General features: G+C 72.7%; 54 protein-coding genes, 2 pseudogenes and 1 riboswitch (1 of these 57 only partly in view). Of the genes and pseudogenes, 31 read left to right on the top strand and 25 right to left on the bottom strand.

From position 1 onward, the window contains the following. A protein-coding gene (locus tag ACF1BE_RS05745; protein ID WP_392197690.1) for a hypothetical protein crosses the window boundary here: on the bottom strand, positions 1-919 show its 5' portion. It extends 401 nt beyond the left edge of the window; the window shows 919 of its 1,320 coding nt (coding positions 1-919); it begins with the start codon at positions 917-919; its stop codon lies off the left edge, out of view. Positions 920-948: 29 nt separating this feature from the next. Here ACF1BE_RS05745 and ACF1BE_RS05740 point away from each other — a divergent pair, with 29 nt between their 5' ends. The 4 genes from ACF1BE_RS05740 to ACF1BE_RS05725 all read left to right on the top strand — a co-directional run bounded on the left by ACF1BE_RS05740 (position 949) and on the right by ACF1BE_RS05725 (position 4,421). Then, entirely contained in the window at positions 949-1,317 is a 369-nt protein-coding gene (locus ACF1BE_RS05740) for a hypothetical protein (RefSeq protein ID WP_392197689.1), read from the top strand. A gap of 479 nt (positions 1,318-1,796) precedes the next feature. Then, positions 1,797-2,012, top strand: coding sequence for a type II toxin-antitoxin system VapB family antitoxin (locus tag ACF1BE_RS05735; RefSeq protein WP_392197688.1), 216 nt, complete (start codon positions 1,797-1,799; stop codon positions 2,010-2,012). After that, positions 2,009-2,431, top strand: a complete 423-nt coding sequence (locus ACF1BE_RS05730) for a PIN domain nuclease (RefSeq protein WP_392197687.1) — start codon at positions 2,009-2,011, stop codon at positions 2,429-2,431. Before ACF1BE_RS05735 ends, ACF1BE_RS05730 begins: the two co-directional genes overlap by 4 nt. Positions 2,432-2,933: 502 nt before the next feature. Continuing rightward, on the top strand, positions 2,934-4,421 hold the full coding sequence (locus ACF1BE_RS05725) for a hypothetical protein (RefSeq protein WP_392197686.1): 1,488 nt from the start codon (positions 2,934-2,936) through the stop codon (positions 4,419-4,421). Positions 4,422-4,624: 203 nt separating this feature from the next. Here the strand turns inward: ACF1BE_RS05725 and ACF1BE_RS05720 are convergent. Beyond that, positions 4,625-4,864 (bottom strand): annotated as a pseudogene (locus tag ACF1BE_RS05720) (transposase); the annotation flags it as partial. Positions 4,865-4,945: 81 nt separating this feature from the next. Here ACF1BE_RS05720 and ACF1BE_RS05715 point away from each other — a divergent pair. Beyond that, the gene (locus ACF1BE_RS05715) at positions 4,946-5,578 is read left to right on the top strand and encodes a hypothetical protein (protein ID WP_392197685.1); all 633 of its coding nucleotides are present in this window, start codon (positions 4,946-4,948) and stop codon (positions 5,576-5,578) included. A 504-nt stretch (positions 5,579-6,082) separates the two neighbouring features. On the opposite strand, the gene ACF1BE_RS05710 is transcribed toward ACF1BE_RS05715, so the two are convergent. From ACF1BE_RS05710 to ACF1BE_RS05690, 5 genes are all read right to left on the bottom strand, one after another. Next, positions 6,083-7,129: a CU044_5270 family protein gene (locus tag ACF1BE_RS05710; protein ID WP_392197684.1), complete on the bottom strand. Its 1,047-nt coding sequence runs from the start codon at positions 7,127-7,129 to the stop codon at positions 6,083-6,085. After that, positions 7,126-7,746, bottom strand: a complete 621-nt coding sequence (locus ACF1BE_RS05705; protein ID WP_392197845.1) for an RNA polymerase sigma factor — start codon at positions 7,744-7,746, stop codon at positions 7,126-7,128. Before ACF1BE_RS05705 ends, ACF1BE_RS05710 begins: the two co-directional genes overlap by 4 nt. A 186-nt stretch (positions 7,747-7,932) precedes the next feature. After that, positions 7,933-8,337 (bottom strand): hypothetical protein, encoded by a 405-nt coding sequence (locus ACF1BE_RS05700; protein ID WP_392197683.1) that lies wholly within the window; start codon positions 8,335-8,337, stop codon positions 7,933-7,935. Further along, positions 8,334-8,993, bottom strand: coding sequence for a hypothetical protein (locus ACF1BE_RS05695; protein WP_392197682.1), 660 nt, complete (start codon positions 8,991-8,993; stop codon positions 8,334-8,336). Before ACF1BE_RS05695 ends, ACF1BE_RS05700 begins: the two co-directional genes overlap by 4 nt. Beyond that, complete coding sequence (locus ACF1BE_RS05690) at positions 8,984-9,574, bottom strand: RNA polymerase sigma factor (RefSeq protein WP_392197681.1); 591 nt, start codon at positions 9,572-9,574, stop codon at positions 8,984-8,986. Before ACF1BE_RS05690 ends, ACF1BE_RS05695 begins: the two co-directional genes overlap by 10 nt. Before the next feature lie 157 nt (positions 9,575-9,731). Here ACF1BE_RS05690 and ACF1BE_RS05685 point away from each other — a divergent pair, with 157 nt between their 5' ends. The 5 genes from ACF1BE_RS05685 to ACF1BE_RS05665 all read left to right on the top strand — a co-directional run bounded on the left by ACF1BE_RS05685 (position 9,732) and on the right by ACF1BE_RS05665 (position 12,245). Further along, positions 9,732-10,220, top strand: coding sequence for an Asp23/Gls24 family envelope stress response protein (locus ACF1BE_RS05685; protein WP_392197680.1), 489 nt, complete (start codon positions 9,732-9,734; stop codon positions 10,218-10,220). Positions 10,221-10,293: 73 nt separating this feature from the next. Further along, on the top strand, positions 10,294-10,464 hold the full coding sequence (locus tag ACF1BE_RS05680) for a hypothetical protein (protein WP_392197851.1): 171 nt from the start codon (positions 10,294-10,296) through the stop codon (positions 10,462-10,464). Next, positions 10,461-10,868 carry an Asp23/Gls24 family envelope stress response protein gene (locus tag ACF1BE_RS05675; protein ID WP_392197679.1) on the top strand — a complete coding sequence of 136 codons (408 nt, stop codon included), beginning with the start codon at positions 10,461-10,463 and terminating at the stop codon, positions 10,866-10,868. Before ACF1BE_RS05680 ends, ACF1BE_RS05675 begins: the two co-directional genes overlap by 4 nt. 52 nt (positions 10,869-10,920) lie before the next feature. Then, a complete protein-coding gene (locus ACF1BE_RS05670) occupies positions 10,921-11,607 on the top strand; it encodes a DUF6286 domain-containing protein (RefSeq protein ID WP_392197678.1) in 687 nt (228 codons plus the stop codon). Positions 11,608-11,636: 29 nt separating this feature from the next. Continuing rightward, positions 11,637-12,245, top strand: coding sequence for an alkaline shock response membrane anchor protein AmaP (locus ACF1BE_RS05665; protein WP_392197677.1), 609 nt, complete (start codon positions 11,637-11,639; stop codon positions 12,243-12,245). A 38-nt stretch (positions 12,246-12,283) separates the two neighbouring features. On the opposite strand, the gene ACF1BE_RS05660 is transcribed toward ACF1BE_RS05665, so the two are convergent. Beyond that, positions 12,284-14,962 (bottom strand): ABC transporter substrate-binding protein, encoded by a 2,679-nt coding sequence (locus tag ACF1BE_RS05660; protein WP_392197676.1) that lies wholly within the window; start codon positions 14,960-14,962, stop codon positions 12,284-12,286. 467 nt (positions 14,963-15,429) lie between these two features. Between ACF1BE_RS05660 and ACF1BE_RS05655 the strand changes: the two genes are divergently transcribed. The 7 genes from ACF1BE_RS05655 to ACF1BE_RS05625 all read left to right on the top strand — a co-directional run bounded on the left by ACF1BE_RS05655 (position 15,430) and on the right by ACF1BE_RS05625 (position 21,038). Next, a complete protein-coding gene (locus ACF1BE_RS05655) occupies positions 15,430-16,623 on the top strand; it encodes a PP2C family protein-serine/threonine phosphatase (protein ID WP_392197844.1) in 1,194 nt (397 codons plus the stop codon). Between the two features lie 426 nt (positions 16,624-17,049). Beyond that, on the top strand, positions 17,050-17,394 hold the full coding sequence (locus ACF1BE_RS05650; RefSeq protein ID WP_392197675.1) for a MerR family transcriptional regulator: 345 nt from the start codon (positions 17,050-17,052) through the stop codon (positions 17,392-17,394). A 294-nt stretch (positions 17,395-17,688) separates the two neighbouring features. Then, complete coding sequence (locus ACF1BE_RS05645) at positions 17,689-17,892, top strand: cold-shock protein (RefSeq protein ID WP_007383480.1); 204 nt, start codon at positions 17,689-17,691, stop codon at positions 17,890-17,892. A gap of 184 nt (positions 17,893-18,076) precedes the next feature. Continuing rightward, positions 18,077-19,510, top strand: coding sequence for a DEAD/DEAH box helicase (locus tag ACF1BE_RS05640; RefSeq protein WP_392197674.1), 1,434 nt, complete (start codon positions 18,077-18,079; stop codon positions 19,508-19,510). Between the two features lie 147 nt (positions 19,511-19,657). After that, entirely contained in the window at positions 19,658-19,993 is a 336-nt protein-coding gene (locus ACF1BE_RS05635) for a hypothetical protein (RefSeq protein WP_392197843.1), read from the top strand. Between the two features lie 20 nt (positions 19,994-20,013). Continuing rightward, positions 20,014-20,313, top strand: a complete 300-nt coding sequence (locus ACF1BE_RS05630; protein ID WP_392197673.1) for an SCO5918 family protein — start codon at positions 20,014-20,016, stop codon at positions 20,311-20,313. Between the two features lie 251 nt (positions 20,314-20,564). After that, positions 20,565-21,038 (top strand): DUF5994 family protein, encoded by a 474-nt coding sequence (locus ACF1BE_RS05625; RefSeq protein WP_392197672.1) that lies wholly within the window; start codon positions 20,565-20,567, stop codon positions 21,036-21,038. A 62-nt stretch (positions 21,039-21,100) separates the two neighbouring features. Here ACF1BE_RS05625 and ACF1BE_RS05620 read toward each other — a convergent pair whose 3' ends face one another. After that, complete coding sequence (locus tag ACF1BE_RS05620; protein ID WP_392197671.1) at positions 21,101-21,505, bottom strand: hypothetical protein; 405 nt, start codon at positions 21,503-21,505, stop codon at positions 21,101-21,103. 236 nt (positions 21,506-21,741) lie between these two features. On the opposite strand from ACF1BE_RS05620, the gene ctaD reads away from it, so the two are divergent. Further along, positions 21,742-23,466: a cytochrome c oxidase subunit I gene (gene ctaD, locus ACF1BE_RS05615; protein ID WP_392197670.1), complete on the top strand. Its 1,725-nt coding sequence runs from the start codon at positions 21,742-21,744 to the stop codon at positions 23,464-23,466. Then, positions 23,463-23,813 carry a cytochrome C oxidase subunit I gene (locus ACF1BE_RS05610; protein ID WP_392197669.1) on the top strand — a complete coding sequence of 117 codons (351 nt, stop codon included), beginning with the start codon at positions 23,463-23,465 and terminating at the stop codon, positions 23,811-23,813. Before ctaD ends, ACF1BE_RS05610 begins: the two co-directional genes overlap by 4 nt. Positions 23,814-23,924: 111 nt before the next feature. Here the strand turns inward: ACF1BE_RS05610 and ACF1BE_RS05605 are convergent, their stop codons facing one another. The 3 genes from ACF1BE_RS05605 to ACF1BE_RS05595 all read right to left on the bottom strand — a co-directional run bounded on the left by ACF1BE_RS05605 (position 23,925) and on the right by ACF1BE_RS05595 (position 25,903). Continuing rightward, positions 23,925-24,671: a 4'-phosphopantetheinyl transferase family protein gene (locus ACF1BE_RS05605; protein ID WP_392197668.1), complete on the bottom strand. Its 747-nt coding sequence runs from the start codon at positions 24,669-24,671 to the stop codon at positions 23,925-23,927. Positions 24,672-25,163: 492 nt separating this feature from the next. Continuing rightward, positions 25,164-25,358 carry a DUF3073 domain-containing protein gene (locus tag ACF1BE_RS05600; protein ID WP_392197667.1) on the bottom strand — a complete coding sequence of 65 codons (195 nt, stop codon included), beginning with the start codon at positions 25,356-25,358 and terminating at the stop codon, positions 25,164-25,166. 164 nt (positions 25,359-25,522) lie between these two features. After that, a complete protein-coding gene (locus ACF1BE_RS05595) occupies positions 25,523-25,903 on the bottom strand; it encodes an S-adenosylmethionine decarboxylase family protein (protein WP_121791121.1) in 381 nt (126 codons plus the stop codon). 908 nt (positions 25,904-26,811) lie between these two features. Between ACF1BE_RS05595 and ACF1BE_RS05590 the strand changes: the two genes are divergently transcribed. From ACF1BE_RS05590 to ACF1BE_RS05575, 4 genes are all read left to right on the top strand, one after another. Continuing rightward, on the top strand, positions 26,812-28,737 hold the full coding sequence (locus ACF1BE_RS05590; RefSeq protein WP_392197666.1) for a GNAT family N-acetyltransferase: 1,926 nt from the start codon (positions 26,812-26,814) through the stop codon (positions 28,735-28,737). Beyond that, the gene (locus ACF1BE_RS05585; protein WP_392197665.1) at positions 28,724-29,782 is read left to right on the top strand and encodes an FkbH-like protein; all 1,059 of its coding nucleotides are present in this window, start codon (positions 28,724-28,726) and stop codon (positions 29,780-29,782) included. Before ACF1BE_RS05590 ends, ACF1BE_RS05585 begins: the two co-directional genes overlap by 14 nt. Beyond that, a complete protein-coding gene (locus ACF1BE_RS05580) occupies positions 29,779-30,081 on the top strand; it encodes an acyl carrier protein (RefSeq protein WP_392197664.1) in 303 nt (100 codons plus the stop codon). The genes ACF1BE_RS05585 and ACF1BE_RS05580 overlap by 4 nt, the downstream gene beginning before the upstream one ends. A gap of 175 nt (positions 30,082-30,256) precedes the next feature. Continuing rightward, positions 30,257-30,895 (top strand): hypothetical protein, encoded by a 639-nt coding sequence (locus ACF1BE_RS05575; protein ID WP_392197663.1) that lies wholly within the window; start codon positions 30,257-30,259, stop codon positions 30,893-30,895. Here ACF1BE_RS05575 and ACF1BE_RS05570 read toward each other — a convergent pair. Then, positions 30,825-31,862 (bottom strand): L,D-transpeptidase, encoded by a 1,038-nt coding sequence (locus tag ACF1BE_RS05570; RefSeq protein ID WP_392197662.1) that lies wholly within the window; start codon positions 31,860-31,862, stop codon positions 30,825-30,827. The two genes, ACF1BE_RS05575 and ACF1BE_RS05570, sit on opposite strands and share 71 nt — an antisense overlap. 159 nt (positions 31,863-32,021) lie before the next feature. On the opposite strand from ACF1BE_RS05570, the gene ACF1BE_RS05565 reads away from it, so the two are divergent. Both ACF1BE_RS05565 and ACF1BE_RS05560 read left to right on the top strand, forming a co-directional pair. Further along, a complete protein-coding gene (locus ACF1BE_RS05565; RefSeq protein ID WP_392197661.1) occupies positions 32,022-32,540 on the top strand; it encodes a SigE family RNA polymerase sigma factor in 519 nt (172 codons plus the stop codon). Further along, on the top strand, positions 32,530-33,207 hold the full coding sequence (locus ACF1BE_RS05560) for a hypothetical protein (protein ID WP_392197660.1): 678 nt from the start codon (positions 32,530-32,532) through the stop codon (positions 33,205-33,207). The genes ACF1BE_RS05565 and ACF1BE_RS05560 overlap by 11 nt, the downstream gene beginning before the upstream one ends. A 21-nt stretch (positions 33,208-33,228) precedes the next feature. Here ACF1BE_RS05560 and ACF1BE_RS05555 read toward each other — a convergent pair whose 3' ends face one another. From ACF1BE_RS05555 to ACF1BE_RS05530, 6 genes and pseudogenes are all read right to left on the bottom strand, one after another. Next, complete coding sequence (locus ACF1BE_RS05555; RefSeq protein ID WP_392197659.1) at positions 33,229-33,876, bottom strand: hypothetical protein; 648 nt, start codon at positions 33,874-33,876, stop codon at positions 33,229-33,231. Beyond that, complete coding sequence (locus ACF1BE_RS05550; RefSeq protein ID WP_392197658.1) at positions 33,873-34,190, bottom strand: hypothetical protein; 318 nt, start codon at positions 34,188-34,190, stop codon at positions 33,873-33,875. The genes ACF1BE_RS05555 and ACF1BE_RS05550 overlap by 4 nt, the downstream gene beginning before the upstream one ends. 1 nt (position 34,191) lies before the next feature. Next, positions 34,192-39,381, bottom strand: coding sequence for a caspase family protein (locus tag ACF1BE_RS05545; RefSeq protein WP_392197657.1), 5,190 nt, complete (start codon positions 39,379-39,381; stop codon positions 34,192-34,194). A 179-nt stretch (positions 39,382-39,560) separates the two neighbouring features. Continuing rightward, complete coding sequence (locus tag ACF1BE_RS05540; protein WP_392197656.1) at positions 39,561-40,508, bottom strand: MIP/aquaporin family protein; 948 nt, start codon at positions 40,506-40,508, stop codon at positions 39,561-39,563. Positions 40,509-40,643: 135 nt separating this feature from the next. Next, complete coding sequence (locus ACF1BE_RS05535; RefSeq protein WP_392197655.1) at positions 40,644-41,354, bottom strand: DUF4328 domain-containing protein; 711 nt, start codon at positions 41,352-41,354, stop codon at positions 40,644-40,646. An 18-nt stretch (positions 41,355-41,372) separates the two neighbouring features. Beyond that, positions 41,373-41,724, bottom strand: a pseudogene (locus ACF1BE_RS05530) (hypothetical protein); the annotation flags it as partial. A gap of 172 nt (positions 41,725-41,896) precedes the next feature. Here ACF1BE_RS05530 and ACF1BE_RS05525 point away from each other — a divergent pair. Further along, positions 41,897-42,646, top strand: a complete 750-nt coding sequence (locus ACF1BE_RS05525; RefSeq protein WP_392197842.1) for a DUF4142 domain-containing protein — start codon at positions 41,897-41,899, stop codon at positions 42,644-42,646. On the opposite strand, the gene ACF1BE_RS05520 is transcribed toward ACF1BE_RS05525, so the two are convergent. Together ACF1BE_RS05520 and ACF1BE_RS05515 are read right to left on the bottom strand one after the other, a co-directional pair. Then, complete coding sequence (locus ACF1BE_RS05520; protein WP_392197654.1) at positions 42,643-44,289, bottom strand: glycoside hydrolase family 13 protein; 1,647 nt, start codon at positions 44,287-44,289, stop codon at positions 42,643-42,645. The two genes, ACF1BE_RS05525 and ACF1BE_RS05520, sit on opposite strands and share 4 nt — an antisense overlap. Positions 44,290-44,369: 80 nt before the next feature. Next, positions 44,370-44,720 carry an ArsR/SmtB family transcription factor gene (locus ACF1BE_RS05515; RefSeq protein WP_392197653.1) on the bottom strand — a complete coding sequence of 117 codons (351 nt, stop codon included), beginning with the start codon at positions 44,718-44,720 and terminating at the stop codon, positions 44,370-44,372. A 78-nt stretch (positions 44,721-44,798) separates the two neighbouring features. Next, positions 44,799-44,984, top strand: a riboswitch (cobalamin riboswitch). A 28-nt stretch (positions 44,985-45,012) separates the two neighbouring features. Here ACF1BE_RS05515 and ACF1BE_RS05510 point away from each other — a divergent pair. Next, positions 45,013-46,098: a HoxN/HupN/NixA family nickel/cobalt transporter gene (locus ACF1BE_RS05510; protein ID WP_392197841.1), complete on the top strand. Its 1,086-nt coding sequence runs from the start codon at positions 45,013-45,015 to the stop codon at positions 46,096-46,098. 64 nt (positions 46,099-46,162) lie between these two features. Here ACF1BE_RS05510 and ACF1BE_RS05505 read toward each other — a convergent pair whose 3' ends face one another. Further along, positions 46,163-47,128, bottom strand: a complete 966-nt coding sequence (locus ACF1BE_RS05505; RefSeq protein WP_392197652.1) for a nucleoside hydrolase — start codon at positions 47,126-47,128, stop codon at positions 46,163-46,165. A 516-nt stretch (positions 47,129-47,644) separates the two neighbouring features. Here ACF1BE_RS05505 and ACF1BE_RS05500 point away from each other — a divergent pair. Next, positions 47,645-48,445: a hypothetical protein gene (locus tag ACF1BE_RS05500; RefSeq protein ID WP_392197651.1), complete on the top strand. Its 801-nt coding sequence runs from the start codon at positions 47,645-47,647 to the stop codon at positions 48,443-48,445. A 3-nt stretch (positions 48,446-48,448) separates the two neighbouring features. Here ACF1BE_RS05500 and ACF1BE_RS05495 read toward each other — a convergent pair whose 3' ends face one another. Continuing rightward, entirely contained in the window at positions 48,449-49,792 is a 1,344-nt protein-coding gene (locus ACF1BE_RS05495) for a tetratricopeptide repeat protein (protein ID WP_392197840.1), read from the bottom strand. Between the two features lie 113 nt (positions 49,793-49,905). Here ACF1BE_RS05495 and ACF1BE_RS05490 point away from each other — a divergent pair, with 113 nt between their 5' ends. After that, entirely contained in the window at positions 49,906-50,136 is a 231-nt protein-coding gene (locus ACF1BE_RS05490) for a hypothetical protein (RefSeq protein WP_392197650.1), read from the top strand. Positions 50,137-50,324: 188 nt separating this feature from the next. Further along, positions 50,325-52,301: an Ig-like domain repeat protein gene (locus ACF1BE_RS05485; protein WP_392197649.1), complete on the top strand. Its 1,977-nt coding sequence runs from the start codon at positions 50,325-50,327 to the stop codon at positions 52,299-52,301. Positions 52,302-52,303: 2 nt separating this feature from the next. Here ACF1BE_RS05485 and ACF1BE_RS05480 read toward each other — a convergent pair whose 3' ends face one another. Further along, positions 52,304-53,530 carry a hypothetical protein gene (locus ACF1BE_RS05480; RefSeq protein ID WP_392197648.1) on the bottom strand — a complete coding sequence of 409 codons (1,227 nt, stop codon included), beginning with the start codon at positions 53,528-53,530 and terminating at the stop codon, positions 52,304-52,306. Between the two features lie 73 nt (positions 53,531-53,603). Then, entirely contained in the window at positions 53,604-54,758 is a 1,155-nt protein-coding gene (locus ACF1BE_RS05475; protein ID WP_392197839.1) for a PP2C family protein-serine/threonine phosphatase, read from the bottom strand. A 163-nt stretch (positions 54,759-54,921) separates the two neighbouring features. Here ACF1BE_RS05475 and ACF1BE_RS05470 point away from each other — a divergent pair, with 163 nt between their 5' ends. Continuing rightward, positions 54,922-55,404 carry a hypothetical protein gene (locus ACF1BE_RS05470; protein ID WP_392197647.1) on the top strand — a complete coding sequence of 161 codons (483 nt, stop codon included), beginning with the start codon at positions 54,922-54,924 and terminating at the stop codon, positions 55,402-55,404. Positions 55,405-55,503: the final 99 nt, after the last annotated feature.

Here is a 55,503-nt window from a genome sequence, read left to right as displayed (position 1 = left end):
ACTTACCGGCCGCGGGTCCTTCAACGCCACTCACCGCAGGCCATGGCCCCTTCCCCGCCCCGGTACCCCCGGCTTCGGAGCCGCTGATCCGCATCGCGTAGCCGTTACCCGCCGCGAGGTCACCAGTGGCTCCGCCCAGCTCGCCCGGAACTCCGGCGACGGCCATGCGAGGCCCGGTGAGATTGATGTCGATGCTGTCGAAGAAGCTCGTCAAGCCTCCGGCACGGGCAGCCCGGTAGGTTGCACCCGCACCACCGAAGCCACCGCCCAGGAGCGCGCCGTACACGCCAGCCTGGCGGGCCTCGTCCAGGCTGAGCCCCCCCTTCTGCTCCCCCAGGGCGATGGACACGGGCTGGGTCACGGCGAGATCCACCGTGATGGATTCAACGCCGGCGAAGGCCGCCGTGGCCAGGGTGGTGCCCGCGATGGTGGCGATCTCCTCGGTCACCGCGATGCCCAGACCGGCGGCCATGTCCGCGACAGTGACCGCGGCCGCCGCTGCCGCACCTTCCGAAATGCCCGCAGTGAAGATGGCCAGGGCGGTGCCGGCGACGAGTGTGGCACCGACGATCTCCAGCTCGTGTTCCAGCTTCTTCTTCGCGCTGTGCACGGCGTCCGCGTATGCGTCCAGCGCCTTGGCCATGTCGCGGGCGGCGTCGGCCAGATCCTTCAGCCACCCGTGTCCGTCGTGGTAGTAGCGACGCCAGTAGGGGTCGGCGAAGGCGGAGATGGCCTCGCCCTTGTTGTGCTCGATGATGGAGCGCGCCGCCTTGTCGGCACCGGAGGTGATGTCGTCGACATCATCGGCGAAGTCCCTCCACGTCTTCGCAGCATCCCGCAACCCGTCTTCATCGGCGTCGGGCCACCACATGCCCGTCAGGTCCTGGACGACCTTGCGGGCCTTGTCCGCGACACTCACTTGCCATCGCCCTTGGTGTCGCGATCAACGTGGATCCGGCTGAACATGCCTCGGATCAACTCTTCGTTGTCGACGTGCCCGTCAGCCATGTCGACCATGGCTTCGCGAATGCCAGCCAGACCATCGGCCAGGATCTGAGCGGACTGCTCGACCCGCTTGACGTGCGGACCATACGCCTTATAAAACTTCTCGCCCTGCTCGTCGTCGCCCCATGGAGAGCCGGCCGCAGCCAGCCCGTGCTTCAGCTTCGTGAGCGCTTACGCGAGGGCAACGCTCTGATAGTGAAAGTGAGGTGCTGTCGCCTTGAGGTCGGCGATCTTGATGTCGAGTATTTCGCCGCTGTCGCCCATGAGTTGCCGTCTCCCCGTCCGTTGATCCACCCGGGCATCCGACCTTAGTTGGCCGTCGCCCCGCACGTCCGCGAGCTGCGCAAAGGCCGAACAAAGGGCTGTCGGGGGGCCGTGAGCTCTGTCACTGGTCAGTGGCACGAAAGGCGCTGGGCAATTGCGAAGTCCCCGTGGAGGGCGACCTCTTGGGCCACCTCCTCCAGGGCTTCCACCGCGGGTCAGAAGAGTCAGTCGCGCGAGAGCGGTGTACGGCCATGGGCGAGATGTTCGCCCGGGCGCTGGGCATCGCAGGGGCCTGCCCTTGCCGTACGTCCCAGATCGAAATGTCGTCACGTGGGCACACCGATCGGGCACTGCCAACCATGCCGGGCGAGACCGGCGATCGTCCGGACCGGTGTCCCGCTCGTGCGGTTCCGGGACCCCCCTCCTCGGACGCGAACCGGCAAAGGCCTCGGGGACGCCGGTATCACCGCACGCCATGCACCTTCGGAGATATAATGGGCACCATCATTTATATCCGGAGGCGCTGTATGAGTCGGACAGTGATCGACCTTGACGATCAGCTGGTGGCGGACGTGGCCAAGGCCCTCGGCACCAGCACCAAAAAGGAAACCGTGAACACCGCCCTGCGCGAGGTGCTGGAGAACCGGCGCCGGGCCCTCGCGCTCACCCGCCTGCGGGCCGCAGCAGGGGAAGGGGCCTTCGACCTCGAACTTCTCGAGGAGAAGGGGAACTACCGTCGGTGAACGCCGCGCAGTTTCTGATCGACACCAGCGCGCTGGCCCGGTTGTTGCGCGGCGACGCCGACCAGTACGGATGGGACCAGGCGGCAGCGGCCGGGCTGATCGCCACCTGCCCTATCACCGAGCTGGAGTTCTTCTACAGCGCACGCTCCGCCGCCGACCGCGCGCAAGGCATCGAGGACATGCGCCTGCTCTTCGGCTGGGTGCCGGTCGACGACCGCGCCTACGACCGCGCCTGGCAGGTCCAAGAGATCCTCACCCAGCGCGGACAGCACCGCAGTGCCGGTGCTGTCGACCTCGTCGTGGCCGCCACGGCCGAGTTGCAGGGACTGACCCTCCTGCACCGAGATCGGGACTTCGACTGCATCGCCGCAGTCACCGGCCAGGCGCTCCAGTGGTACGGGCCCGACGCCGGCAAATGAACCGAGGGCAGGCGCCGGCCGTTCCGAGGAAGCCACCTCCGTCAGCCTTGCAGCGCGAAATGCGCTTCACCCGAGCTCTGTGCAGCTGTGAAAGGGCTCCCCGACCGGATGTCCGACCAGCAGCAGCTCAACACCGCGCCGTCCCCTAACACCCTCCGCCCCCGGGTGTTCGCACCACCTGCGCAACCTGCCTGGCAAAGGCAATCTGCGCACAACAGAGCCATACGGCCGACGCAAGCACCGCCCATGCCCCTGGCCAGACAGCTCAGCGGCGCCGCCTTCAGAAGGGCCCTGCCCGACCTCCTCGGGGCATCCCGGACCCGGACGTCCGAATCGCCTGCGACACGGTGACGACCCGGGCCCTGCCCTCGTGTGTCCGCGAGGACCTGGGCGTGCCGAAGCGGCGGGCGAGCGCGCTGGGGTACTGGCGTGTCCGAACGTACAACCCTTCGTACGGCTCGCATGTCATTGAGACGTACGTGGGTCGAGACAGGGAGTTCCGTTGCGTAGAGCAGTCACGGCGGCCGCCGTGCTCACCGCCTCCGTCGCCGTCACCCTCACCCCGGTGACATCGTCCGCCGCCGCCCCTTTCAAGGGCGCCAACACGGCTGCCGTGCAGGACGACTTCAACGGTGACGGTTACCGGGACCTGGCCGTCGGTGCCCCGGGTGCCGCCAACGGCACGGTGGAGGAGGCCGGTTCGGTCGTCGTGCTCTACGGCTCCGCGTCCTCGGTGAGCACCACCCGCGGCACGGTCATCACCCAGGCGACCACCGGCATCCCCGGCACCGCCGAGGAGTCCGACCGCTTCGGCAGGACGGTGGCCAGCGCCGACCTGGACCGGGACGGCTATGCCGACCTGCTCGTCGGCGCCCCGGGCGAGGACGTCGACGGTGTCGAGTCGCGGGGCTCCGTGACCGTGGTGTGGGGCGGGCCGAACGGGCTGAAGGGCGGCGCGAACATCGCCCCTCCGGCCGGGTACGGAGAGGGCAGGACCTACTGCCGCTTCGGCATGTCCATCGCCACCGGCGACATGAACGGCGACGGCGCCCCGGAGGTCGGCATCGGCTCGGGCTGCACCATCGCCTCCTACAGCGGCCCCTTCACCCGCACCGGCCAGGCCGCCGCCCGCTACCTCGAGTGGCGGGAGAACGCCCGGGGCGTGGTGATGGGCGATGTGAACGGTGACGGCAGGGCTGAGCGCTTCTATCTGGCCGGTCCCACCGACGGCGACATCCTCGGACCGGTGACCCTCGACGCGGGCGCCCCCGATCCCGAGGACCCGCTCGTCAACCGGGGCATCGAGCTGCCGTACGCGGACGGCCACGCGGGGCAGATCGGCGACCTCAACGGCGACGGTTACGGCGACCTCGTCACCGGCATCGCGGGCGACGACTCCCACTTCAACGCACCCACCCCCGCGGCCCACCGCGGCGGCGAGATCCAGGTCCTCTACGGCAGCGCTCAGGGCATCACCGCCGGGCAGAAGCCGAAGGTCTTCCACCAGGACACGCCGGGTGTCCCCGGCACCGCGGAGTGGGGCGACTGGTTCGGCCAGTCCCTGAGCGTCGGCGACGTCGACGCCGACGGGTATGCCGACGTCCTGGTCGGCTCCCCCGAGGAGGCCGTCGGGTCACGCGCCTCGGCGGGCACTGCTGTCCTGCTGCGCGGCTCCGCCTCCGGCCTCACGACGGCCAAGGCGGCCGGCTACACGCAGAACACCGCGGGCGTCCCCGGCACCGCGGAGACCGGCGACGGGTTCGGCGCCGCCGTCCACCTCGCCGACCTCAACAAGGACGGCAAGGCCGAGACGGTCGTCGGCGCCCCCACCGAGAACTCCGACGGCTGCCTCTGGGTCGCCCGCGGCTCGGCGGCCGGCCCCCTCCTGAACGGCTCGGTCAACCTGTGCGGCAAGACCGCCGGCATCGCTGTACGTGGAACGAAGGGCTACTTCGGCGCCGCCCTCACCAGCCCTCACGTGGAGAACTGACGCGGGCAGGGCCTGGTCGGGGCCCTGGACGCCACCCTTCGCTTCGCCCAGGACGCCAAGGCCGGCGAGCATGCCGCTGCACCAGCAGGCTCCAGTGGAGGGGGGCGTTCAGGGGGCGCCCGGCGCGGTGCCGCCGTAGACCGATCGGGACGAGCGGCTCGCGGGTCGGCCGTGGCCCCGCAGGCTTCAGCGCAGGTCAGGATGGCCTTTGACCACTCAGCGAACCGGCGATGGGCCGTGGCCCCGGGCGGTCCGAACGACGCGGTAGGTAGTTGCTGCCATGTGGACCCGGAGGTCGCCACGGACACGATCGCGGCCAGCACCTCACGGTCACCATGCCGATGCCGCCCACCTCCCTGAGGCCGCGAGGGAGCCTCCGGCACCACCCGCTGGGACAGCTCCCACAACTCATCCGGTACCAACCGCTCGACGATCCCCGCCACGCGCCTCGCAGCCTACCGAGCCATAGGAAGCGTGTGGTGAATGCGATGTTCTGCGACGACAAGCCATGGCAGAGTCATCAAATGTCCAACGACGTCGCCTGTCCCGTCTTTCGTAGCCCCGATCCAGCACTCGCGCTGAGCACCGCGCGCCGTCTCATGGAGTTCGGCCGCTGCGAGCATTCCAGGGTCTCCGCGTACGCGGAGCTTTCCTCCGTCGCCGAGGTGAGGCAGATGGCAGAGGCCATGCCCAAGGGATGGTTCCGCGGGACGTCTGGGCTGGAGGAATTCCAAGGGGTGCCGTTCGCGGACCAGCCCGCCCTCGTCGTCGGTGTCCCGGCGAGCGGTCTGCCGACCGAGGCAGCCGCGTTCGAGGGGCGGCTGCCGGTGGAGTGGGAGGTCTGGGACCTGCCGGTCGACAGTATCGAGGACGCTTTCACCGCGGCGATCGGTTCGAATGTGGGCCTGATCAACTGGGAGTCGCTGCAATGGCCGGACGCACCCGAGGCAGGCTTCCATGGCGAGTCCAAGCATGCTGAAGTGACGCTTCTCTTCAACAGCCATACCCGCGGGCTCGATGGGCCCACCGACGACCACACCGTCCTCGTCCACGTCCGCAGCGCAGTCTTCGATGGCCGCCAGACAAGAGAGCCCTACGCCCAATGGCTCGCCGCGCAGGTAGGACTCACAGTCATCGGGCCCGCGCAAGAATGCTGAAGGCTGTCCGCCGGAACGGCGACATCGTCTGCTGGAGCCCGGCTCACCGGGGTCGTGAAGGCCGCTGCCCCCTTCGCCGTTGAGATCGACCTCGGCCAGGTCTGAACCGATCGCACCGCAGGCAGAGGGCCTGTCCGGTCCACCACGTAGCGTCCGGCGGACTCCTGCCGACCGTCCCGAAGGACGACACCACTGTCGTTGAGCGCGTACCCGAAGGTCAGTGGCAGCGCAATCCGCCCGAGCGCAACCGCTTCCCCGGCACGCGGAAGGCGCACGCGGAAGGCGAAGGATCGGCGGGACGGGAGGGTCACCCAGCTCTCTCCGCCCCGCCCCGCCCCGCTCAGCCCGGCCGATGTCTCGTATCTGCTCGTTGGTCATCTCCTGGACCAGGAAGCAGGGTTGAGGATGAAGTCCAGCAGACACCGGGGCCGACATCTCATCCGGACCGCCGGTCTCACTTCAGGCTGGGGGCCGCTGTGCGCGGCCCCCTCCGCGCGGCCGGGGTCAGCCGTCGGTCCTGGTGGGCTCCTCGCCGTGCCGATCGACGACCGCGCGCTCCATCACGGCGTCGATGCCGTAGAGCGTGTCGGCCGTGACGCCCCTGGCCTTGTCCTTGATCATGTACGACCGCGAGCCGAGGTAGGTCAGGGTGTCCCTGTCGAAGATCCACTCGTCTCGGGTCGCGGAACCGGCGTCCTCACGGGTGATGCCGATGCCGTGGCGGCCGGCGGCGTCGACGGCGTCGGGCATCTGCGTCACTCCGGGAATCCTCTCGACGGCCTTGTAGAGGGCGGAGGCGGTCGCGGGCGGCATGATCGCCGATCGCAGCAGGTCGCCGATCGTCCCGAAGACGGCCTGGTCCTTCGACTCCCCGTCGACCGCCTTGGTCCGGGAGTAGAGCAGCTTGAGCAGGGCGCCGGGTTCGGTGGGCAGCGAGGCCAGCCACTTGTAGGTGGGGCGGTCGATGCCCACCCGGACAGGTTCGGTGGATTCGATGGGCACCTCCTCACCGGGCATGACGGCGTCCTTGCCGGTTTCACGGAGCCAGCCGGTCCTGGTGACGGGCTTGGGGGTCTGCGCGGTCCACACCTGCGACTTGTGCAGTGCGCCGAGCCTCACCGGGCCGTTGAAGTGGCCCTTGTTGCTGCGGATGAGGCTCTCGACGTACACGAACTGGCCGTCTCCGACGGCGGTCACGTCGGTTTTCATGGCGGCGGCGGCGATCCGGTCGAGGGTGACGATCGCGGTGGTGGCCTTGGCGGGGGCGGCGGAGGAGCCGGCCGCCGGGGGAGAGCTGTGGCCGCCGCCGGTGAGCGTGGTCACCAACGCCCCGGCGAGTGCCATCGACGCGACGGGCAACACCAGGGCCGGGCGCAGGCGCCGGCGGCGGGGTGCCGGAGCGGTAGCGGTGCGGTTGCGGTCGATCTGCTGCATCAGGACTTCCTTGTGATGGAGATGACGGCTCGGCGGGAGGTCCCAGTCGGCCGATGCCAGCAGTTCCTCCGCCTCGCTCCGGCCGGTGCCGGTGTGGGGCGGGTTGTCGGCGTTCATCGGGTTTCCTCCTGCAGAAACAGGGCCGCGAACGCGGCCTCACTCTCCATCTCTCCGCGGGCACCCGGCGGTTCCGCTCTCAGGCTGCGGAGTCGGCCGGAGCTGGCGCGGGCCAGTCGCGCCCGGGCACGCGAGAGCCGCGACCGCACGGTGCCGACCGGGATGCCGAGTGCCTCGGCGGCCTGCTGGTAGTCCAGTCCCGACCCCACGCACAGGGCGAGTACCTCCCGGTCCTGCCGCCGCAGTTGGCGCAGGGCGTCGTGGACCGCCGCGAGACGGTGGGCGTCGTCGATCCGGCCGGCGGTCTCGTCCGCGAAGTCCTCGACCGGGCGGGGTTCGGGGCTGCGCGCCAGGAAGGCGATCCGTCGGCGCAGACCGCGGTTGGCGTTGTGCGCCTTGTGCGTGGCGATGCCGAGCAGCCACGGTCTGAGCGAGCCGCCTTCCGGTTCCACCGATTCCCGGGCGCGCCAGGCGGCAAGAAAGGTCTCGGACATCGCCTCCTCGGCCTCCGACCAGTTGCCGGTCAGCCGCAGGGCATGACTGTAGACCGCCCGCGCGTACTGGTCGTACAGGTCGGCGAACGCCGCACGATCCCCCGCTCGTATGCGCGCGCGCAATGACGCCGCTGGTTCTGTATGGCTCACACTCTTTACTCCCCGCCACCCCGGCCCGGTTCGTGTGCTGTGCGCCACACCGCCGGGTTCCCGGTGGGCTGTCCGTGGGGGGCAGGCGATCGCGTCAGGGGCCGGGCTCGTCGCACGGGCCGGCAGTAAGAGGTCGCGACGGGAGCGGTACGGGCTCCTTCACGGACCTGGTGACGTGCGGCCGGGCTCGTGCTCGTCGTGCCAGGTGGCGATGCGGGTCACGGTGACCTCGACGGTGACCGGCTCCACGGCGTCGAGGGTGGCGAGGTGGGAGATGACGGCGGCCCCGACCCGGTCGTGGACGTTCTGGGCGATGTCCAGTGCCCGCCGGCCCTCGGTCAGGGCGCAGCGCACTTCGATGTGCCATCCCGACCCGTCCGGCGCCCGGTCGACGCGGACACCCGCCTCGGGGGAGGTGCGGGAGGGCGCGGCGTCCGCCAGGGTGGGCGCGGCGGCTGCCGCGAGGCGGCGGGAGAGGCGCGGGTGCAGGCCCGCCACGCCGGGAACCGCGAGGGCCGCCCCGGCCGCGACACCGAGGAGGGTGGTCGTGCGGATGACGGTCATGACGGACCACCGCCGGGCGGGAGGAGCGGCTGCGGTTCCAGGACGTCGGTCACGGTGATGTCCACGGCCGTCACGGCGAGACCGAGGTCCTGTGCGGCGCAGTGGAGGACCGATCGGCGTACCTGGTGGACCCGGTCGGGCAGCGGACCGTCCAGAGCGGCGGCCACGGTCATGGTCACCCGTACGTGGGTGCCGTCGCCCTCGGGTGTGATGCGGCAGGTCGCGGCCCTGACGCCGGGGACCGTGTCCGCGGCCTGCCGCAGTAGCCTCGCCGCGGCGCTCTCGGCGATGCGCAGAGTCCGGTCCGGGTCGGCCAGGGGCAGCAGCCGCCCGAGCCGTAGCTCTGCTCTGACGATGTTCATGACGCGGTCGGCGAGTGTGCGGAGGCCGGGGACCTCCGCGCGCAGTGTCCGGGTGGCCGCGTTCACCGTGGCCAGGCCTTCGGCGGCCTCGCGGCAGTGGGGGCAGGAGACGGTGTGCGGGTCCGGGGCGGGCGTCGCGTCGCGGGCCTGTTCCCAGACCCGGCTGAGCAGTCGGCCGCAGGGCAGTACCTCGTCACCCGCGAACGGGGGGACGTCGGTGGCGGCCGGGCCGTTACGGGGCCCGTCGGCTCCGGGGGGTTCGCACGGCCGCGGGTGCGGGTCGTCTAGCGCCATGGGCCCATCGCCTCCTGCAGGGATCGGCGTGCCCTGAACAGTCTGCCGCGCACCGTCTGTTCGCTGGTCCGCGTCACGTGGGCGATCTCCTTGTAGGGCAGGCCCTGCACCTCTCTCAGGACCCAGCAGAGCCGCTGCCCGGCGTCCAGTTCGGCGAGCGCGTGGGACAGGGCGACGGTGGCCGCTTCCTGCTCGGCGGACCGGGCGGGCTGGCTCCAGGCGTCTCCCGCCGCGGGCTCGACGACGGTGTCCAGGGGGAGGGGTGGTGGTCGGCGCCGGCGCATGGTCAGGCAGCGGTTGACGGTGATCCGGTACATCCAGGTGCGGAACTCCGCGCTGTGGCGGTATTCCGGCAGCCACCGCCAGGCGTTGACGAAGGCGTCCTGAACCGCCTCCTCGGCGTCCTGGGTGTTGCCGAGCATGCAGCGGGCCAGGGCGAGGAGGGCCCTGCCGTGCCGCTGGACGAGTACGGCGAAGGAGTCCTCGTCGCCCTCGGCCGCCCGTACGGCGAGCAGCCGGTCCGGCAGGTCGCGCCCCAGGAGGCCGGGATCCGGCGATGGGGATACAGCGCGTTCGGTCATGGGGCCCCCACACAAGGCTCTCGGACCGGCCGGGTACCCGAGAGGTCGCGTGTGACGCATGTCACATCCGACGAGTGTGAGGAATCCGACATTTCGGATGTCCAACTGTTCGACGGGCGCCGCACCGGTGCCCGACCTACCGATCGAGGCGACCGCCATGACGGAGAACATCACCAGCGTCGGCGGGGGCAACCGGCCGGATACGGACGTGAGCGCGCTGAAGGGCCGTACGGGGGCGGGGGCTCCGGCCGAGACACGGGGGAGGACCGCCATCGCGGACGGCGTGGTGGCCAAGATCGCGGGCATGGCCGCCCGCGAGGTACCGGGCATCTTCGACCTGGGAGCGGGGATCTCCCGCGCCTTCGGCGCCATGCGCGAGCGCGTACCCGGCGCAGGCGGAGGCCCGGCAGTCACGCGCGGGGTGAAGGTCGAGGTCGGCGAGCGTCAGGCCGCGGTGGACCTGGACGTCGTCGTCGAGTACGGCGTCTCCATCGTGGACGTCGCCGGCGGCGTACGCACCAATGTCATCGGCGCCGTGGAGCGGATGACGGGGCTGGAGGTCGTCGAGGTGAACATCGCCGTCGACGACGTCCATCTCCCGGACGAGGAGGAGACGGCCGAACCGGACGAGAGCCGCGTGAGGTGATCCGCCACCGCGTCCCGTGCGGGCGCGGGTGATCGCGCGGACGACGACGTACGTCCGCCAGACGGGTGAGTGCATGATGAACGCAGGAACGACGGGCCTCGCGGCCGGCATGGCCCTGGGCTTCGCCGGATACTTCGGGGGCTTCTGGGCATTTCTGCTGGTCCTCGTCCTGGGGGCGGCGGGGTTGATCGTCGGCCTCGTCGTGCAGGGCGACCTCGACCTCCGGACACGGAGGCAGCGGTGAGGACCCGCCCCGGTTCCCCCGGCGAGGGCTCCGCCCCACGGGCACGGGCCACCGGCCTGCCGCCCCCTGCCGAGCGGGGCGCCACCGTCATCCCGGACCGGGTGGTCGCCCGTATCGCCGCCCAGGCCGCACGCACGGCGCAGTCACGGAGCGCCGCCGTACCACCCGACCGGGGCAGGCCGGAGGCGCCCAGCGCCTCCGCCGCCGTCCGTACCGGTTCGGTGCGCCTGCATCTGGCCATGGACCTCCCCTACCCCACCGACATCCCCCGGGCCTGCCGGCGGATCCAGCAGGACGTCGCCGAGAAGGTGACCCAGCTGACCGGCCTCGACGTGGGAGAGGTCGTCCTCACCGTCCGACGGCTGCTGACCGCCGCCGACACGAGCCGGGGGCGGGTCCGGTGAGCGGCCACGCGGCCTGCCGCACCGGGCGCGCCCCTGAGGAAGGGGCTCCGCGATGACCTCCGCCCCCGGCCCTCCCGGCCCCGGCTCCACGCCGTCCGCGTCGCCTGCCACGGTGCCGCTGACGAAGGAGCCCGGACCACCCGAACGCGACGGGTCCGGGCCGGACCCCGCGTCCGGTCAGCGCGACGCCGGGCACCGGTCCCACCGGCCCTGGTCCGCGCGCCGCGTCCCGGCCGCGCTGGTCGCCTCGGTGATCCTCGTGGCCGCGGTCGCGGCGCTGATCGACGTCGTCGCCGTACGTGCCGGACGCCCCGCGGCGGCCTGGCGGCGGCGCCTGGCCGGTGAACTGGCCACCCGCTCCGTGGACGACCTGTGGATGCTGACGGGAGCCGCCGTGGCCGCCGCCGTCGGCGTCTGGCTGATCGTCCTCGCCCTCACCCCCGGGTTGCGTCACCGGCTGCCCCAGCGCTCCCCCGCCCAGTGCCCGCGGCTGCGGTCCTCCCTGGACCGCGACGGCGCCGCCGGTCTGCTGCGTGACGCCGCGCTGCGGGTTCCCGGAGTCGGTGCGGCGCGCGTCCGGGTGCGCCGTCACCGCATCAGAGCGCGCGCGGACGTCCGCTTCCGTGACCCCCGGCAGGTGAAGGACGACCTCACCGCCGTCCTGGACGAGGAACGCGACCGGCTGGCCCTCGCCCGTCCCCCGCGCATCGTCGTACGGGTGCGGCGACGCACCGACTGACCGTCAACCGCAGCACCGGGAGTCCCGCCATGGCGTCGCGATCCGCACGCAATCGCACTCTGCTGGCCCTCGCCGGACTGGTCCTGCTCGGCGGCGGGCTGCTGGTCCTCTTCGCCGGGCTCGACCTCTACCGGCGACACCATCTGGTCCCGCCCGCGGGCTGGCCCCTGACCACCCCGGACGACGTCCTGCTCGGCTCCGCCGACCGGGTCCGCTGGAGCGGCCAGGGATGGTGGTGGTGGGCCGCGGTCATCGCCGCGCTCACCCTCGTCGCCGCGCTCGCCCTGTGGTGGCTGCTCTCCCAGCTGGGCCGGCGCCGCCCCGGACCGCTGCCCGTCGGCGGCACACCACCGCAGGAGGGCGTCGAACTGCGCGACCGCGCGCTCAGTGACGCGATCGCGGCGGAAGCCGGGGCCCTGCCGGGGGTCGAGCACGCGGCCGTACGCATCACCGGCCGGCCCGCCCACCCACGCACCCACGTCGGGCTCACCCTCACCCCCGAGGGCGAGCCCGGCGCCACCCTCGGTGCCCTCTGCGAAGGCCCGCTCAGCACCGCTCGGCGGTCCACCGGCCGCCCGGACATGCCCACCGAGGTCCGCCTCCAGGTCGCCCGCCACACACCGCACCGCGTGGAGTGAGGACGGGACCGGCCGCCCGGGTCCCGGCGTGCGGGTGATCAGCCTGCGCAGGGCGGCCCCTGGGCCTCGCTCCACCGGTGCTGGTCGTAGGCGCCGCAGGCGAGGACCGCCTTCGGCCTGTCTCCCGTCTGGCGCAGCAGGACCAGGGTCTTGTCGCGGGGCGGGGCGTTGGCGCCGTCGTAGGAGACGTATCCGGTGGCCCCGTTGAACGCGATCCCGGCCTGGAGGACCAGCAGGACGGATTTGCGCTCGATGTCCCGGTCGGCCAGTCCGGCCTGGCGCACCGCCTGGGACAGGACGTGGAAGGCGTCGTACGAGACCGCGGAGTGGCCGTCCTGCCGCCAGGGATCCGTGCCGTGAGTGGTGGCCTTCACATAGGCGTCGTACTCGGACACGAACTGTCGGGTCCTGTCGCTCGCGCCCGGGTCGTCGGTCGGCAGCCGGTGCGCGGAGTAGTACAGGCGCAGCCAGTCCTTGTTGGCGAACGCGCCGGTCTGCGCCACGTTGGTCAGCTCGTTGCCGCCGAGGACCGTCACGTCGCGTGAGGTGCAGGTCCCGGCGGTGTCCATGGAGTTGATGAGGGCGGTGAAGTCCTTGGCCCGCGCCGACCAGTACACCACCGAGTCCGGTTCGTCCTCCAGCGCGTCGCACAGCGCCCGTGCCAGTGAGGCGGCGCCGTGCTCGCTGACGGCACCGCTCAGTGGTGTCGAGCCGAACCTGCCCTCCTGGTCGAAGTCGAAGACCTGGTGCGTGCCGTGGAAGTCGTCGACGAACCGGCGGGCGAGGCTGTGGCTGTACAGGTCGGCGGAGCTCTCGATCACGACCGCGTGCTTCGCCGGGGTGCAGCGGTCCTCGAAGCCGGGCTCGGCCACGATGTTCTTCGTGTGCGCGAAGTCCGCCTCGATCCTGGCCTCGCGCGAATTGAACGGTGTGGACGGCCAGTAGGTCGTCGCGGCGGAGCCGGTGAGCATCTCGTCGGCGGTCGCGGTGGTGCCGATCGTGGGGATGCCCGCATCACCGAGGTCCTGGAGCGCCGCCTGGGTCTCGGCTCGGCTCTGCGCGAAGCCCAGAACGCCGACGACCCGGTCGGACGCCGGGACGCTCTTCTCGTCCGCCACCTCGGCGACGAGCTTGTCGGCCTCGCTCTCGGCGTCATGGAAGGCGACGCCGGCCTTGCGCACGTCCACGCGCAGGGGTATCAGGGAGTCGTCGGCGGCGGCCTCGCGAATCAGTCTGTCCTGCCACATCGCGATGCCGCGCAACTCCGGGATCGTCCCGTCGAAGCGGGTCTCGTCGTCGGTCGTCGGTGGGTCGGACACGAAGGCGACGACCGTCCGCACGGTCCGACCCTGGGCGGCGTACTGCTCGACGCGTGCGTTCTGGCGGTCGATGGTCCGCACGGCCGCCTCGTACCAGGCGGTGGTCTGCACCGGTACCGGTTTCGTGGGAGCGGACTCCGCCACGGATCCGGTCCCGCCGAGGCAGTCGCGCGGCGGGGGAAAGACGACCGGCTGGAGCAGCAGCCCTGTCGTGAGCAGGGCGAGCGTGGTCACCGCGCTGACGATCGCGGCGGGGACGTACCGGCTGAACCTGAACGTCTTCGGCCCGACGGGCAGGACGGGCACACCGCGGGCCGCCAGGTCGGCTTCGGAGACGGTGACCAGGACGGGGGGTTCGCCGGCGCTGCCGTCGGCGGCGAGGCGCACACTCGCTTCCGGGAAGGTGCTCTCGACCGGATCGCCCAGTTCCCGCAGCAGGGCGTCGGAGGGGACGCCTACGGCGACGACGAGCGGGCCCGGTGGTCCGGCGGTGGCCTGGGCCCGGCGCAGGGAACGCAGGAAGCGCTCCGCGGCGCGGGCCCCCGGCTCTCCTGCCGGGGGTAGCTCCAGGAAGAGGACCGGCCGGCTGGTCCTGCGGCGCCGGCCGGGCAGAATGCGGCCGATCGCGGGTCGGCGCAGGTCTTCCAGCAGGGCGCGCAGAACGAGCCAGTCGAACTCCTGGAGCGACTCCTCGTGGGCCGCGTCGTCCATGAGCTGAACGGCGCGCTCGGCGGCCAGGTGGTCCATCACGCGGAAGAGGTTGTTGCTGCCCTGGGCCACCGGTTCCGCCCCGAGCCAGCCCCGCATCACCTTGCGGGAGGTGTGACGGGCCCAGATCCGTCGCGGAAGCAGCTGGACGAACGACAGCCAGCTGAGGCCGGCCAGGAAGCCGGCGAGCCCGTCGAGAGCCGGGCCCTCCATCCTGGTGAAGGCCAGCACACCGCCGCGCTGGGCTCGCCGCTCACCGGCGTGGGTCCGCAGCTCCGCTTCCTGGTTCGCGTTGGTCGCCCACTCCTGCGGGTGCGACCTGATGTACTCCACCAGATCGCACATGACGTGGAAGTGCGGGAAGCGGTCGGGAGTCATGTGCTGCGGAGCACCGCGGTACAACTGCGTCCCGGCGCCGGCGGAGAGCAGCCGGGCGTCGGCTCCCTCTCCGGTCCCGGCGGTCAGGTGGGCGAACGGCACCCGCTGCCGCAGCGCTCCGGCCAGGGCGGCGACGACACGGTCCACGCCGGTCCGGTACGACTCGCGCGGTACGCGCAGGAGGAACAACGGCGGACTGGTCGCCAGCTTCGACCGGTTCTCGTACATGGGGGCCACGGTCACCCGGAACTCCCGTATGAACGCGGTGGCCTGCTCGTTGGGGAATCCGGGGTCGCCAAGAGGTGTGGTCATGCGGAACTCCCCCATGTTCGGCCTGGACGACGTGCGCCGGGAAACGGCACCGGCTCCTGCCCGACTCCCCTGCCCGAAGTTGTAGTCGGGGGACAGATGGTGAGAGGAGAAGGCCGAGGAGCAGGAGTTGGAGGATACCGTCGGTGTGGCAGGCGTCACAATGGGTGGTCGGGGGCGTTCCGGCGGACTGCGCATGCGCCCTCCGCTCCGCCCGCGTGCGCCCCTTGCGTCCCGGGTCGTGCACGCACGGCGGCCCGTCCGCGTCACCGCGTGACCGGCAGGCTCTCCCAGCGCCTCGGGCCGTGTCAGCGATCTCGTCCGGCCTGGTCCGACCCCGGCCGTCAGGCCCGGGGCAGGTCGCCAGGAGACGGCCGCGGCTCCCGGACGGCACCGGCGTCCCTCGTCGGTGTGGCCCTCGGCGTGCCGGGAGCGCGGTCGGGGCATCCGGGAGGAGGGAGGTGGACGTGGTGGGGAACGAGGGCTTGGGACTGGACGAGGTGCTGCGGGCCGCTGAGGAGGCGGCGCCGACCGAGTCGGTCGACGTCGTCGCCCGGAACCTGGAGAAGCGGTTCGGCGTGCGAGCGGTGTCGTTCTGGCTCGTCGACCTGATAGGGCGGGAGGCCGTGCGACTGCCCCGCGCCGGTGAGTCCCTGCGCGACGGCGCACAGCGGACCGGGCTGCGGGGCAGCGTGTACGACCACGTCCTGCGCAGCCAGCGCCTCCACCACGAGTACGACGCCGACGAGGGGTTCCGCGTCATCGCGCCGGTGACGAACCGGGGCGACTGCATCGGGGTGCTGGAGCTGTCGGTGCCCCACCTGGACGACGAGGTACGGGAGGAGATCGAGAAGGCCGCGCACGCGCTGGCGTACATCGTGGTCACCGACCGGCGCTTCACCGACCTGTACCACTGGGGAAGACGCACCACCAGCATCAGCCTGGCCGCGGAGATCCAGCACCAGCTGCTGCCCTCGGCCTCCTGCTGCGAAGCCCCGCAGTTCACCCTCGCCGGCGGCCTCCTCCCGGCGGACGAGGTGGGCGGCGACACCTACGACTACACCCTCGACGCCGACGCGCTGCACCTGTCGATCACCGACGCCATGGGGCACAACACCGCCTCCGCCCTGCTGGCCACCCTCACCGTCAACGCCCTGCGCGGCGCCCGGCGCGCCGGGCTCGGCCTCACCGAACAGGCCCACGCCGCCCACCAGGCGATCCGGACGCACGGCTACGGCATGACCACCGGGCAGCTGCTGCACATCGAGCTGGACACCGGCCGCTGCCGGCTGGTCAACGCCGGGCACCCCTGGCCCCTGCGCCTGCGCGACGGACGGGTGGAGGAGGTCCCCCTGCGGATCAACCTGCCGTTCGGGGTACCGCTCCCCGTCCGTTACGAGGCACAGGACATCGACCTGCGCGCCGGTGACCGCCTGCTGCTGCTCACCGACGGCATGTGCGAGCGTGAGGCCGCCACCCTCGACATGGCGGCCCTGCTGCGGGACACCCGCGGCGAGCACCCCCGCGAGGTCGTGCGCGCGCTGGCCGACTCGGTGCACGACGCGTGCGGGGGCGTCCTGGCCGACGACGCCACCATCCTGGTGCTGGACTGGCACGGCTCCGGGCTCGGCGAGCCGGACGCGGCCGACGCCGGCATCTCCTGAGACCTGCCCGCGTGATCCGGTCCGGACCGTGACCGCCGGGGCCCCGCGGCGGCCCGCACGGAGCCCGGGCTCTCCGGGCGGGTGCCCGGAGAACCCGGTCGGGGCTGCTTTCCCAACCCCTGGACGGCGAGTAACCAGGCTCCGGCCGACGCAACCGGCCGGGTGCCCGCGGACCGGCGGACCGGGCGGCGAGGGTGGTCACCGGGCCCGCCGGCACCCCCGTCCGGCCCAGTCGCCACGCCGGACGTGCGATGGGTCACTCCGCCGGCGCACCCCCCGCCGGCGCCCGATCGGGGCGGTTTCGGATCCCGCGCGTGACGGAAGCCGGAAATCTGCCGGGGCAGCGCCACATAACCGGGCGCGGCGACGTTAGGGTTGTGTCCACCGGGGCGCCAGACGGACCCGCGCCCCCGAAACGAAGGTGCCATGCCCGCCGAGAACTCACCCGCCGGCAACCTCGACGACGACGACTACCCCGCCTACACGATGGGCCGTGCCGCCGACATGCTCGGCACCACGCCCGCCTTCCTGCGGGCCATCGGCGAGGCCAAACTGATCACCCCGCTGCGTTCGGAGGGCGGCCACCGCCGCTACTCCCGGTACCAGCTGCGCATCGCCGCCCGCGCCCGCGAGCTGGTCGACCAGGGCACGCCCGTCGAGGCCGCGTGCCGCATCATCATCCTCGAGGACCAGCTGGAGGAGGCCCTGCGGCTGAACGAGACGATGCGCCACGGGCTGGGCGGCGGCGCCGGAACCGGCGGCGGTCACTGAGCGCCACGCCACCCGGACGAATATCTGTCGTCGCCGTTGCAGGATTACCTTCAGGATGCCGGAAGTTTCTCCGTCCCGGTGGGGCCAGAATTGCCCGCCGGCGTGACCGGAATGCTGGAAAGCCTGGGATGCCCGGGGCTGCCTGTGTTACCGTGATAACAGTTGCAGTTTTGATTGCCGGAGAGCGTCTGTGAAATCTTCCAGGCCTATTCGGGTCCCCTTGAGGGGTGATCATCGCGGCGACTCGGGTTCCGCACAGTGTGGATCCCGGCACTGCCCCTAGGGAGATTCAATATGGCATCTGGCACCGTGAAGTGGTTCAACGCGGAAAAGGGCTTCGGCTTCATCGAGCAGGACGGCGGCGGCGCCGACGTGTTCGCGCACTACTCGAACATCGCCACCTCCGGCTTCCGCGAGCTTCAGGAGGGCCAGAAGGTGACCTTCGACGTGACGCAGGGCCAGAAGGGCCCGCAGGCCGAGAACATCGTTCCCGCCTGACGCTGACGATTTGCACGTGGTGGGGCCCGCGCTCTTGGGCGCGGGCCCCAGCCCGTTTTCCCCACTTTTCTCTGCCCTCGCCTTTTTGGCTTCCTTTCGGCTTGTTCTTGCGAATTCCGTCGCGGTTCCGCACCGCCGAATCGAATTCCTCGATACGTGCCGCACGCATCGAGGAGGGTTCCGCGTGAGCCGCGCCCATCAGACCCGTCATACCGGCAGCGATCCCGCCCGGTTCCGTTCACGCAGGACGAGCCCGCAGGGGTCGAGCCCCCAGGCGAGGCGTGCGCCGCACGCGGAGTTCGCGCTCCCCGTCAGTCTCACCGAGGCGCTGCCGGCCGTGGAGACGTTCGCCGACCTCGACCTGCCCGCGCCGCTCCACGCCGCGCTCCTCGCCGAGGGTGTCACCGCTCCCTTCCCGATCCAGGCCGCGACCCTGCCGAACTCACTGGCCGGCCGCGACGTCCTGGGCCGCGGACGCACCGGCTCCGGCAAGACGCTCGCCTTCGGCCTGGCCCTGCTGGCCCGCCTGCACGGCCGGCGGGCCGAGCCCCGCCAGCCGCTCGGCCTCATCCTCGTACCCACCCGGGAACTGGCCCAGCAGGTCACGGAAGCACTCACCCCCTACGCGCGGGCGCTGCGCCTGCGGCCGGCCACCGTCGTCGGCGGCATGTCGATCGGCCGCCAGGCCGCCGCACTGCGCGGCGGCGCCGAGGTCGTCGTCGCGACCCCCGGACGGCTCAAGGACCTCGTCGACCGGGGTGACTGCCGCCTGGACCACGTGGCCGTGACCGTCCTGGACGAGGCCGACCAGATGACCGACATGGGCTTCATGCCCCAGGTCACCGGCCTGCTCGACCAGGTACGCCCCGACGGCCAGCGGCTGCTGTTCTCGGCCACGCTGGACCGCAACATCGACAAGCTGGTACGCCGTTACCTGCACGACCCCGTGGTGCACTCCGTCGACCCGTCGGCGGGCGCGGTCACCACCATGGAGCACCACCTGCTGCACGTCCACGACGACGACAAGCACAGCACCGCCACCGAGATCGCCGCCCGCGAGGGCCGCGTGATCATGTTCCTGGACACCAAGCACGCGGCGGAACGACTGGCCAGGCACCTGCTGTCGGTCGGCGTCCGGGCCTCGGCCCTGCACGGCGGCAAGTCCCAGCCCCAACGGACCCGCACGCTGGACCAGTTCAGGGACGGGCACGTCACGGTCCTGGTCGCCACCAACGTCGCCGCCCGCGGCATCCACGTCGACAACGTCGACCTCGTCGTGAACTTCGACCCGCCCGGCGACCACAAGGACTACCTGCACCGCGGCGGCCGCACCGCCCGGGCCGGCGAGTCCGGCACCGTCGTCACGCTCGTCCTGCCGCACCAGCGGCGCACGATGAACCGCCTCATGGCCGACGCCGGCATCACCGCGCGCGCCACCCAGGTCCGCCCGGGCGAGCCCGAACTGAGCCGTATCACCGGTGCCCGGACCCCCTCCGGGGTGCCCGTCGTCCTCGCCACGCCGGCGGCCGAACGCCCCGAGCGCTCGGGTACCGCCGCGCGTCCCCGCGGCGGACGGGCGAGGCGCGCCCGGCGTCCCGGCTCCGGCAGGACCCGTTGACCGTCCGCACCCCGGGCGGGGTCCGCAAGGCGCTCCGCCGAGGAAGGGAAGCCCTTGAACCCACCCGAGGAGACACCCCTGTCCCCGGCTGCCGCACCCCGCTCGGTGCCGGTGGCCGGCGGCACCGGGCTGACCGCCCGTGACGCCATGGACGCCCCCGGCCTCCAGATCGACGACCACATGACCGTCGACGTGGCCCTGTCCGTGCTCATCGGCGCCCGCGCCACCCATCTGCTCCTCCAGGACGACGACGGTCGCTGCTCCGGGCTGATCACCAGGGCCCAGCTCACCGCCCACCGCGCCGCCTCCTCCTACAGCGACCGGGCCCGGCTGCGGGACATACCGCTCGACCGCGGTCCGTTCACCTCGTCCGTCTCGGCCCTGGGCGACGCGGAGTCCGCCATGCGGATCCGCACACTGGACGTCTCCCCCGTGGTCGACGCCCAGGGCTACGCCCTGGGCGTCCTCACCGTCATCCCCTGACCGCTCCCCGTGGAGGCAGCATGCGCTGTGTCATCGCCCGATTCCCCTTCGACCTGACCAAGAGCGAGGTCGAGCAGTCGATGGAGGGCATCCGGCCCGAACCCGCCGTCGGCAGCTGCGTGACCATCGACCGCCGGGTCTACCCGGTCAAGCAGGTCGGACAGGTCATCACCCGGCAGGACCGTCGCGACTTCACCGCCGCCGAGGTGAGCAGGGCACTGACCCGGCTCGGCTTCACCTGCCACGAGGCGGCGCCCGCCACCCCCCAGGAGCACAGCGACCCCACCGCCCTCCCCTGGGCCGACCACTCACTGGGCTAGGCCCTCTCGTTCGGATCGTGCCGGGCTCGCGGGCCCTGGCACCGCGCCCTGATCCGGCCTGATCCGAACGAAAGACCCTGGGCCTGCCTGTGGGCCGTCGTGGTCGCCGCCGACCGCTCTCGCTCCGTGCCACGAGCGGACGTACGCTGGACGGCACCGGAAAGCAAGTCGCGTGGCGACCGCGGCGGTGCCGTTCCCGGCGTACGACGGAAAACGGGCGGCCGGAAGCCGTCCGGGACGGGATCGCACGTATGGACACGAACGGTTGGCCCGCCGCGGACGGTCTCCCGGGCAGGGCGCACACGTACCGCATGCCCCTTCCCCGGCTGACCCTCACCCCCGACGCCGGCAACGGCCCGCTGCACGGCGCCTGGTGGCCCCGCTGTGACGCGCTCGAACTCGAACTGCCCGCGCTGATCGACGCGTTGGGCACCGGACTCGGCACGGTCGTCGGCGTCACCGTGGACACCGCCGCCTGGCCCGGCGTCCCGCGTACGGTGCCGGCTCCCGGCCACGTCATCGAGGTGTTCCTGTCGGCCGTCGACACCGAGGCGCACACCATCACCCTGGACTGCGGTCCCCTGGGCCGCCGGGACCTGCTGGTCGTCCCGCCCGGTGAACCCGCGGGCGCGGCAGGCTGGTTGCTGACCACCGCCGCCGACCCGGACAACACCCTGTCGGCCCCGCACATGCTGGCGCTCGCCCAGGCCAACTGGGACCGCTGACCGGCAAACGCACCCGCCGGCCGACTGTGGCCGGGTACGGGAGACTGCCGTGGCCCGCGGGCTCAGGCGGCCGGGTGGTCCTCGTCCCGCCGCACGGCACGAACCACGGTGGTCACGACCGCGGTCCCCGCGAGGCCGCCCAGCATGACCAGGGTGACACCGACCAGGAAGAGGCCGGAGGAGTCGCCCGACCAGTCGAGGCAGGCGGTCACGGTCAGGCCGGCCGTGGTACCGAGGACCGCGCCCGCGACATGCCCCCGTGCCGCCGCCCAGCCCACCGGCACCAGCAGGGTCAGCACCAGCCCCGCCACCTGCCAGGCCTCGTACGGCCCGGTCGTCGTACCGTCGGGGTGCACGTCACGGTGCCGGTCCCAGCCCAGCCAGGCGGCCCACGCCGCCGACGCCGCCACGGCCGGCACGAGGAAGGCCAGGAACCGGCGGACGGGTGTGTGCGGTCTCTGTCGCATGACCTCAGCCTCGCGTCCCGCCCCGTCGCCGGACAGAGCACGGCTACTCAGGCCCGTCCTGAGTAGCCCGGCCCCGGCCGCACGGTCGTCGGCGCTGCTCCATCCGTGTGTATCCGTCATCCGATCGGCCGAGTGCCGGGCGCTCGGGGCGTCCCGTCCGGGCTCGCACGGCGAGGATGGCGGGTGACTGCCGCCAAGGCGTGGGCGGACGGCGAGCATCGGGAGACAGACGACCTGTGAGCATCCTCAACGAACCCCAGGGCGGCGCCGAGGCAGCTGAGGACTCGTACGAGAACGAGCTGCCGGTGAGGCCCAAGCAGCCCGGCAACGTCGTGGTGAAGTGGCTGACGACCACCGACCACAAGACGATCGGCACGCTGTACCTGTCGACGTCGTTCCTGTTCTTCCTGTTCGGTGGCGTGATGGCGCTGCTGATGCGCGCCGAGCTGGCCCGGCCGGGCCTCCAGATCATCTCCAAGGAGCAGTACAACCAGCTGGTCACGATGCACGGCACCGTGATGCTGCTGATGTTCGCCACCCCGCTGTTCGCCGGGTTCACGAACTGGATCATGCCGCTCCAGATCGGCGCGCCCGACGTGGCGTTCCCCCGGCTGAACATGTTCGCCTACTGGCTCTACCTGCTCGGCTCCTCCATCGCGGTCGGCGGCTTTCTCACCCCGCAGGGCTCGGCCGACTTCGGCTGGTTCGCCTACACCCCGTTGTCCGACGCGGTCCGCACTCCCGGGCTCGGCGCCGACATGTGGATCATGGGTCTGGCCTTCTCCGGCTTCGGCACCATCCTCGGTGCCGTCAACTTCATCACCACGATCATCTGCATGCGCGCCCCGGGCATGACCATGTTCCGCATGCCGATCTTCACCTGGAACGTGCTGCTGACCGGTGTCCTGGTCCTGCTGGCCTTCCCGGTGCTGGCCGCCGCCCTGTTCGCCCTGGAGGCGGACCGCAAGTTCGGCGCCCACGTCTTCGACGCCGCCAACGGCGGCCCGTTGCTGTGGCAGCACCTCTTCTGGTTCTTCGGCCATCCGGAGGTGTACATCATCGCGCTGCCGTTCTTCGGCATCGTCACCGAGGTCATCCCCGTGTTCAGCCGCAAACCGATCTTCGGTTACATGGGACTGGTGGCGGCCACCATCGCGATCGCCGGTCTGTCGGTGACCGTGTGGGCGCACCACATGTTCGTCACCGGCGCGGTGCTGCTGCCGTTCTTCTCGTTCATGACCTTCCTGATCGCCGTCCCGACCGGGGTGAAGTTCTTCAACTGGATCGGCACGATGTGGAAGGGCAGTCTCTCCTTCGAGACGCCGATGCTGTGGGCGACGGGCTTCCTCATCACGTTCCTCTTCGGCGGCCTGACCGGTGTCATCCTGGCCTCGCCGCCGATGGACTTCCATGTCTCCGACAGCTACTTCGTGGTGGCGCACTTCCACTACGTGGTCTTCGGAACGGTCGTCTTCGCCATGTTCACCGGCTTTCACTTCTGGTGGCCGAAGTTCACCGGCAAGATGCTGGACGAGCGCCTCGGCAAGATCACCTTCTGGACGCTGTTCGTCGGCTTCCACGGCACCTTCCTGATCCAGCACTGGCTGGGCGCGGAGGGCATGCCCCGTCGTTACGCCGACTACCTGGCGGCCGACGGCTTCACCGCCCTGAACACGGTCTCGACGATCAGCTCGTTCCTGCTGGGCCTGTCGATGCTGCCGTTCCTGTACAACGTGTGGAAGACGGCCAAGTACGGCAAGCCGGTCGGCGTGGACGACCCGTGGGGGTACGGCCGCTCGCTGGAGTGGGCGACGTCCTGCCCGCCGCCGCGGCACAACTTCGTCACCCTGCCGCGGATCCGCAGCGAGTCCCCGGCGTTCGACCTGCACCACCCCGACATCGCGGTGACGGAACACGAGGGCGGCGGGTACCCCGCGACGACCGACCGGGGTCACGGGTGAACGGGCTGCCGAAACAGGGGGCGGGCACCGGCGGTGACCTCGGCAACGAGGTGGAGGGGTACCTGCTGTGGCAGGCCAGGGTCGCCGAGGCCGAGCAGCGGGCGCGGGAGTTCACCGGGTCCCTGGACTGGCTGACGACGGCGCAGCGTGAGGAGATCGAGCGGCGGTACGCCGCCGACAGCCTGCGCCGGGCCCGCGCGGACCTCGAACGCGTCGCGGCCCGGTGCATGTCGCTGCGGGCCGAGTACGAGCAGCGCTACCGGGAACTGCGGCGGCGCTGCCTGGCCATGACGCTGGCCGTCTGCGCCGCCCTGACCACGGTGGCCACGCTGCTGCTGGTCCTCTGACTTCGGGCACCCGGCCGGCCGGCCGCGTGCGGGCGGGTCATGACCGCGACCGCGGCGCTCGGCACGACCCATGTCACGCCGCACCACAGCACCACCGGGTGCGGCGGCCTGCTACTCCGCCTCCGACAGCAGTGCGTGCGCGTCTCCTCGGGCGATCGCCGGCTGCGCCCCACCGGTCACGCACACGGCCGCGGGCTGCCCTTCCGCCACGACGAGGTCCGCCAGCCGCAGCTCCGCGACGAGTCCGGGCCGGTCCTGCCACCGCTCGACCCGGGCCGGTGCGCCGGGCGGCGACACCTCCAGGTGCCGCAGCGGCAGCCGCAGCCCGATGCCCAGGGCTTTGAGCACCGCCTCCTTGCGGGTCCAGTACCGCAGCAGGGCGCCGGTCCGGTCGGCGGGCGCCAGCCCGCGCAGCACGGCCAGTTCGGCCGCGGACAGGACGCGCGGCGCGACCAGGTCCACGTCGGGCGGATCGTCGGCCCGCTCCACGTCCAGCCCGATGTCCGCGCCCCGGCACACGGCCACGCCCACGGTGGGGCCGCTGTGGCTGACCGAGAACCGCAGGCCGCCCGGCGGGTCCACCGCCGGGTCCAGGGCGGGCTTGCCGTGCGGGCCGCCGCAGCGCGGGCACACCCGGCGCAGCGGCACCCGGGCGGCCGGCAGGCCGAGGAGCCGGCCGAGCGCCAGCCTGCTCAGCGCGCAACCGAGCAGGAACTGCTGCCGGTTGTCCGGGTTGACGGTGGCCTCGTAGCGGGCGCTCTCCACCGGGTCGAGCAGCCGGCGCAGTCGCGGCCGGTCACCGGACAGCCGGGCCCACCACACCTGGACGGGCCGCGTGGCGTCCCCGGCGCCGGTCACCGGGGGGCGGCGGTCGTGGTGCGCACCTCGCCGGCCGGCGTGAAGGGGGTCAGGAAGGAGCGCGCCCCGCAGGGCGCCGCCGCCCGGGACCGCGACGGCGTAGGCGGAAGTCCCGCCCGTGTGCGGGCTCCTGCCGAAGCGGAGCCGCCGGCCGGTGCGAACCTCCGGACCAGTGCGTACATGTGTCAGCCTTCGCCGTGTCCGAGGCCTGTCCGGAAGGTCCGCACCCGCCTTCCGGGGCGGTTCCCCGCGGGGCGTTCGGCCCGTGGAAGCGTGGCCGGACCACCGTCCTGGTGGCCCTTCGAGGCACTCGCGGCGGTGAACCGTCAACGGGTCGCACGCGGTAGGTGACGGAGCGTCAGTGCGTCTTCCGGGCGGCGGCGCGGCGGCTTCTTCCGCCAGGACCACGCGGCGGCCCGGGTGCGTGCCGCGGAGCCCGGCCCATCGGGCCGGGTCAGCGGGGAGAGCCGGGGCGGGAGGGAAGCGCGGGGGTCACTGCGGGTCGAGCGGACGTTCCCGGTCGTCGGTGTCGTCCTCGTCGACCAGGATGTCCGCCGCAGCGGGACGTGGCCCGTCGTCAGTGGACGCCAGTTCCTGCTGGAGTGCCCTGAGATCGGTGCTGGGAGCGCGATATTTGAGTTCGCGAGCGATTTTGGCCTGCTTCGCACGTGCGCGACCGCGTCCCATGATCCATCTCCTCACAGATGCCCGGACACAGGGGCCCGTACGTCATCCCCGCGACCGATACTCCCTAGACACCACACCATGCTAGCTCAGTCGGCCTGTTCTCAGCAGACAGGCCGGAGCCCCGGGCCGGTGGTCCGGACCCGGTACGTGCGACGACCGAGTGCTCAGTGCACGGCCCGGAGCATCCGGGTCACGTTGATCCTGGTCGGGGAGAGCCCGAGTTCGACGCTCTGCATCATGCGCTCGCCGTTCAGCCGGCCGTACGCGAGCAGGTCGACGTTGGCAAGACTGAATTCCGGCCAGGTGTGAATGCTCAGGTGCGAGGCGGAAAGCAGAAGAATCGCGGTCACGGCGCCGTTGGGGAAGACATGCGACGCCTCCCCGAGAACCTTGGCGTTGCCCTTGTCCGCGGCGTCGCGCAGCACCTTCAGAAGGCGCTGCTCATCGGTCAGAATGCTGTGATCGCTCACCCATACATCGACCGCGTAGGAGCACAGGTCGTCGACGTCTATACCTTCGGTGGCGAGTTCCGCGGGATTACTCATGGCGCTCCGGGAAGCGCGCGCCTGAGCCGCTTCCCGCATCTCCTCTCCAAGGGATTCACCACGCGGATTCACCCACGCGGATTCACAACGATCACGGTGACCGGATCGGGGCCTTGACATCCCGACTGCCGACACTTAGCCAGACCAGGCTAGCACCCAGGGTAACCTACCGCAGCGCGCTGCGGTGGCCTGCGGGTACGCCCGCAGCGACGCCCGTCGAAGTCCTGTCGGCCGGCCGGCGGAGGGGTGCATTTCGTCGGTATGGCCGTCGGGGGACGGCCCGGATTTCACCGCACCGGATTGCATTGCCGCCGCATTCCGCACGACAACGGCCCGGCTCGGGCGCTCAGCGGCTCGGAGCGGACCCTGGAGGACATGCCCTGCCGGCCGGCCCGGACGGCACGGCACATCCCGGCCGGCCGGTAGGGCGTGACGTCACATCAGAGCGTCGACGACCGACCGCGGGAGGCCGGGAACCGCCGCCTCGGACGACTCGGCGAGGGCACCTGAAGATCCGGGCACCGCCGGGGCGGTGCCCGCACCGGGACCGGCGGACGGCCACCGGCGCGACCAGTGCCTGGTCCGGTGAGTCGGCCGGCCGGTGCTGAACACCCGCTTCCCGCGGTGCGCGGCGACCGCCCGCGGAATGCCGCGCCGGCCGGGGCCGCCACCACGGCGGACGCGCTCGCCGGCCAGTGGGAGACCACCCGCGGTCATTCCTTTCTCCGGACCAGAAAGGACGCCCCGTACGTGGTGCGCACAGCCGCAATACTCGACGATATCGCCGACCGGGAAAAAGCCGGAACGGTCTTTTTCTGGAATTACTGGAACGCCCTTGACGCCTGGCATCGCGCTTTGCCGGGCCCGTATACTGGCACGAACATTCTCACCCCACGTGGAGCACCATTGTGACGAACGCCCGCCGACGACACCGCAGTCTCAGCGCCGACCGAGTGCTCAACGATGTCGCGGACGCCGTCGGGCTCCAGGAGGGGCCTCCGGGCGTGCGGTCCGTCCTGCGTGCCATCCGCCGGCTGGCTCCGGCCTCCACCAAGGACATCAGCCGGGCCGTCGGTCTCCCCGTGCCGATCGTGGCGGCCGTGGGAAACGAACTGCGCACCCGTGGGCTGATCACCCGCGAACGGCCGTCGCAGCTCACCCCGGCCGGCCGGGCCGTCGTCACCGAACTGGGCATGGATCTCACCCTGGACGCCACCTGCCGCACCTGTGACGGGCGGGAACTGGTGATCCCGGACGTGCTGGAGGAGGCCGTCGCCCGGCTGAACGCCGTCATGGGGGACGGCCCGGCCGCCGACATGACGCTCGACCAGTCCAAGTGCACTCCCGAGACCAAGGTGCGGCGGGTCCTGGCGCTGCTGTCGGCGGGCACGCTGCCCGGCGGTTCGCTGCTCCTGATCGGCGACGACGACCTGATCTCGCTGGCGGTCGCCGTGGTGGGGGACGTGCTCGGCGCACCGCTCGTCGACAAGGTGACGGTGGTCGACATCTCTCCCGAGATCCTCGGTTACATCGAGCGGGTCTCGGCGGATCTCGGTACGCGCATAGAGACGGTGCAGCACGATCTGCGGAATCCGCTGCCGGAGGAACTGCACCGTCAGTTCGACGTCGCGATGACCGATCCGCCGTACACCCCCGAGGGTGCCCGGCTGTTTCTTTCGCGTGCGGTGGAGGGACTTCGCCAGGGGCCGGCCCACAGCATTTTCCTGTCGTTCGGCGGGAAGAGCCCGGACGAAATGCTCCAGGTACAGCGCGAAATCATGGAACTCGGTCTCGTCACCAACGGATACATCCGCAACTTCAACGAGTACGAGGGCAGCGGAATTCTCGGCGGAGTCGGATTCTTCCAGCATCTGCTGACCACGAGCGCGACCGCGCCCTCGCAGGAGGGCGGCTACCAGGGTCCCCTGTACACGGGCGACAAGCGCTCCCGGCAGCGGATGTACGAGTGCGTGGCCTGCGGTGAGATGGTCCGGGTCGGCGCGGGAGCGAAGTGGACCTCGGTCGGCGTCCTGCGCGCGGAAGGCTGCCCGAACTGCGGCAAGGGCCCCTTCCGCCCCGGCCCGCTGGTGCCCGTCGGAGCGGAGGACCAGGCCCGGCAGCCGGCGGCGCCGGGCCCGGACACCGACGGCGGGCCGCGGCCCCAGGGCGCGCCGGAGACCGTCGTACCGGAGAGCGCCGCGCCGGAACCCGTGGAGGAGACCGCCGCGCCGGAGCCCGCCGACGAGCTGGCGCCGTACACCACCGCCGGCCGGATCTGGCAGCCCCCCACCGCCGACGAGCGTGTCCTGCTGGAGGAACGGGCGGCGCCCTACGTCACCCGGCAGGCCGACGAGCACGACCTGGCGGCGATCGGGGCCTTCGAGGTCGACATCGCGCGTGTCTCCTTCGGTGGTGACGCCGTGGACGATCCCGCGCGGCACCGCACACGTCTGGCGCGCGCGATGGAGAAGTCCAGGGACGGGATGATCGTCGCCCACCGGCCGGGCGATCCGGTGATCGGCTGGCTGTGGGTCAGCATCAACCAGAACACGATGACCGGTGACCGCTACGCGAACTTCCGCTCCCTGGCCGTGGCCCCGGTGGAGCGCCGGGCCGAGGTCGCGGAGCTGCTGATCTCCTCGGGGCTGGAGTTCGCGGTGCGGAACGGGCTCACCGAGGTCGTCGGCCGGGTGCACGTCGCCAACGTCCCGATGCGCACCCTGTACCGGAAGTTCGGTTTCACCCCGGCCAACCTGGTGATGAAGCTGCGCCTGCCGGCGGGGGACGACACCGGGCTGTCCCTACCGCGGGATCCGAGCCATGCCGAGCGCTGACGGCGTCAAGTGCGTGGTGTGGGACCTGGACGGGACCCTGTGGGACGGCGTGGCGGTCGAGCGCGCCGACAGCGGGCTTCCCGAGGTCCGGCCGGACATGCTGGCGGCGGTCGACACGCTCGCCGGACACGGCGTGCTCAGCAGCATCGCCAGCCGCAGCGCTCCGGAGGTGCTGGAGCGCGTCGCCCGTGACCCCCGGCTCGCCTCCCGCTTCCTGGCCCCGCGGATCTCCTGGCAGGACAAGAGCGACGCCCTGCGGGCCATCGCCGCGGAGCTGGGCGTGGCGGTCGGGTCGCTGCTCCTGGTCGACGACTCCCCGTACGAGCGGGCCGAGGTGGAGGCCCTGCTGCCCGGGGTGCGTACGGCGGCCCCGCAGGACGTGCCCGCACTGCTGGACGCCCTCTCCGGCCGGCCGGTCACCCCGGAGGCACGCGCGCGGGCCGGCCTGTACCGCACCGAGGAGGCCCGCCGCCGGGCGGGCGAGCGCTTCGAGGGCGACAGGGAGGAGTTCCTGCGGTGGTGCGGGATGCGGATGGAGGCCGGTGCGGCGGGCGGTGCGGAGCTGCCACGGGCACTGGAGCTCGCCGAGCGCACCCACCGGCTGAACTCCTCGGGCCTGGACCGCGAGCAGGCCCGGGTCCTGGTCGAGCGGGGTGGACACCGGCTGTTCACGGCCCGCATGACCGACCGGTTCGGGGACTACGGCGTCATCGGCATGGCGCTGGTGCGGCCCGGTCCCGCCGAGTGGTCGCTACCCCTGCTCGCGCTGTCCTGCCGGATCGCCGGACGGGGTGCCTCCGTGGCCTTCCTGCGCTGGCTGATGGAACAGGCCCGGTCGGCCGGCGCGGACAGGTTCGCGCTGGATCTCCGGCCGACCGAGGCCAACACCGAGCTGCGGCTGCTGTTCCGCCAGGCCGGCCTGCGGGCCGACGCCGGCGGTCCGGCACCGTCGACGGTGACGTTGTCCCGGACCCTTCATGGCGACCTGCCCCCCTGGCCCGCCTGGTTGCGGGTGCGTCCGCTGCCGATTGGAACGACCCCATGACCGAAGAAACCCTGCGCGGACAACGGGCCCGGGTGGAGCGGGAGATCCGCTGGATGCTGGCCGACGCCGTACGCGCGGAGCGGGCCCGCGTCGAGCGACTGCCGTCGGGCACCAAACTGTTCGGCGCCGAGATCTCGCTGTCGTCGCTCGCCGGCGTGACCCTGCTGTCCGCCATCACCGACCGCTACGGCGTCGACGTGGCGGCCCAGGACCTGAGCCTGGACTGTCTGGAGTCCATCTCCACACTGGTCGACTTCGTGGTGTGGCACCTGGCCGTGTCACCCGGCAGCGGTGTGTGACCCGTCCGGCCGGGGCCGCGGCGGAAGCCGTGAACCGGCGCCGGGATGCGTCGGTGGAGCGGACGGCCCGGGGACCGGGCACGTCACCGCCGGCGGTGAGCACATGCCCTGACACGAGCGGGTACCCGGCGGGGGGACGAACGGACGTCACGCCTGTCCGGCCGGGAGGAAGCCGATGCTGCGTTTCGACGGCTGGATCGCCGGTCTCGGGACGGCGTCCGGCACCCGTGCCGTGCTGGGGCACTGGGTGCGGTCGCCGTTCGGGCCGTTCAGTGACGTCATGGTCGAGCGGGAGGACGGGCACCGGCTGCTGCTCGCGCCCTCCCGGCGGGTCGCGGACTTCGTCGCCACGACCTACAGCTTCGACGAGGTCCAGGTCACACCCGTCTGCGTGCGGGTCGAGGCGGCGCGGTGGACGGTGGCGGCCGGCCCGCTGGACCTGCGCTTCACCACGGGCCGGCGCGGCCTGCCGGGCCTGCTCCTGCGCGCCGTGCCCGCACCGCTCGCCGCCCGGCCGGCCTGGACCGCGGTGACGTACCTCCCCGCCCGGCTGCTGGGCGTGCGCACCCGCGGCAGCGCGGGCGGCGGGCGGCGCGAGTGGTACGGCGCGCTCGATCTCCGCCCGGTCGTGTCGGCCACCGTGGTCCTCGCCGGCCGGGACCTCGGACCGCTCGCCCCGGTCGTGCCGCCCGTGCGGTTCGGTTTCGGTTCGGCGCCCCGCCGGCCCGGCCTCGTACGGGTGACTACGACCGTGGCGACGCGGCGGCGGTCCGGTGTCCTGCCGCGCCGTGCGCCAGCCACTGGGACCAGGTGAGGTTCCAGTCGCCGTAGCCGTTGCCGGCGGCGACCGTCTGTGTGGAGCCGGTGACCCGGATGACGTCTCCGGGGATGATCCGCCGGTAGAAGCGCTCGGCGGTGCCGTCGGTGGCGAGGCCGACACAGCCGTGGGTGACGTTGGCCCGGCCCGCGTACGTGTCGGCGTTGGGGTTCTGGTGGACGTAGGTGCCGGACGTGGTGAGGTGCACGGCCCAGGCGTAGTAGCCGTGGTAGGCGTCGCCGAGACCGACGGTCCGGGAGTCCATGTAGACCTTGGGCTGCTTGTCCAGCACCACCATGGTGCCGTTCCAGGTGTCCAGGCCGGGGCGGCCGGCGGTGACCGGGATGCGGGTGGTGGGCCTGCCGTCCTCGGTGACGGTCATCGTGTGACCGCGCGCGTCGACGGTCGCGGTCAGTGAGCGGCCGATGGTGAAGTGCCGTACGGCGTGGCTGCCGACGCGCAGGGTGACCCGGGTGCCGGGCTTCCAGTAGGCCGGCGGGCGGTAGTCGACGCGCTGCCCGTCGAGCAGGTCGCGGTCCCTGACCCAGCTCCAGGCGCCGGCGACGGCGGGCTCGGTCCCGACGGTGAGCCGACGCTCGACCTCGGCGCGCAGGGCCGCCGGGACGGGGTGCGGGAAGGTGACGGATATCGGCATGCCGACCCCTGCCGTGGCGCCCTCGCCGACGTTGACCCTGGCGTGGGCGAGGGCGGCAGGCTCGGGGACGGCGGGCGCGGTCCGGCCGGGCGCGGCGCCGGACGTGTGCGGTCCCGGGGCGGCCGGGCCGGTGGGGTCGGCGGCGGCCGACGAGGTGGTGGCCGCGCACCCGGTCGCGGAGAGGACGAGTGCGCAGGCCGCCGCGAGAGCACCGGCGGCGGTACGCAGGCGGCCGTGCGGGCGGCGGCCGGGCGAGCAGCCGGGCGTCGTGCGGGTGGGCGTGTGGCCGGGTGCGTCGTGCGTGGACACGGAAGTTCCCCCTGTGATTCGTGCGGACATCGTCTGTACGCACCCCAAGGGGCGCCGGTTGCACCGGAGTTCCGGCGATTCCCCGTCCGGAGCGGCAGGCCCGGCGGTCCGGCGCGCCCCGTAGGATCGCCTCTCCGGGACGGGGACACGGGGGGCCGGATGACGGAGGAGGAGTTCGACGCCTTCTACACGGCTGCCTTCCCCCGCCTGGTGGGGCAGTTGTACGCCTTCACCGGTGACCACGCCGAGGCGCAGGACGTGGTGCAGGAGGCCTTCGTGCGGGCCTGGGACCGCCGTACGTCGTTCGACGCGGCCGAGGCTCCGGAGGCATGGATCCGCACGGTCGCCACCCGGCTCGCGATCAGCCGCTTCCGGCGTGCCCGGCGCTGGCTGGAACTCGTGCGGGGCGACACGCCCCCGGAGCAGACCCCGGGTCCCGGACCCGAGCATGTCGCCCTGGTCACCGCCCTGCGGAACCTGCCTGCGCCGCAGCGGCTGGCCGTCGTCCTCCACCACGTGTGCGATCTGAGCGTCGATCAGATCGCGCGGGAGACCGGCTCGCCCGTCGGGACGGTCAAGGCCCGGCTGGCCCGGGGCCGCGCCGCCCTCGCCCGCCACCTGTCGCCCGAGGAGGCTGAGACCATGACCGGGACGAAGGAGGCCACGCATGCCTCATGACCCGTCGGGCCCGGCCACGCCCGAGGAGATCTCCGACCGGCTCACGGCCGCGCTGCACGAGGTGGCGGACCGGGGCCGGCGCTCCGCCCCCGCCCCGGGGGCCGTCGTACGGCGGCGGGCCGTGCTGCGCCGCCGTACCCGCCGGGCCGGACTGCTCTCGGCGGGTCTGGCCTTCGCGGGCACGGCCGCCCTCGTCGGCACGGGCCTGCTGGACCCCTCCGACCGGCCGGCGCGCCCGCCCGCGGCCACCGCCTCCACGACCGCTCCGGCACCGCACCCGTCGTCCGGTGACAGCACCGTCCACGACATCAGCGTCGACCTCACCACGCTGCGACTGCGCGCCGGCGGGCGGACGTTCTCCGTCTCCGCGCCCGGCATGAACCAGCCGTTCCGCGGCGACTCGGTCGCCCGCGTCACCGCACGCCACCGGCACGCGCGGTTCAGCTCCTCGCCGACGGGCGTGGTGGAGCGGCACGACTGGGTGCTGGCGTTCCTCGGCTCGCGGCAGGAGCCGCACTTCCTCTACGGCACGGGCGGCACGGTGGACGTCCCCGGGCGCCGCCCGTCCACGCTGGGCCTGATCGGGCTGCGCACCGCCGACGCCCGCTGGCTGTACGAGCACACCGCCGTCGGCGCCAAGATCACGATCACCGGCGAGGGGACCTGACGCCCGGCCCCGGTGCCCGGTTCAGCACTTGCCGGTGGGGGCCACGCTCACCGCGTCGCGCTGCCAGGCCAGATGGCGGACCGTCGCGGCGCCCTTGCCGTTCGCGCCGCCCGGCCGGGTCCTGACCGTGACACCGGTGCCGTCGGCCGCCAGCAGTTCACCGCACACCGTCTGCCCGCGGGTGTGCACCAGGACCGTCTGCGCCGGCTCGTCCGGCCCCGGGGCCACCCAGGTGGCCAGGATCCCGAGCGCGGTGGCCGACACACCGAGCACGGTCGCCCAGCGCGCAACACGGATCCGCTTCGCGATCCGGTCCCGCTCCACGCGCTCCCAGTCCAGCAGCGCCACGGCATGGGCGTACGGCAGCCGGTCCCCGGGCCGGCCGTGGGCGGCCGACACCGCGGCGAAGGCGGCGACGAGCAGCGCCACCAGCCCCGTCGCCACCAGCACGACGACCGTCAGCCGGTAACCGGCGGGCAGTTCGGCGACGTTCTCGCGGCCCTTGAGGACCAGGACGGCGGCGAGGAGCCCGGTGGCGAGCGTGAGGAAGTTCCGCCAGCCCTCCGCCTGCGCCCGCGCGAGCGCCACCTGGCCCTCCACCATCGCGTCCAGCCGCTGTTGGGCGCGCCGCAGTTCCAGGGGCGCGTACCTTCTCCCGGACACCGTCACGAGCCGGCACCCGCCGGACGGACCGCCATCCACGCGGCGCCGCAGCCCCCGGTCTCCTGCTCGTCCCCGGCGTGTGCCCGAAGGCACCGGCACTGCATGTACACCTCGTCCGGCACCTTCGCCTCCACCTTGAGGCGCCGCCGGCCCAGCGTCACCGCACCGGGCATCACGTCCGGGACCGGGTGCACGGTCGGACCGTCACATGCCGGGCAGCTGCCGGAGACGACGAGCCGTCCGCCGGAGGAGTCCCACACGAACCCGGCCTGCTGGTCCGGCCAATACGTGGCCTCGTAGGCCTTGTCGACGTGCGACACGTCAGCTCCTCTCGTGCGGCGGCAGGCGGAGGCCGAACAACGGCGCGTAGTCCCGGAGCCGGGCGCGCACCTCGTCGGCGGTCGAATCCGTCTCCTCGGCTGCCAGCCTGATGTGGTCCTCGGGCACGTCACCGGACAGGACCGGTTCCCGGCCGGTGAGCCGGGCGGTGAGCAGGACGACGTCCCGCCAGTCCGGGACGCGGGTGCAGCCGGGCTCGGGGAACGGGACGTCCAGCCCGATCGCGACGAAGGGCCGCAGTCTGCGGTAGGTCTCCCGCAGCCCGTTGCCGAGCCGGCCGGCGGCCACCACCAGGGCGAACGGCGTCAGCGTCCAGGACGTCTCCAGGTCGGCCTGGAGCAGCGCGTGCTCGGCGGCGACGTCCCGCTCCGTGCGCTCGGACGGCCGGACGAAGCCGGGGGACACGGGCACGGTGGGGGCGCCCATGGAGCGGTACTCGTTGAGAACGGCGGCGGCGGTGGCGAGGTCGGTACCGGTGCTGTCCGCGAATCTGACCAGGTTGTGCAGCCAGACGGCCTTGCGCCACCTCCCCTCTCTGAAAGACAGGGCGTTGACCACCGCCTCGCCCGGTCTCAGTCCGGCGGCGTCCTGTGGGATCTCCGGCACGTCGAAGCCGTAGGGGGCCAGCTGGTCCCGCACCCTCTTCTCGGTGGTGCCGAGGTCGTCACCGGTCTCCGCCGCGAGAGCCATGAGCGAAGCGGGCCCCAGCCTGGCGTCGCGCCCGACGCGCCTCGAGCCGAAGGTGTGTCCCGCACTCCGCTGCCCCCGCGACAACGAGCTGCGCCCCCACAGACCCCGGGGGCGCGCGGACCGGGACTGGGACAGCCAGGTGCGGGCCGCCTCGACCGCGCGGCGTTCGGCCAGGCCGGCTTCCGCGAGCGCTTCCACCGCGGCGATGTGCCGGGGCCGCGACGCGGGGTCGTCCAGGTCGGCGATCCGCCCCAGCAGCTGCCAGGTGGTGATCGGCGGTGCCCCGGACGCGTCCCCGTCGCCGTCACCGCGTGGGGCGGCCCACTCCGCCGGAAGCTGCCTGCACCAGCCGGGCGGCAGGAACGAGGCGAGCGGGCCCGGCTCCGCGACCTCGACGCCCAGCGGGCCCGCCCAGCCGGCCAGCCAGTCCGCCGTGGCCCCGACGGTCTCCTCCCGCTCGGCGGACAGCCGGACCAGATGCCGCAGACCGATCGGGCCCGGGGTGAGAAACGGTGGTTCCGCGTCCAGATCCCTGCTGAGCGCTTCGAGCTGCGTTTCGTCCAGGCAGTAGGGGAGATCAGGACCGGTGAGCCGGTAACCGAGGGGCTCGAAGCGGCGCACGACCGCCTCGATCTCCGCCGGCGGGATACCGGTCTGGTGCGCCCGGTAGGCGACGTCCACCGGACGCACCGCCCCGGAGAACTCGAGCGTGATGACCAACGGCCGGGATCCGGAGGCCTGGTCGTTCAGCAGGACGCGCCGTTCGCGGGCGTCCACGCGATGGGTCTCGAGTGGCCCGAGGTCCGGCGGTGCGGGTATCGACGGATCGACGGCCGACAACTGCACGAGCAGCTGCGCGAGAGTCCCCAGGCTCACCTTCTCGGCGGCCGACACGCGCACCATCGCCTGCCTCACGGCATGACCCCAGCTGTCGTCGTCCTCCCAGGCGGACCGGCCCCTCGCGTCCCGGAACTCCTCGTAGAACGTGGTCGCCAGACGACTCGGAACGATGCCGTCCAGGGCACGGATGTCCGCGGCCTCGGGAACGGGCGCACCCATGAGGGCGTACCGGCGCAGCCTGCGTGTCACCTCCCGCAGCGAGCGGCCGGTGTCCCCGGCGGCGCGCAGCGGTTCTCTCCACGATCTGCCCGGTGCGCTGCGGAACAGCATCGCGTCGAGGGGCTCGGGCCGGGGGAAGCCCGCCTGCGCGCTGATCGTCTCGGGCTCCTGCTGCGCACCCAGGACGCCGGCGCGCCAGGCCACGAAGAAGCGCACCCCGAGGTCGGCCTCCCCGATGCTCGTCCTGAGGATCGCCTCGTCGACGGGCAGACACCCGACGCCGGCCAGCGTGAGGTCACGCTGGTCCAGGACCCAGTGCTCGCGCCGCGGCTGCAACTGAACCGACACGGGTACGTCGGCCTCCATCAGCCGGCCGATGACCTGCTGCGCGATCCTCGGGTGGGTGCCGGCCAGGTTCCACAGCCACTCCAGCGGGAACGGCCGCCACGCCTTGCGGACCAGCGCCGGGACCGCTGCCTCCAGGTCCTCCTCGACGCGGTGCTCGTCGTACCCGAGGAAGCGGTTGCGGTCGACGCTCAGCTCAAGCCGGTGCCGGCCGCGCAGGTTCACCACGAAGCCGTCCGGCGCGTCGTCCTCCGAGACCAGCAGCCCGTCGGCCAGCAGCATGCCCGCGCCCTGGACCCACCACACGCCCTCCGTGGCCTTGATGCGCGTGCCCGGCAGCGAGGAGTCGCCGTACAGCTCGCCCGGCCGCCAGGTCACCGGGTCACGGCCCTGCTCCCGGGCGGTCACCTCCAGCGGGGTGCTGATCAGGAATTCGCCTAACGCCTGCACGAGGGAGGGGCGTTGGTCCTGCGTCGCGTCGGGCTCGTCGTGCAGGTACAGCCGGACCCTGGTGCCCCCGTTCTCCAGCCCTGTCCGCTCCCTGCTCAGGTGCATCAGGCCCGAGCCCGCGGTGACGCTGGCCCGGTGGCCGTCCTCGAGGGGCACGCTGCCGGCCATGGTGACCGGCCGGGTGACCACCTCGACCTCCTCGGCCAGCATGAAGTAGCTGAAGACGCCGATGCCGAACCGGCTGTTCAGCTCGGTGGTGATGCCCCGCCGGCGCCACCGGCGCATCTCCCGCATCCGGGACGCGGACTGTTCGGAGCGGCGGCCGGCCTGGGCGAAGAGGTCCCTCAGCTCCTCTGCCGTCATCCCGACGCCGTTGTCCTCGCACTCGATGTACGTCCGGCCCGTGGCAGGGTCGACGTCCTGGGTGAAGACGATGCGGCATCCGGCGAGCTGTTCCTGCTCGGTCTCCTCGCCGGTCTGCCGCGCGTGGTCCCAGTACCGGCGCCTCGCCTGGCGCACCCGGCACGCGTCGAGGGCGTTCTGGTACAGCTCACGCACCGCCAGCATCCGGTCCCCGTACAGCTGGGTGCCCATGATGAGCGGCTTGACCTCGTCCTCGGCCAGCCGGAACCGGGGCGGTGGCCGGTCGAACCCGTTGTTCCTGGGCATCAGGCCCTCGGTCTTGATCACCTTGGGCAGGCCGGAGAGGAGGTCGCCGGTCCGCATGGCGACCTGGCTGCGCCGGATCGCCTCCGACACCGTGATGATCCGGGTGGTGAGCCGTTCCAGCGCCGTGTACAGGGCGGCGTTGCCGCACTTGAACACCAGCAGCCAGCGGGTGGACGGGTTGCGCCCGGGCACGGCGGTGTCCCCCGACCGGCCGCCGGTGCTGGGCCGGAAGCCGTCGTTCGTGGTGATCTCGCCGATGATGCTCTCGGGCCGGACCTGCGTGGGCTCGCGCGGGCCCAGGTGGTCGATGAGCACGCCGTCGAGCATGCGCGGGTCGATGGCCAGGAGGCCGGCGAGGTGCAGCAGCGCGGCCAGGTCGCGGGGGCGCCAGTTCCACCGCTCCTCCCCGCACAGATACGTGCACAGGCCGGTCTCCCAGTCGGTGCCGTCGGGGGCCACGGTGTCCGCCGGGGTGCCGGTGCCGAGCTGGGAGACGACCTGGATCACGGCGTGCCGCAGCTTGTCCCGGCCCTCGGTGCCCAGTGTGAGGTCGGCGGCGCTCTCCGCCGCCCGCACCAGCAGGTCGACCGCGCGGCGCAGGCTCTCCAGCTCCGCGTCGCCGCGCTGCTCCCACAGCAGGTCCCAGTCGGCGAGGAAGCGGTGGCGCAGCCAGTACTCCGCGCTGCGGGCGTCGTCCTTGCGCCCGCGCCGCAGCAGCGTCCGGCGGGTCGCCTCGATCTGCCGGTGGGCGCGTCGTACGTCACCCATGTCACGGTCGAGATGCGACGCGAAGCTGCCCTCGGGCAGGGCCTGGGCGGTGGTGGTGCCGGTGTCGTCCGGGCCGTCCCCGTGGAGGTTGCGCAGCGCGAGCAGGCCGCAGGCCAGCGCGGCCTCGCGCAGGAACGGCGCGCCCAGGAGGACCACGGTCTCGATCAGGCTCAGGCGCGCGTCGGCGGCTTCCAGGAGGTGGCCGAGCCGCTTGATCAGCCGCTCCTGGACGAGGGGGTCGTCCCACGGGTCGGAGTCGGCCTGCTTGGCTCTGCGGATCTCGCCGACCTTGGTCACGACCTCCGCGAGGTGGCCCTTCGCCCTTGCCTGCTGGGCGTCCGTGCCCCCGGTCCGCTCCCACAGGTCCGACTGGACGACCGCGTCCATCCAGGGACCGGACGACGTCATCGCCTCGCACAGCGGTACGTCGGCGTGGGACCCGGCCTTCCCGTCGAAGCTCAGCCACCGGGTGGCGATGCCGGGCGGTCTGCGGGCGGTGTAGTTCGCCGCGATCTGCGGGGCGCGACGCTGCACACGCCGGATCACCTCGCCGAGCGTACGGGCCGAGGACTCCGGCGCCAGGGTCTCGCTCAGGGCCCTGGCCAGGACGCTCCCGCTCTCGGGGTGCCCCAGGGCCTCCTCCCCGGGGGAGCAGGCGCTCAGCAGGACGACGTTGTCCCGGTCGCGGCTGACCTTCATCCCCTCGAAGGTGGCCGCCGGGGTGCCGCCGCTGCTCCGGCAGGCGTCGAAGCAGAGCATCACCGTGGCGCTGGAGGTCAGGGGTGCCAGCAGTTCGTCGGGCACCACCTCGATGAGTCCCTGCGGGCCCAGGGTCCGCTGCCCGTCGGGCCCCCACCGCGCACGCGTGTCGCTCGGCAGGAGGTAGTCGGTCCCGCCGAACCGGACGCCGTGGCCGGCGAAGTAGACGAGGCCGACGTCGCCGTCCTCGCAGGAGTTCAGGAAACGGCCCAGCTCGTCCCGGACGGTGCCGCCGTCGGTGGTGTCCTCCTCGTCCAGGACGGTCACGTGTTCCGGCGGGTAGTTGCTGCGCAGCAGTGTGTTGCGCAGGGTCACCGCGTCCCTGGCGGTGAAGGGCAGGGCCGGGAAGTCGTCCTTCAGCTCCGGCACCTGTTCCAGCTGCGGATACGCGGGCACCGCGATCAGCAGAGCCCGCCGACGCCCGGCGCTCATCGTGCTCAAACCCCCCTGGGCCCTCGCGACTTCACGCCCGCTCCGGCGCGAAGGGCGATTATCGCAGACGGGCGCCGCCGGCCGGGGCGCAACCGCAGGTCCCAGGGGCTCCGGCCGGCGGGTGGGGCGCGGACGGCCGCCGCGCCCGGGCCGGGGCGCGGCGGCCGTCCGGGCGTCGGCTACTCGTCGTCGCTGGTCATGACCGGGGTCGAGCGTCCCGGCTCGGGCAGCTCGGCCATCTCCGACCGTACGACCAGGACGTCCCCGATGAACAGGTCGTAGATCAGGATGCCGATGGCGCCGCCGATCAGCGGCCCGACGATCGGGATCCACCAGTAGGCGCTGAACGCGCCGGGCACGGTCCCCGGGAACGCCAGCCCGTCCCAGCCCGCCGCGTAGGTGAACAGGCGGGGTCCGAAGTCACGGGCCGGGTTGATGGCGTACCCGGCGTTCGCTCCGTACGACATGCCGATGGCGGCGACGACGAAGCCCACGATCAGCGGCCCCAGGTTGGCCTTCACGGCCTGGTTGCGCAGGTCGATGACGGCGGCGATCAGCATGAGCAGGAAGGCCGTGCCGACGATCTGGTCGATCAGCGGCCCCCAGGTGCCGCCGTGGAAGTACGGCGCCGGGAACGTCGCGAAGATCGAGAACGTGGCGAGGGTGTGCCCGTCCGTCTTGGGCCCCTTCATCGCGCTGTCGAAAGCGTTGATCGCGTTGTGGTACACGAGGTAGACCAGGGCCGCGCCGGTGAGGGCGCCGACGACCTGGGCGAACCAGTACGGCACGACCTTGGCCCAGGAGAAACCGCGGCGCAGGGCCATCGCCAGGGTCACCGCGGGGTTGAGGTGGGCGCCGCTGATGCCGCCGGCGACGTAGACGCCGAGCATGACGGCCATCGCCCAGCCCCAGGTGATCAGGAGCCAGTCGCCGGCCGCGAGGAAGATCGTGGTGGTGGTGGCGGCCCGGCCCGAGCCGGGCAGTGCGGCGACCGCCATCGCGACCACGCCGCAGCCGAAGGAGATGAGGACGAATGTTCCGAGGAACTCCGCCAGACACTCGCCCAGCAGCCCGCCGCGGCTTCTGAGCCGTGACGGCTTGACGAGCGGAGGGATTTCCACAGCCATGGAGGCCCCCTTCGAGAGAGCGGTGCGCCCAATATCACCATATTGGCCCACAAAGTCACTCCCCGCAGGGTGACGGCCCCGGCCGTCGGCTCCGCCCCCGAAGCCGTGCCGCGCCCCGAATCCGGACGACGGACCCTAGAAGGCGTGCGGTGCCCCGGCCGGCGCGGCGGACGCCCGCTCCACCGCCCGCATCCGCTCCGTCTGGACGGCCGTGACGGTCCGCACGGCGAGCGCCCCGGCGACGGCGGCCCCGACGACGGCCGCGTCACTCGCGAGGAGCGGCCACACCCCCGCGTAGGCGCGGGCGATGATCTCGTCCGTGGAGTCCTCGTAGAGGAGTCCCACGCCGCTGAGCATCCCGATCAGCCACAGTCCCCACCACACCTCGACGGAGACGGGCAGCCTGCGCCCCGGCGCCGTACGGCGGAACGCGTCGGCGACGATCCCCCGCGGGAACCACAGGTTGACGACCGGCACGATCCACCCGAGGCAGAGCCAGATCCCGGAGTACCTGGCTTCCTCCCCCGACAGCGCCCGCGCGTTGTCCCGCACCCGCGCCAGCCACGACAGGAAGAGCAGCGCGCAGAGGATCACCGCGCCGCCCCCGAGGGAGGTGACGAGGTGATAGGAGTCCTCCAGCGAGGTCAGCGGCCGGTGCACCCCGCCGCCCTGGTCCGGCGGACCCGACGCCGGCTCCCCGGCCAGCGCCAGCCGCACCTCCCACACGGCCCGCGCCGCCCAGGCGGCCCCGGCGAGAAGCAGCCCCCCGGCTGCCAGCCGGCCCGTCGTCCGGACGAACCGGAGGTCGGAGGGACGGCCGCCGGTCTGGTACGTCTGTTCGGTCATCAGCTCATCCTGTCATCCGACGAGGTCGGTGTGCGGAGCCTGGGCGACGTTCCCGCCGGGCCGGCCCCCGGACAGGCGGGCGGGGTTCGCCCTCGCCCTCGCCGACCACCTGGACGCGGTCGTGGTCGAGGGTGCCGCCGCCGGGCGTCCGCTGCACCCACAGTTCCTTCGCGCCGGTCGCCTTCCTCACCAGCCGTTCGATCCCGGCGAGTTCACCCGGCTCCAGGCCGGGCATGGCACGCAGCCCGGGCCGGCTCTCGGAGGTGTACGGATACCCCTCGGTCCGGTCGCCCTTCGCCAGGCACCGCTCCGGCGGGCCGGGGCGGCGGTTGCGGGGGCATGCGGCGAACCTGGACACATGGCAATCAATCCCCGTACGCCGAAACGGCATGCGCATTTTTTACCCGCGCGGCAGAGACGAATCGCTCTCCCGTCCGTACTGCTGTGCGTCCCACCCGCCCGCCGCTCCCGCCGCGGGCCGGATCCACGACCGGACAGGAGGCACGGTGCGCTTTTCGCGGAACGCGACGGGAACTCTCTTCGTGGGCGGTGCGATGGCCCTGACCCTCGTGGCACTCGCCTACCCGGGCATGCTCGGGCTGAGCACCGTCTCCAGCTCCCCCACGCGGGTCATCGCCAACACCCAGTGGGGCCCGCTCACCGAGTCCGACCGCGACTTCGTGGTCAAGGTACGGGCGGCCGGGCTGTGGGAGTACCCGGTGGGGCAGATCGGCCTGCAGAAGGGCGGCTCCAAGGAGGTGCTCACGGCCAGCCGGCACCTGATCGACGGGCACGCGGCGCTGGACACCACCTGCCGCAAGGTCGCGCCCATGCTGAACATCACCCTGCCCAACGTCGCGAGCCCTCAGCAGGAGGGGTTCGTCAACACGCTGAAGTCGGACACCGGCAAGCAGTTCGACACCGACTTCGCCAACATCCTGCGGATGACCCACGGCTCGATCTTCAACACCATCGCCAAGATCCGGTCCACGACCAAGAACTCGCTGGTGCGGGCCCTGGCCGACCAGGCCAATGACACCGTGCTCGACCACATGACGGTGATGGAGAAGACGGGTCTGGTCGACTTCGACCAGACCCTGTTCCAGCAGACGACCCCACCGAAGCTCCCCGACACCGACCTGACCCCGCCGCCGCCGGCCGCGGGCCAGCCGGAGGTGGTGCTCACGCCGCCGCCGACCGCCACCTCCACCCCCGTGGACATCGACGGCCTCGCCGGTGGCGGCAACAACGGCCCGGCACCCGGTGCGAGCCCGGTCCCGACGGTGCGTTAGGCCAGCCACACGGTGGTGTCCGGCGGCAGGGTGCCGCCGCCCGGGAGCGGGGCGCTGCTCAGCAGCACCTCGCCCGGCGGGAGCGGTACCGGCTCGGCACCGAGATGGGTGACACACCGCCAGGCCTCTCCGCGGGTGAAGTCCAGCACCCCGGCGGGCGCCTCGGGCGTCCAGGTGAGTGTCTCGCCCTCCAGCAGCTTGCGGCGCAGCCGCAGCGCGGTGCGGTACAGCTCCAGCGTGGAGCCCTCGGTGCCGGCCTGCGCCTCCACGGCGTACGCCGCGAAGGACTCCGGCTGCGGCAGCCAGGCGGCGCCGGGCCCGAAGCCGTACGACGGCCCGGTCGTCGTCCACGGCAGGGGCACCCGGCAGCCGTCGCGGCCCTTGCGGACATGGCCGGTCTGCTCCCAGATCGGGTCCTGGAGCACCTCGGTGGGCAGGTCGGCGACCTCGGGCAGGCCGAGTTCCTCACCCTGGTACAGGTACGCCGAGCCGGGCAGCGCCAGCATCAGCAGGGTCGCGGCCCGAGCCCGGCGCAGGCCCGCCGCCGCGTCGACCGCGGGCGCGGTGCCGCCGGACAGCAGCCAGGCGGCGGGGTCGGTGCCGGGCGGCAGCACGAGGCGGGAGGCGTGCCGGACGACGTCGTGGTTGGACAGCACCCAGGTGGCGGAGGCACCGACGGCTCGGGCCGTGGCCAGTGAGGCCGTGATGACGTCCCGCAGCTCCTCCGCGTCCCACGGGGCCCCCAGGTACTCGAAGTTGAACGCCTGGCCGAGTTCGTCGGGGCGGGCGTACAGGGCGCGGCGGGGGCCCGGCACCCAGGCCTCGGCGACGGCGGTGCGCGGCGGGCTGTAGGCGTCGAAGACCTTGCGCCAGTCGCGGTAGATCTCGTGGACCTCGTCGCGGTCCCAGTACGGGTGGCTGCCGGGCGGGACCGCAGCCAGGGCCTCCTCACCGGACGCGCCGACGTCGCCGACGTCCCGCAGCGGCTCGGCGAGGTCCTTGGCCAGGCCGTGGGCGACGTCGACCCGGAACCCGTCGACCCCCCGGTCGGACCAGAAGCGCAGGGTGGTGCGGAAGTCGGCGCGGACCTCCTCGTTGTCCCAGTTGAGGTCGGGCTGTTCGGGGGCGAAGAGATGGAGGTACCACTCGCCGTCGGGCACCCGCCGCCAGGCGCTGCCGCCGAACAGCGACTGCCAGTCGGTGGGCGGGAGTTCGCCGTGCGCGCCGCGGCCCGCGCGGAAGACGTAACGGTCGCGGGCGGCGGAGCCGGGAGCGGCGCGCAGCGCCTCCTGGAACCAGGGGTGCCGGTCGGAGGTGTGGTTGGGGACGACGTCGACGACGACCTTCAGGCCGAGCCGGTGCGCCTCGGCGACCAGGGCGCCGAAGTCGTCCAGGGTGCCCAGGCGCGGGTCGACGTCCCGGTGGTCGGCGACGTCGTAGCCGCCGTCGGCGAGTTCGGAGGGGTAGAAGGGGCTCAGCCACAGGGCGTCCACGCCCAGCGTCGCCAGGTGGTTCAGGCGCTGGGTGATGCCCCTCAGATCGCCCAGCCCGTCGCCGTCGGCGTCGGCGAAGCTGCGCGGATAGACCTGGTAGATGACGGCCTGCCGCCACCAGTCGGGGTTCCTGGACGAGAGGTCTGCCATGCGGGCTCCCATGGACGGACGACGGTACGGACCCTGTATCTGTCCACATTGCCCGGAAAGGGAACCTTCCTCGAGGCCGGTCAGAGGGCGCAGTGCTCCAAAAGGCCGCGTACCTGCGCGTCCACCACCCGGTAGCGCACCACGCGTCCCTCCTTCTCCCCCGCCACGACCCCGGCCGCCCGCAGCAGCCGCAGCGCCTGGGAGACGGCGGGGTCGTTCATGCCGGTGGCGATCGCGAGGTCGGAGACGGCGAGCGGACCGGTGCGGTGCAGGGCGAGCAGCAGCGCGAGCCGGTTGGGGTCGGCCAGGAGGGAGAAACGGCCGGACCAGGTGCGCAGGTGATCCGCGTCGCCGATGGCGGCGATCGCCTCGCACACCCGGTGACCGTCGATGGTGCGACGGTCGGCTCGGTCGGCAGGCACGAGATGCATGACGCCATCCTCGCAGGCACCGATGTGATCTTGAATACCTGCGCAGGTGCGCAGCTATGCAGAGAACCGCACGCCCCTCTACGGTGGGCGGGCCGTGGTGCTCGGGAAGTCGATGCAAGGTCGACGCGGCCCTCGCCACTGTGATCAGGGAGTTCCCGTTCCGTCCGGCAGCCGCCGGGCCACTGGTCGTACGCGACCGGGAAGGCAGGAACGGCGGACGTGGACCTGTAAGCCAGGAGACCGGCCACGGCAGCTCACGAAGTGATCCACGAGGTGCTGGAGCGTGAACCTGATGACCGACGCCGCGTCTTTCCGCTGGCGACGTGAGGACACCGTCAAGACGGCGGGACTGCTGGCGGTGATAGTCGCCCTGCACGTCGTCGCCTTCGGGATCCTCTTCCTCCTCGTCGCCCCCGAGCACTACCGGGTGGGCACCGACGTCTTCGGCGTCGGGCTCGGCGTCACCGCCTACACCCTCGGCATGCGGCACGCCTTCGACGCCGACCACATCGCCGCCATCGACAACACGACCCGCAAGCTGATGGCCGACGGCAAACGGCCCGTGTCGGTGGGCTTCTGGTTCGCGCTCGGCCACTCCAGCGTCGTCGTCCTGCTGGCGCTGCTGATCGCGGGCGGCACCTCCCTCGCCGGGAAGGTCATGAACGAGGGATCCAGCACCCACCAGGTGCTCGGCGTCCTCGGGACCACCGTCTCCGGCACGTTCCTCTACCTCATCGCGGCCCTGAACCTGGTCGCGCTGGTGGGCATCCTCAAGGTGTTCCGCGCCATGCGCGCCGGGGCGTACGACGAGAAACAGCTGGAACGGCACCTGGACTCACGCGGCTTCATGAACCGGCTCCTCGGCCGGCTCACCAAGTCCGTGTCCCGTCCGGGCCAGATGTACCCGCTCGGCTTCCTCTTCGGCCTCGGCTTCGACACGGCCACCGAGGTCACGCTGATGGTGATGGCCGGCTCCGGCGCGGCGGCCGGCCTGCCCTGGTACGCGGTCCTCTGCCTGCCGCTGCTCTTCGCCGCCGGGATGAGCCTGTTCGACACCCTCGACGGCACGTTCATGAACTTCGCCTACCAGTGGGCGTTCTCCAACCCCGTCCGCAAGGTGTTCTACAACCTCGCCATCACCGGCCTGTCCATCGCCGTCGCCCTCTTCATCGGCACGATCGAGCTGGTCGGCGTCCTGCACGAGAAGTTCGACCTGCACGACGACCTCACCGGCTGGGTCGCCGGCCTCGACCTGGACAACGTCGGCTACCTCATCGTCGGCCTGTTCGTCGTCGTATGGGCGGCGGCGCTGGCGTACTGGCGGTTCGCCAGGGTGGAGGAGCGCTGGTCGGAACGGGTGCCGGCCACCGCCGACTAGGGTCTTTCGTTCGGATCGGGCCGGATCGGGGCCCGCGAGCCCGGCATGATCCGAACGAGAGGGCCTAGCGGCCGACCGTCTCCAGGTACAGCTTCACGTACCGGTCCACGTCGACCTCCAGGGCCACGTCCACCAGGGCGTGTTCGCGGCGGCCCCCGTGGATCTCGGACTCGCCGGGGCGGGGCCGGCGGTCCACGACAGTCTGGCCCCGGGACGGGCCGGGGGCCAGGGTGACCTCCACCGGCAGCAGCCGGGTGGTGATGCCCTGCGGGTCGGCGACCGCGCACACCGCGCCCGCGTCGCCGAGGCCGCCCGCCTCCTCCGCCTCGGCCGGCCCGCCCTGCGAGGTCGGCCGGTGGGCGAGGAGGTCACCGGCCAGGCGGGTACCGGGCTCGTCGCTCGCGCGCAGCCGGTGCACCTCCGGGCCGGGCACGACGACCTGCCGGAAGACGTCCAGGCCGTACATCGTGATCGGCACCCCGGCCGTGAGCAGGATCGCCGCCGCCTCCGGGTCGTGCCAGACGTTGAACTCGGCGACCGGGGTGGCGTTGCCGACGGCCACGGCCCCGCCCATGAACACGATCCGCTCGATGTTCCCGGTCACCTCCGGATGGGTGCGCAGCAGCAGGGCGATGTTCGTCAGCGGCGCGGTCGGGACCAGGGTCACCGGGCGCGGGGAGGCGAGGATCTCCCGGTGCAGAAGGGTGACGGCGTCGACGGCTGCCGGGGCCCGGGTGGGCGCGGGCAGGCCCAGGTCGCCCATGCCGTCCGTGCCGTGCACATGCCGGGCCGAGCGGGCCGGCTCGATCAGCGGGCGTGCGGCGCCCCGCGCCACCGGGACGTCGGGCGCGCCCGCCCTCTCCAGCACGGTCAGCGTGTTGCGGACCACCCCGTCGACGTCGGTGTTCCCCGCCACGCAGGTCACCGCCCGCAGGTCGAGACCCGGGTGCCGTACGGCGAACAGCAGGGCCAGGGCGTCGTCGACGCCGGTGTCGCAGTCGATGATCACGGGGATCGGCTCACCGGTCACAGCGCACTCCTTCCGTCGTGCCGACCTTAGATCAGCCCCCGGGCACCCGACCGATACCGGCCCGACCTGCCCCGGTGCCCCGGACCCGGCGAGCCGGGGCGACCACGCCGGCCGGCCCCGGGCGGCACCGCGTGGGGTCCCGGCGCAGCGGACGGGCCGCCGGCGCCCGGGCCACGACCGTCACGAGGCGTACGGCGCCCGGCCCGCCGCCCGGACTCCCACGCCTGCCACCGCCGGGCGGGCACCACGTGACACCACCTCGGCGGGCCGGGCAGCAGCGTCCCGGACCGCGCCCCGGCGTCCTGCACCCAGTGTCCTCGCGCTCGGTGTACCCGGGGTCCGTGTGCTCGGGCTCGGCGAGTGAGGCCGGTCCCCGGGCGGTACCGCGCCACCACCCGCACGGCGGCCCGGCGCGCCCCCTCACCCGTACGGTCCCGAGCGCTGGTGGGCGGGGCGGGCCGGTGGTGCCGTGGGACCAGGCGTCCCGCCGGTCCGTACGCAGCCCAGGAGGCACCGATGACCCCCGCGATAGGCACCCGCATCGCCCGGCTCCCCCGAGCCGTCCTGCTGCCCCTCCTCGCCACCGGTCTCCTCACCGCCGGCGGCTGCGCGGCCCTCGGTCTCCACCAGCCGGCGTCCGCCCCGCACCCTCTCCCCACTGTCGACCGGCCGACCGCGACGCCCAGGGCGTCGGCGCGGCCGGACGGTTCCACGCTCAGCGACGAGCAGGCGCAGGCGGCGCTCATCACCCAGAGCGACCTCGGTGCCCCCTGGACCCCCACACGCGGCGCGGCCACCTGGCGGGACGGGCTGTTGAAGGCGGCCACCTCGGCCGGGGAGTGCCAGCGGCTGCTGGACGCCCTCTACAGCGACGAACTGCTCGGCGCCCCGGCCCGCGCCGCCACCGGTCTGGACGACGCCGACACCGACGCCCAGCTCCGCTACCAGATCGGCACCCGCCGCCCGGCGGACGTGGACGCCGTGCTGTCCTGGCTGCGGACGATGCCGGCGCGGTGCGCGCGGTTCACGGCCACCACCGAACTGGGGGCCGTGGAGGACGTCCAGGTGACCGACGCGCCGCTGCCCGAGGTCGGGGACGCGCGCCAGGGCCTCAGGATCAGCGTGGCCGGTACGACACCGGACGGCGAGGAGAGCCTGCTCACGCTGGACATGGCCGCGGTCCGGGTCGGCGAGGACTCCTTCGCCCTCACCAACGGCGGCCTGGGCGACGTACCGAACGACGCGACGCAGGCCGCCGTCCAGGTCGGTGCCCTGCGCCTGGCCGACATCCGCAGGCAGGGCCGCGCCCAGGTGTGAGGTTCACAGGGGCGGGTGGGCCGGGGCGGGGCCCAGGGTGGTGGTGCCCGGGGCGGTGCGGTGGCCCAGGCCGGTGCGGTAGGCGTCCAGGGCCGCCTCGACGCGGCCCGTACGGCGCAGCAGGTCGCCCAGGAGACGGCACAGGTCGGCCAGGTCGCCGGCGGCACCCGCGCGTTCCAGGAGGCTGAGGGCGCGGACGTAGTGCTCCTCGGCGGCCTCGGTGTCCCCCGCGTCCTCGGCGATGATGCCGAGCAGGCGGTGCGCGGCGGCGGCGTGGACGGCGCCGCGCTCGGAGGAGAAGTCCCCGGCGACGCCCCGGAGCAGCGCGGCGGCCTCGTCCGACTTGCCCCGGCGGTGCAGCACGTCGGCCAGTTCGACCGCGGCCTGGCTGCGGTACAGGGCGGCCCGGCTCTCCGCGAGCATGGTGTGGGCCTGGCGCAGCTCGGCCTCGGCCCGCTCGAGCTCGCCGTTCTGCGCGCAGACGTAGCCGCGCATCCAGTGGCAGTTGGCCAGTTCGGTGCGCAGGCTCAGCTGCCGGTACAGCTCGGCGGCCTTGGCCAGGGAGGCGTCGGCCTCGGCGGCCCGGCCCTCGGCGAGCAGGGTGCGGGCGACCGAGCGGTGCATGTGGGCGATGAGCGCGGGGTCCCCGGCCCGCGGGGCGAGCGCGAGGGCGAACTCGGCGGCCTGGGCGGCCCGGGCGTGGGCGCCCATGTCCATGTACGGGCCGATGACGGCGGCGTAGAGCAGCAGAAGGGCGTCGGGGTCGTGCAGTCCGCCGCGGTTCAGCTCGTCGAGGGCGGTCTCCAGGAGGTAGACGGCGTAGCGGAGTTCACCGGCGAGGTAGTGGGCGACCGCCCGGCCGCGGACGGCGGGCACACGCATCGGCAGCGACTCGCCGGCCAGTTGTTCCTCGGCCTGTTCGAAGCACTCACGCGCTCTGGTCAGCTCGCCGGTCTCCAGGGCGCACTCGCCGAGCCCGATCAGGGCGGCGGCCTGTTCGCAGCCGAGTCCGTGGGCCTCCGCCTCCGCCCGCAGCACCCCGTACTGCGCGGCCGCCTCCTCGGCCCGGCCGTCGGCGAGGACGCGCCGGGCCTCGGTGAGCCGCAGCCGGAGGCCGGTGGCGAGGTGGGCGGGCCGGCCGGTGGTCAGCTCCTCGAAGGCCACGCCGAGCCGCCCGGCGATATGCCTCAGCGCCTCCTCGGAGGCCCGCACCCGGCCGGCCTCCAGCGTGGAGATGTAGGCGGGCGTGTACGCCGGTTCGGCCAGCTGTCGCTGTGTCAGGCCACGTTGGGCTCGCAGCCGCTGCACGCGCCGCCCGATGACCTCGGGGTCGTCCCTCTCCCGCACTCGCCTCATCCCCCAACTCCCCCGCCGCCTCTTGCCGTTCGGCTCCGGCAGCCCCTAGGTTAAATGGCGGGTCAAGCATGCTTGATACGCCGCTTTCGTGTTGCGAGGTAGCCGTGTCCGGACGTACATCCGCACCCTGCGCACGCCCCCGCGCCCCGCTGCGCCCGGCCGGGGCGCCCTCTCCCGCGCGCGGGGTGATCGCGGCCGTCGTCGCCGCCACGGCCCTCGTCCTCGCGGCCAACGCCGGCCCGGCCCGGGCGGCGGCCCTGACGCCGGCCTCCACACCGGTCCCGGCGGCGGCACCGGCACCGGCACCGGCGGCGCCCCAGCAGGCACGTCACTGATCCCCCTCCTCCGGGATCCCCGCAACCCGGAAGCCCCCGGGCCCCTGGCGTGATTGTCAGAGGCATGACCTACTCTTTGCAGACTCGCCACGCGAGGCACACACGGCTCATGCACCGGGGGCTCACGCAACGCCGTGCCCGCGCGGCACCCATGCCTTTCCCATTCGTTCCGGGGGGTTCGAATCAGCGTGCGCAAGCGCTCTCTCACGGCCGCCACCACTCTGGCGGTCCTCTTCAGCTCCGCGTCCCTCGCCGCCACCACCGCGGCCCACGCCGACTCCAGCACCGCTCTGCCGGTCAGGACGACCGGTGACATCGTCGTGGACGCCGTTCACCAGCAGGTCTTCGTCAGCGACCCGCTGAACGGCAAGATCGTCGTCACCGACTACACCGGCAAGACGCTCAAGCAGCTCACCACCAACCTCTCCGGCGTCAGCGGCCTGGAACTGTCCGCCGACTCCGGCACGCTCTACGCGGCCGTGCAGGACCTCGACGGCATCGCCGTCTTCGACACCGCCACCGACACCGAGACCACCCGGTACGCGGTCGGCGACAAGCCGCTCAGCGTCGCCCTCGCGGGCGGCCGGCTGTGGTTCGGCTACGGCGGCGCCGCCGCGGGCAACATCGGCTCCGTCGACCTGACCGGCGAGCAGCACGAGGTCACGCTCGACCAGGACCGCAGCTGGTACCAGGCCCCGATGCTGGACGCCGCACCCGGCTCCGGCACGCTGGTCGCGGGCGCGGTCGGGCAGAGCCCGGTCGAGCTGGCCTCCTACGACGTCTCCTCGGGCACCGCCACGAAGCTGGCGAGCACCCGGGAGGCCGGCAGCAACCTCGGCGACCTCCAGGTCACCCCCGACGGCAAGGACGTCGTGGTGGCCAGCGGCGCGCCCTACTACCAGCAGGTGTTCCGGACGTCCGACCTCGACGAGGACGGCAAGTACGTCACGAACGCCTACCCCAACTCCGTCGCCATCGCCCCCGACGGCACCGTCGCCGCCGGCATCGACGGCTCCTACGACCCGGACGTCTACATCTTCCGCCCGGGCAGCAGCGAGGCGCTGCGCAGCTACGACTTCCCCAACACCGGCCAGAGCAGCGGCTCCGACCTGCTGGCCCGCTCCGGGCTGGCCTGGACCCCGGACGGCTCCCGGCTGTTCGCGGTGACCAGCAACAGTGCGGGCGCCTACTCGCTGCGCGTCCTCACCGCGCCCACCAAGGCGGCCACCACCGTCACGGTGGACGCGCCGGCCACCGCCACCCGCGCCAAGCAGCTCACCGTCAAGGGCGGAGTCACCTCCACGGCGGCCCTCCCCGCCGGCAGCAGACTGACGGTGACCCGCACCGACCTGGAGTCCCCGAAGGGCAAGGCCCTGGCCGCGGCGACCACCAGGGCCGACGGCACGTTCTCGTTCACCGACACCCCGCCGGCCGGCGGCAAGGTGAAGTACACGGTGGCGTACGCGGGCGACGCGGGCCACGCGGCCGGCTCCGGCTCGGACACCGTCGACGTCTCCCGCGCCAAGCCGGCGCTGACCGTCGACAACAACGGCAAGGTGTACGCGTACGGCAAGGACGTCAGGTTCACCGCGCACCTGGGCAAGACCTACAAGAACCGCACGGTGCAGATCTGGGCCGACCCGTTCGGCGCCGACAAGCCCGACAAGCTGGTGAAGTCCGGCACGGTCGACTCCGGCGGCAACCTGTCCGTCACCCTGGACCTGAAGCGGGACACCAAGGTCACCGCGAAGTTCTCGGGCGACTCCCGCTACACGTCCGCCTCCGCGTCCAGCACCGTCGGCGCCAAGGTCAGCGTGTCGATGTCGATCGCCAACCAGTACAAGTCCAAGTCGGTGTGGGGCCACACGTACTACTTCTTCCACAAGACCAAGGACCCGCTGGCCACGACGAAGATGTCGTACTACCCGGGCCGGGCGCAGAAGTTCGAGTTCGAGGTGTACTCCCAGGGCCGCTGGTACCCGGGCGACCCCGCCTACTTCAAGCTGGGCTCCGACGGCGTCTCCAAGGTCAGCATCACCGGCGACCACGGCCAGGACGTCGGCTGGCGGTTCCGGATCCGCTCGTCGTACATCAACAGCGCCTCCGGTGACACCGTGAACTCCACGACGCACGGCGCCTGGAAGTACTTCACCTTCACCAAGTAGGGCTACCGGGTGGCCTGGAGCTGGCGCAGCTGCCGCTGGACGTTCTCCAGCGCGCCGCGCCGGCGTCCCGGCACCCGCAGCCTCAGCTCCGCGAGCGCGGGCCCGAGTTCACGGGCCCGCGCCGTGTCGTCGATACGGCCCCACTGGTGATGGGCGCGGTCCACGGCCGCCTCCACGGCGGGCGCGTCCACCGCCTGCCCCGCCGCCAGCCGGGCCGCGGCGACCGCCAGCCAGGCCCGGCAGCTGCGCACCGGGTCCCCCGCGAACATCGCGAGGTCGGCCCGGACCTCGGTCCAGTGCAGCGCCTGCTCGGAGCCGGCCCCGTGCGCCCGCGCGGCGGCCTCCTCGTGGCGCGCGGCCAGCCCGTCGGCCTCCTCGTGCCGCCCGGCCCGTACGGCGGCGCTGATGGCGGCGTGCGGATCGTCCGGGCGCGCGGCGGCCCCGGGACCACCATCAGGACGGGGTACGGCGGCGGACCCACCGGCACCGCCACCCGGCACGGGGCCGGCCGGCGCGACACCCGTCACCGGCCCACCGGCACCGGCCGCGGCAGGCAGGACCCCGCCCACGGCGCCGCCGGCGAAGCCCCCGCTCCTGCCCGGGCCCACGCCCGCCAGCAGTGCGTTCCCCCGGGTCTCCTCCGGGATGCGCTCCAGCGCCTGCCGGTGCAGGATCTCCAGCGGTGGCCGGTGGCCGCTGCGCAGCAGTGTGGCGACCGTTCTCATGTACGCCGGCCCGGCCGGGCCCCGGCGCCCGGGCGGCGGGGCGACGCGGCCGTACACGGCGGTGCTGGGGCCGGAGTCGAGGCCGCGCTCGGTGACGTACCGCCAGGCCTCCGCGTCGGCGTGCAGGTCGACGACGAGCGCGGTGTCCGCGGCGGACCGCAGCCGCAGCTCCTCGCGGATCCAGTGCCAGGGCACCGCCGTGTAGCGGACCGTCGCCGGGGTGGTGCGGGCCAGGGCCAGATGGGGCTGGTGCTGGCGGCGGTCCAGGTGCAGCTGACCGGTGAGATACACGGTGAGCGGGCCGGGCGCGGCGGCGGCGGCGCGCAGCCGGGTGAGGACGGCCTGCGGTTCCAGCGGGTCGGCGAGCTCGACCACGTTCGCGGTGTCGGCGCCGGACAGCACGGCGGGGGCGACGGCGGCCAGCACCGGCAGCACACCGGCCGCGTCCACCAGGCGTCCCCGCCCCAGCGGCGACGCCGCGAGCAGCAGCACGGTTCCGGGCATCGTGCCTCCCCCTGTCACCTGTGGATCCGCTTACCAGCCAGCACCGTAGCCGCTGGCGCTGCTCACCGGCGCTTCAGGCGCGCAAACGTCCCCGTTCGGGGGGTTCGCCCACCGCGTGTTCCGCCCGCCGTACCGCGAAGACCGTGGTGTCGTCCTCCAGCCGCCCCCGGCTGTGCCGCAGCACGCCGTCGCGGACCCGGCGGACCAGGAGCCGGGGCTCGGCGCGGCACGGGTCGTCCGCGATCGCCCGGGCGAGGTCGGCGGCCAGCGGATAGAAGGCGCCGGACCCGTCGCGGGCCTCGGTGACCCCGTCGGTGACCAGCAGCAGCGTCTCGTCGACGGCCAGCGCCACCCGGTGCACGGGCGGCAGCCCGCCCGCGAGGTCACCGAAGCCGAGCGGGACACCGTCGCCGCTGGGCAGCTCGCGCAGCCCGCGCGGGCCGACGGCGAACGGGGGCTCGTGCCCGAAGTTGACCAGTTCGATCGCCTCCGGCGTGTCCTCGGGGAAGGCGATGAGCACGGCGGTGGCGAAGCGGTCGCCGTCGTGGTGGCCGAGCGCGGCTCTGTGGCCGCGGTGCCGCAGCATCCGGGTCTCCAGGCGGGCGGCGACGGTCGCGAGGTCCGGTTCGTGATAGCCGGCCTCGCGGAAGGTGCCGAGCAGCGCGGCGGCGGCCTCCACGGCCCCGAGTCCCTTGCCCTGCACGTCGCCGACGAGCAGCCGCGTGCCGTGCGGGCCGGGCTGGATGTCGTAGAAGTCGCCGCCGACCCGGGCGTCGGTGTCGGCGGCCAGGTACACCCCCGCGTGCTCCAGACCGCCCCAGCGGGCCGGCAGCGGGCGCAGCACGGTACGCCGGGTGGTCTCGGCGATGTCCCGGATGTGCAGCACCTGCCGTTCCTGGCGGACACGCACGACGGCGGCCAGGGTGGCGAGGAGGCCGCCGAAGGTGACCAGGAGGAAGTTGCCGAACCCGGCTCGGTACTGGTCGGGCCAGGCGCTTTCGACCGCGCCGTACGCCACCAGCGACAGCACGCTGTAGGCGGCGGTCGTCCACACCCCGCAGATCGCGGCGGCGATGCCCGGGACCAGGACGATCCAGGAGATGATCCGGAAGTCCTCGCTGGTGGACAGGTCCAGCATGATGACACCGACGAGCAGCAGCAGCGGCGGCAGCCAGGCGATGCTGCGCCCGCGGATCCTCAGCAGCGCGCGCCGCCGCCCGTACTCCATCCGCGTCACGGCCGGCAGCCCTCCATTGCTTCAGCGAACCACGGCGGTCACCGGCACGCATCCGGGCACCCTCACCCTCCTGGCCGAGTTGCCGGGCCGTGCGCCCCGGTGTGCCCTGGAAGGCGGGGGCGGATCGGGGGAGAGGACAGGAAGGAGTGCTCTCATGGCTCAAGCGGCACCCGCACCCGACGGAATGTCCCGGCCCGGCCGCACGCCCGGGGCGGAGCGGCGCGACACCGACGTGCGTCAGCGGCCGCCGGACGTGTTCGACGCGCGCGTCCACCGGATCGCCCGGGTGGCCGTCCCCGTCGTACTGGGGCTGCTCTACGGCTGCTGGGTCGCGGCCGACAACCGCTTCGGCGGGCCGATCACCGGCTGGAACGTGCTGCTCGGCTTCGCGAGCGCACTGGTGTTCGCGGTGGTGTGCGCGGCCCTGCTGGTACTGGCCCCGCGCATGCGGCGGGAGGTGCACGCGCTGCTGTGGTCGGTGTTCGCCGGGTGCGCGTTCGGCTTCCTGTACAGCCAGAGCGGCGTGACGGTGCTGGGGGCGGCGCTGTTGTCCCTGGTGATATCGGCGATCACCTTCGCCGTGCTCTTCTACCGGTACTACACGCATGAGGACGCGTTCGGGCACCGGGTCCGCTGAGCGCGCCGTGGGGGGGGGGGGGGCCGGGGGGGGGGGGCCCCCCCCCCCCCCCGGGCCCCCCCCCCCCCCCCCCCCCCCCGGGGGGGGCCCGGGCCCCCC

Origin of the sequence: Streptomyces sp. NPDC014991, from assembly GCF_043080665.1 — a bacterium.
GTDB lineage: Bacteria > Actinomycetota > Actinomycetes > Streptomycetales > Streptomycetaceae > Streptomyces.
Note: the sequence above shows the minus strand (reverse complement) of the source record. Positions and strands in the feature narration are given on the sequence as shown.

Excerpts from the sequence above, each read along its gene's own strand:
- ACF1BE_RS05735 (WP_392197688.1), top strand. The coding sequence starts at position 1,797 with ATGAGTCGGACAGTGATCGACCTTGACGATCAGCTGGTGGCGGACGTG.
- ACF1BE_RS05715 (WP_392197685.1), top strand. The coding sequence starts at position 4,946 with ATGTCCAACGACGTCGCCTGTCCCGTCTTTCGTAGCCCCGATCCAGCA.
- ACF1BE_RS05710 (WP_392197684.1), bottom strand. The coding sequence starts at position 7,129 with ATGAACGCCGACAACCCGCCCCACACCGGCACCGGCCGGAGCGAGGCG.
- ACF1BE_RS05700 (WP_392197683.1), bottom strand. The coding sequence starts at position 8,337 with ATGACCGTCATCCGCACGACCACCCTCCTCGGTGTCGCGGCCGGGGCG.
- ACF1BE_RS05695 (WP_392197682.1), bottom strand. The coding sequence starts at position 8,993 with ATGGCGCTAGACGACCCGCACCCGCGGCCGTGCGAACCCCCCGGAGCC.
- ACF1BE_RS05690 (WP_392197681.1), bottom strand. The coding sequence starts at position 9,574 with ATGACCGAACGCGCTGTATCCCCATCGCCGGATCCCGGCCTCCTGGGG.
- ACF1BE_RS05685 (WP_392197680.1), top strand. The coding sequence starts at position 9,732 with ATGACGGAGAACATCACCAGCGTCGGCGGGGGCAACCGGCCGGATACG.
- ACF1BE_RS05680 (WP_392197851.1), top strand. The coding sequence starts at position 10,294 with ATGATGAACGCAGGAACGACGGGCCTCGCGGCCGGCATGGCCCTGGGC.
- ACF1BE_RS05670 (WP_392197678.1), top strand. The coding sequence starts at position 10,921 with ATGACCTCCGCCCCCGGCCCTCCCGGCCCCGGCTCCACGCCGTCCGCG.
- ACF1BE_RS05665 (WP_392197677.1), top strand. The coding sequence starts at position 11,637 with ATGGCGTCGCGATCCGCACGCAATCGCACTCTGCTGGCCCTCGCCGGA.
- ACF1BE_RS05660 (WP_392197676.1), bottom strand. The coding sequence starts at position 14,962 with ATGACCACACCTCTTGGCGACCCCGGATTCCCCAACGAGCAGGCCACC.
- ACF1BE_RS05650 (WP_392197675.1), top strand. The coding sequence starts at position 17,050 with ATGCCCGCCGAGAACTCACCCGCCGGCAACCTCGACGACGACGACTAC.
- ACF1BE_RS05645 (WP_007383480.1), top strand. The coding sequence starts at position 17,689 with ATGGCATCTGGCACCGTGAAGTGGTTCAACGCGGAAAAGGGCTTCGGC.
- ACF1BE_RS05635 (WP_392197843.1), top strand. The coding sequence starts at position 19,658 with ATGGACGCCCCCGGCCTCCAGATCGACGACCACATGACCGTCGACGTG.
- ACF1BE_RS05630 (WP_392197673.1), top strand. The coding sequence starts at position 20,014 with ATGCGCTGTGTCATCGCCCGATTCCCCTTCGACCTGACCAAGAGCGAG.
- ACF1BE_RS05625 (WP_392197672.1), top strand. The coding sequence starts at position 20,565 with ATGGACACGAACGGTTGGCCCGCCGCGGACGGTCTCCCGGGCAGGGCG.
- ACF1BE_RS05620 (WP_392197671.1), bottom strand. The coding sequence starts at position 21,505 with ATGCGACAGAGACCGCACACACCCGTCCGCCGGTTCCTGGCCTTCCTC.
- ACF1BE_RS05600 (WP_392197667.1), bottom strand. The coding sequence starts at position 25,358 with ATGGGACGCGGTCGCGCACGTGCGAAGCAGGCCAAAATCGCTCGCGAA.
- ACF1BE_RS05595 (WP_121791121.1), bottom strand. The coding sequence starts at position 25,903 with ATGAGTAATCCCGCGGAACTCGCCACCGAAGGTATAGACGTCGACGAC.
- ACF1BE_RS05585 (WP_392197665.1), top strand. The coding sequence starts at position 28,724 with ATGCCGAGCGCTGACGGCGTCAAGTGCGTGGTGTGGGACCTGGACGGG.
- ACF1BE_RS05580 (WP_392197664.1), top strand. The coding sequence starts at position 29,779 with ATGACCGAAGAAACCCTGCGCGGACAACGGGCCCGGGTGGAGCGGGAG.
- ACF1BE_RS05575 (WP_392197663.1), top strand. The coding sequence starts at position 30,257 with ATGCTGCGTTTCGACGGCTGGATCGCCGGTCTCGGGACGGCGTCCGGC.
- ACF1BE_RS05565 (WP_392197661.1), top strand. The coding sequence starts at position 32,022 with ATGACGGAGGAGGAGTTCGACGCCTTCTACACGGCTGCCTTCCCCCGC.
- ACF1BE_RS05560 (WP_392197660.1), top strand. The coding sequence starts at position 32,530 with ATGCCTCATGACCCGTCGGGCCCGGCCACGCCCGAGGAGATCTCCGAC.
- ACF1BE_RS05545 (WP_392197657.1), bottom strand. The coding sequence starts at position 39,381 with ATGAGCGCCGGGCGTCGGCGGGCTCTGCTGATCGCGGTGCCCGCGTAT.
- ACF1BE_RS05540 (WP_392197656.1), bottom strand. The coding sequence starts at position 40,508 with ATGGCTGTGGAAATCCCTCCGCTCGTCAAGCCGTCACGGCTCAGAAGC.
- ACF1BE_RS05535 (WP_392197655.1), bottom strand. The coding sequence starts at position 41,354 with ATGACCGAACAGACGTACCAGACCGGCGGCCGTCCCTCCGACCTCCGG.
- ACF1BE_RS05520 (WP_392197654.1), bottom strand. The coding sequence starts at position 44,289 with ATGGCAGACCTCTCGTCCAGGAACCCCGACTGGTGGCGGCAGGCCGTC.
- ACF1BE_RS05515 (WP_392197653.1), bottom strand. The coding sequence starts at position 44,720 with ATGCATCTCGTGCCTGCCGACCGAGCCGACCGTCGCACCATCGACGGT.
- ACF1BE_RS05510 (WP_392197841.1), top strand. The coding sequence starts at position 45,013 with ATGACCGACGCCGCGTCTTTCCGCTGGCGACGTGAGGACACCGTCAAG.
- ACF1BE_RS05500 (WP_392197651.1), top strand. The coding sequence starts at position 47,645 with ATGACCCCCGCGATAGGCACCCGCATCGCCCGGCTCCCCCGAGCCGTC.
- ACF1BE_RS05480 (WP_392197648.1), bottom strand. The coding sequence starts at position 53,530 with ATGCCCGGAACCGTGCTGCTGCTCGCGGCGTCGCCGCTGGGGCGGGGA.
- ACF1BE_RS05475 (WP_392197839.1), bottom strand. The coding sequence starts at position 54,758 with ATGGAGTACGGGCGGCGGCGCGCGCTGCTGAGGATCCGCGGGCGCAGC.
- ACF1BE_RS05470 (WP_392197647.1), top strand. The coding sequence starts at position 54,922 with ATGGCTCAAGCGGCACCCGCACCCGACGGAATGTCCCGGCCCGGCCGC.